Source organism: Pseudomonas sp. Tul2A7 (assembly GCF_054790505.1).
Genome location: NZ_CP186499.1, coordinates 1,836,531 through 1,892,656, shown reverse-complemented (window position 1 = coordinate 1,892,656; position 56,126 = coordinate 1,836,531). Strand labels below are relative to the sequence as shown.

Annotated in this window: 51 protein-coding genes and 1 tRNA gene (1 of these 52 only partly in view); 37 read left to right on the top strand and 15 right to left on the bottom strand. The window is 58.9% G+C overall.

All coding sequences use genetic code 11. From position 1 onward, the window contains the following. The first annotated feature begins 7 nt into the window (after positions 1–7). The 3 genes from ACOYXJ_RS08505 to ACOYXJ_RS08495 are packed head-to-tail and all read left to right on the top strand — an operon-like array spanning position 8 to position 1,469. Positions 8–589, top strand: a complete 582-nt coding sequence (locus ACOYXJ_RS08505; protein ID WP_460373108.1) for an RNA polymerase sigma factor — start codon at positions 8–10, stop codon at positions 587–589. Next, positions 586–1,182 carry a hypothetical protein gene (locus tag ACOYXJ_RS08500; protein ID WP_460368930.1) on the top strand — a complete coding sequence of 199 codons (597 nt, stop codon included), beginning with the start codon at positions 586–588 and terminating at the stop codon, positions 1,180–1,182. The genes ACOYXJ_RS08505 and ACOYXJ_RS08500 overlap by 4 nt, the downstream gene beginning before the upstream one ends. A 20-nt stretch (positions 1,183–1,202) precedes the next feature. After that, positions 1,203–1,469, top strand: a complete 267-nt coding sequence (locus ACOYXJ_RS08495; protein ID WP_460368928.1) for a hypothetical protein — start codon at positions 1,203–1,205, stop codon at positions 1,467–1,469. A 193-nt stretch (positions 1,470–1,662) separates the two neighbouring features. Here the strand turns inward: ACOYXJ_RS08495 and ACOYXJ_RS08490 are convergent, their stop codons facing one another. Beyond that, complete coding sequence (locus ACOYXJ_RS08490) at positions 1,663–2,241, bottom strand: hypothetical protein (RefSeq protein ID WP_460368926.1); 579 nt, start codon at positions 2,239–2,241, stop codon at positions 1,663–1,665. Positions 2,242–2,714: 473 nt separating this feature from the next. Between ACOYXJ_RS08490 and ACOYXJ_RS08485 the strand changes: the two genes are divergently transcribed. The 3 genes from ACOYXJ_RS08485 to ACOYXJ_RS08475 all read left to right on the top strand — a co-directional run bounded on the left by ACOYXJ_RS08485 (position 2,715) and on the right by ACOYXJ_RS08475 (position 6,790). After that, complete coding sequence (locus ACOYXJ_RS08485; protein WP_150795209.1) at positions 2,715–3,002, top strand: XRE family transcriptional regulator; 288 nt, start codon at positions 2,715–2,717, stop codon at positions 3,000–3,002. Positions 3,003–3,069: 67 nt separating this feature from the next. Beyond that, on the top strand, positions 3,070–6,165 hold the full coding sequence (locus tag ACOYXJ_RS08480; protein WP_150795208.1) for an N-6 DNA methylase: 3,096 nt from the start codon (positions 3,070–3,072) through the stop codon (positions 6,163–6,165). Beyond that, entirely contained in the window at positions 6,152–6,790 is a 639-nt protein-coding gene (locus ACOYXJ_RS08475) for a hypothetical protein (RefSeq protein WP_150795207.1), read from the top strand. The genes ACOYXJ_RS08480 and ACOYXJ_RS08475 overlap by 14 nt, the downstream gene beginning before the upstream one ends. 55 nt (positions 6,791–6,845) lie before the next feature. Here the strand turns inward: ACOYXJ_RS08475 and ACOYXJ_RS08470 are convergent. Beyond that, positions 6,846–6,922: transfer RNA gene (locus ACOYXJ_RS08470), tRNA-Arg, on the bottom strand. Between the two features lie 442 nt (positions 6,923–7,364). Here ACOYXJ_RS08470 and gabD point away from each other — a divergent pair. The 3 genes from gabD to ACOYXJ_RS08455 all read left to right on the top strand — a co-directional run bounded on the left by gabD (position 7,365) and on the right by ACOYXJ_RS08455 (position 11,619). Further along, positions 7,365–8,807, top strand: a complete 1,443-nt coding sequence (gene gabD / locus ACOYXJ_RS08465) for an NADP-dependent succinate-semialdehyde dehydrogenase (protein ID WP_122661186.1) — start codon at positions 7,365–7,367, stop codon at positions 8,805–8,807. A gap of 185 nt (positions 8,808–8,992) precedes the next feature. After that, positions 8,993–10,270: a 4-aminobutyrate--2-oxoglutarate transaminase gene (gene gabT, locus ACOYXJ_RS08460; protein ID WP_007917687.1), complete on the top strand. Its 1,278-nt coding sequence runs from the start codon at positions 8,993–8,995 to the stop codon at positions 10,268–10,270. 137 nt (positions 10,271–10,407) lie between these two features. Next, positions 10,408–11,619, top strand: a complete 1,212-nt coding sequence (locus ACOYXJ_RS08455) for an HDOD domain-containing protein (RefSeq protein ID WP_460368922.1) — start codon at positions 10,408–10,410, stop codon at positions 11,617–11,619. Between the two features lie 136 nt (positions 11,620–11,755). On the opposite strand, the gene ACOYXJ_RS08450 is transcribed toward ACOYXJ_RS08455, so the two are convergent. Next, entirely contained in the window at positions 11,756–12,745 is a 990-nt protein-coding gene (locus ACOYXJ_RS08450; RefSeq protein WP_460368920.1) for a GGDEF domain-containing protein, read from the bottom strand. Positions 12,746–12,888: 143 nt separating this feature from the next. Continuing rightward, positions 12,889–14,073 (bottom strand): delta-9 fatty acid desaturase DesA, encoded by a 1,185-nt coding sequence (gene desA, locus ACOYXJ_RS08445; protein ID WP_034151820.1) that lies wholly within the window; start codon positions 14,071–14,073, stop codon positions 12,889–12,891. Between the two features lie 146 nt (positions 14,074–14,219). On the opposite strand from desA, the gene dibA reads away from it, so the two are divergent. The 6 genes from dibA to ACOYXJ_RS08415 all read left to right on the top strand — a co-directional run bounded on the left by dibA (position 14,220) and on the right by ACOYXJ_RS08415 (position 20,579). Continuing rightward, positions 14,220–16,139 carry a phosphodiesterase DibA gene (gene dibA / locus ACOYXJ_RS08440; RefSeq protein WP_460368917.1) on the top strand — a complete coding sequence of 640 codons (1,920 nt, stop codon included), beginning with the start codon at positions 14,220–14,222 and terminating at the stop codon, positions 16,137–16,139. Positions 16,140–16,376: 237 nt separating this feature from the next. Then, positions 16,377–16,559: a sulfur starvation response protein OscA gene (gene oscA, locus ACOYXJ_RS08435; protein WP_034151822.1), complete on the top strand. Its 183-nt coding sequence runs from the start codon at positions 16,377–16,379 to the stop codon at positions 16,557–16,559. A 135-nt stretch (positions 16,560–16,694) separates the two neighbouring features. Continuing rightward, positions 16,695–17,708, top strand: coding sequence for a sulfate ABC transporter substrate-binding protein (locus ACOYXJ_RS08430; protein ID WP_460368915.1), 1,014 nt, complete (start codon positions 16,695–16,697; stop codon positions 17,706–17,708). Positions 17,709–17,881: 173 nt separating this feature from the next. After that, entirely contained in the window at positions 17,882–18,700 is an 819-nt protein-coding gene (gene cysT, locus ACOYXJ_RS08425) for a sulfate ABC transporter permease subunit CysT (protein ID WP_038367238.1), read from the top strand. Between the two features lie 13 nt (positions 18,701–18,713). Continuing rightward, positions 18,714–19,586, top strand: a complete 873-nt coding sequence (gene cysW, locus ACOYXJ_RS08420; RefSeq protein ID WP_108224225.1) for a sulfate ABC transporter permease subunit CysW — start codon at positions 18,714–18,716, stop codon at positions 19,584–19,586. Between the two features lie 3 nt (positions 19,587–19,589). Next, positions 19,590–20,579, top strand: coding sequence for a sulfate/molybdate ABC transporter ATP-binding protein (locus ACOYXJ_RS08415; protein ID WP_095113898.1), 990 nt, complete (start codon positions 19,590–19,592; stop codon positions 20,577–20,579). A gap of 117 nt (positions 20,580–20,696) precedes the next feature. Here ACOYXJ_RS08415 and ACOYXJ_RS08410 read toward each other — a convergent pair whose 3' ends face one another. After that, entirely contained in the window at positions 20,697–21,221 is a 525-nt protein-coding gene (locus tag ACOYXJ_RS08410; protein WP_122597713.1) for an Mpo1 family 2-hydroxy fatty acid dioxygenase, read from the bottom strand. Positions 21,222–21,305: 84 nt separating this feature from the next. Here ACOYXJ_RS08410 and ACOYXJ_RS08405 point away from each other — a divergent pair, with 84 nt between their 5' ends. Next, positions 21,306–21,983 carry a Crp/Fnr family transcriptional regulator gene (locus ACOYXJ_RS08405; protein WP_460368912.1) on the top strand — a complete coding sequence of 226 codons (678 nt, stop codon included), beginning with the start codon at positions 21,306–21,308 and terminating at the stop codon, positions 21,981–21,983. A 123-nt stretch (positions 21,984–22,106) separates the two neighbouring features. Here ACOYXJ_RS08405 and uraH read toward each other — a convergent pair whose 3' ends face one another. Beyond that, positions 22,107–22,517 carry a hydroxyisourate hydrolase gene (gene uraH / locus ACOYXJ_RS08400; RefSeq protein WP_122597715.1) on the bottom strand — a complete coding sequence of 137 codons (411 nt, stop codon included), beginning with the start codon at positions 22,515–22,517 and terminating at the stop codon, positions 22,107–22,109. A gap of 12 nt (positions 22,518–22,529) precedes the next feature. After that, positions 22,530–23,015, bottom strand: coding sequence for a GlcG/HbpS family heme-binding protein (locus ACOYXJ_RS08395; RefSeq protein ID WP_460368910.1), 486 nt, complete (start codon positions 23,013–23,015; stop codon positions 22,530–22,532). A gap of 136 nt (positions 23,016–23,151) precedes the next feature. On the opposite strand from ACOYXJ_RS08395, the gene ACOYXJ_RS08390 reads away from it, so the two are divergent. Both ACOYXJ_RS08390 and ACOYXJ_RS08385 read left to right on the top strand, forming a co-directional pair. Then, a complete protein-coding gene (locus ACOYXJ_RS08390; protein ID WP_038367211.1) occupies positions 23,152–23,832 on the top strand; it encodes a heavy metal response regulator transcription factor in 681 nt (226 codons plus the stop codon). Continuing rightward, complete coding sequence (locus ACOYXJ_RS08385) at positions 23,822–25,207, top strand: heavy metal sensor histidine kinase (protein WP_460368907.1); 1,386 nt, start codon at positions 23,822–23,824, stop codon at positions 25,205–25,207. Before ACOYXJ_RS08390 ends, ACOYXJ_RS08385 begins: the two co-directional genes overlap by 11 nt. Positions 25,208–25,315: 108 nt before the next feature. On the opposite strand, the gene ACOYXJ_RS08380 is transcribed toward ACOYXJ_RS08385, so the two are convergent. Further along, a complete protein-coding gene (locus tag ACOYXJ_RS08380; RefSeq protein WP_460368905.1) occupies positions 25,316–26,320 on the bottom strand; it encodes an AraC family transcriptional regulator in 1,005 nt (334 codons plus the stop codon). Between the two features lie 100 nt (positions 26,321–26,420). Between ACOYXJ_RS08380 and ACOYXJ_RS08375 the strand changes: the two genes are divergently transcribed. Continuing rightward, positions 26,421–27,491 (top strand): fatty acid desaturase, encoded by a 1,071-nt coding sequence (locus ACOYXJ_RS08375; protein ID WP_460368903.1) that lies wholly within the window; start codon positions 26,421–26,423, stop codon positions 27,489–27,491. Positions 27,492–27,692: 201 nt separating this feature from the next. On the opposite strand, the gene ACOYXJ_RS08370 is transcribed toward ACOYXJ_RS08375, so the two are convergent. Genes ACOYXJ_RS08370 through ACOYXJ_RS08360 form a run of 3 tightly spaced genes read right to left on the bottom strand, consistent with a single transcriptional unit; the run spans position 27,693 to position 31,728 of the window. Then, entirely contained in the window at positions 27,693–29,303 is a 1,611-nt protein-coding gene (locus tag ACOYXJ_RS08370; RefSeq protein ID WP_460368901.1) for an arylsulfatase, read from the bottom strand. 14 nt (positions 29,304–29,317) lie between these two features. Next, entirely contained in the window at positions 29,318–30,133 is an 816-nt protein-coding gene (locus ACOYXJ_RS08365; RefSeq protein WP_016985205.1) for an ABC transporter ATP-binding protein, read from the bottom strand. Next, on the bottom strand, positions 30,130–31,728 hold the full coding sequence (locus ACOYXJ_RS08360) for an ABC transporter permease (RefSeq protein WP_460368899.1): 1,599 nt from the start codon (positions 31,726–31,728) through the stop codon (positions 30,130–30,132). Before ACOYXJ_RS08360 ends, ACOYXJ_RS08365 begins: the two co-directional genes overlap by 4 nt. A 389-nt stretch (positions 31,729–32,117) precedes the next feature. On the opposite strand from ACOYXJ_RS08360, the gene ACOYXJ_RS08355 reads away from it, so the two are divergent. Beyond that, positions 32,118–33,131 (top strand): ABC transporter substrate-binding protein, encoded by a 1,014-nt coding sequence (locus tag ACOYXJ_RS08355; protein WP_460368897.1) that lies wholly within the window; start codon positions 32,118–32,120, stop codon positions 33,129–33,131. 117 nt (positions 33,132–33,248) lie between these two features. Here ACOYXJ_RS08355 and ACOYXJ_RS08350 read toward each other — a convergent pair whose 3' ends face one another. After that, positions 33,249–34,169, bottom strand: a complete 921-nt coding sequence (locus tag ACOYXJ_RS08350; RefSeq protein ID WP_007917649.1) for a LysR family transcriptional regulator — start codon at positions 34,167–34,169, stop codon at positions 33,249–33,251. Between the two features lie 181 nt (positions 34,170–34,350). On the opposite strand from ACOYXJ_RS08350, the gene ACOYXJ_RS08345 reads away from it, so the two are divergent. Further along, entirely contained in the window at positions 34,351–35,259 is a 909-nt protein-coding gene (locus tag ACOYXJ_RS08345) for a TauD/TfdA dioxygenase family protein (RefSeq protein WP_095113908.1), read from the top strand. 167 nt (positions 35,260–35,426) lie between these two features. Here ACOYXJ_RS08345 and ACOYXJ_RS08340 read toward each other — a convergent pair whose 3' ends face one another. Together ACOYXJ_RS08340 and ACOYXJ_RS08335 are read right to left on the bottom strand one after the other, a co-directional pair. Further along, on the bottom strand, positions 35,427–37,043 hold the full coding sequence (locus ACOYXJ_RS08340; protein WP_460368894.1) for an alkaline phosphatase family protein: 1,617 nt from the start codon (positions 37,041–37,043) through the stop codon (positions 35,427–35,429). Positions 37,044–37,258: 215 nt separating this feature from the next. Next, on the bottom strand, positions 37,259–38,203 hold the full coding sequence (locus ACOYXJ_RS08335; RefSeq protein WP_460368892.1) for a LysR family transcriptional regulator: 945 nt from the start codon (positions 38,201–38,203) through the stop codon (positions 37,259–37,261). 165 nt (positions 38,204–38,368) lie between these two features. On the opposite strand from ACOYXJ_RS08335, the gene ACOYXJ_RS08330 reads away from it, so the two are divergent. From ACOYXJ_RS08330 to ACOYXJ_RS08270, 13 genes are all read left to right on the top strand, one after another. After that, a complete protein-coding gene (locus ACOYXJ_RS08330; RefSeq protein ID WP_460368890.1) occupies positions 38,369–40,729 on the top strand; it encodes a TonB-dependent receptor in 2,361 nt (786 codons plus the stop codon). A gap of 23 nt (positions 40,730–40,752) precedes the next feature. Next, entirely contained in the window at positions 40,753–42,096 is a 1,344-nt protein-coding gene (locus tag ACOYXJ_RS08325; RefSeq protein WP_460368888.1) for an aryl-sulfate sulfotransferase, read from the top strand. A gap of 189 nt (positions 42,097–42,285) precedes the next feature. Next, positions 42,286–42,612, top strand: a complete 327-nt coding sequence (locus ACOYXJ_RS08320) for a hypothetical protein (RefSeq protein WP_034151843.1) — start codon at positions 42,286–42,288, stop codon at positions 42,610–42,612. 383 nt (positions 42,613–42,995) lie between these two features. Beyond that, positions 42,996–43,805 (top strand): energy transducer TonB, encoded by an 810-nt coding sequence (locus tag ACOYXJ_RS08315; protein WP_007919146.1) that lies wholly within the window; start codon positions 42,996–42,998, stop codon positions 43,803–43,805. 44 nt (positions 43,806–43,849) lie between these two features. Continuing rightward, positions 43,850–44,575: a MotA/TolQ/ExbB proton channel family protein gene (locus ACOYXJ_RS08310; protein ID WP_460368886.1), complete on the top strand. Its 726-nt coding sequence runs from the start codon at positions 43,850–43,852 to the stop codon at positions 44,573–44,575. A 1-nt stretch (position 44,576) separates the two neighbouring features. Then, positions 44,577–44,978: an ExbD/TolR family protein gene (locus ACOYXJ_RS08305; RefSeq protein ID WP_105708576.1), complete on the top strand. Its 402-nt coding sequence runs from the start codon at positions 44,577–44,579 to the stop codon at positions 44,976–44,978. A gap of 368 nt (positions 44,979–45,346) precedes the next feature. After that, positions 45,347–45,928 (top strand): alpha/beta hydrolase, encoded by a 582-nt coding sequence (locus tag ACOYXJ_RS08300; RefSeq protein WP_122597729.1) that lies wholly within the window; start codon positions 45,347–45,349, stop codon positions 45,926–45,928. 53 nt (positions 45,929–45,981) lie between these two features. Beyond that, positions 45,982–46,914: a sigma 54-interacting transcriptional regulator gene (locus tag ACOYXJ_RS08295; protein WP_460368883.1), complete on the top strand. Its 933-nt coding sequence runs from the start codon at positions 45,982–45,984 to the stop codon at positions 46,912–46,914. Between the two features lie 166 nt (positions 46,915–47,080). After that, positions 47,081–47,878: a MetQ/NlpA family ABC transporter substrate-binding protein gene (locus ACOYXJ_RS08290; RefSeq protein ID WP_007918708.1), complete on the top strand. Its 798-nt coding sequence runs from the start codon at positions 47,081–47,083 to the stop codon at positions 47,876–47,878. 569 nt (positions 47,879–48,447) lie between these two features. Then, positions 48,448–49,113, top strand: coding sequence for an amino acid ABC transporter permease (locus ACOYXJ_RS08285; protein WP_095113915.1), 666 nt, complete (start codon positions 48,448–48,450; stop codon positions 49,111–49,113). Beyond that, positions 49,094–49,753 (top strand): amino acid ABC transporter permease, encoded by a 660-nt coding sequence (locus ACOYXJ_RS08280; protein WP_460368880.1) that lies wholly within the window; start codon positions 49,094–49,096, stop codon positions 49,751–49,753. The genes ACOYXJ_RS08285 and ACOYXJ_RS08280 overlap by 20 nt, the downstream gene beginning before the upstream one ends. After that, positions 49,750–50,532 (top strand): amino acid ABC transporter ATP-binding protein, encoded by a 783-nt coding sequence (locus tag ACOYXJ_RS08275; protein WP_460368877.1) that lies wholly within the window; start codon positions 49,750–49,752, stop codon positions 50,530–50,532. The genes ACOYXJ_RS08280 and ACOYXJ_RS08275 overlap by 4 nt, the downstream gene beginning before the upstream one ends. Further along, a complete protein-coding gene (locus ACOYXJ_RS08270; protein ID WP_460368875.1) occupies positions 50,529–51,401 on the top strand; it encodes a transporter substrate-binding domain-containing protein in 873 nt (290 codons plus the stop codon). Before ACOYXJ_RS08275 ends, ACOYXJ_RS08270 begins: the two co-directional genes overlap by 4 nt. Before the next feature lie 322 nt (positions 51,402–51,723). Here ACOYXJ_RS08270 and ACOYXJ_RS08265 read toward each other — a convergent pair whose 3' ends face one another. Beyond that, positions 51,724–52,920, bottom strand: a complete 1,197-nt coding sequence (locus tag ACOYXJ_RS08265; protein ID WP_460368873.1) for an AAA family ATPase — start codon at positions 52,918–52,920, stop codon at positions 51,724–51,726. Between the two features lie 147 nt (positions 52,921–53,067). Here ACOYXJ_RS08265 and ACOYXJ_RS08260 point away from each other — a divergent pair, with 147 nt between their 5' ends. The 3 genes in view from ACOYXJ_RS08260 to ACOYXJ_RS08250 are tightly spaced (each overlapping or abutting the next) and all read left to right on the top strand, a layout consistent with a single transcriptional unit that may run on beyond the window. Beyond that, entirely contained in the window at positions 53,068–54,171 is a 1,104-nt protein-coding gene (locus ACOYXJ_RS08260) for an efflux RND transporter periplasmic adaptor subunit (protein ID WP_150795186.1), read from the top strand. After that, complete coding sequence (locus tag ACOYXJ_RS08255; protein ID WP_127925420.1) at positions 54,168–55,232, top strand: efflux RND transporter periplasmic adaptor subunit; 1,065 nt, start codon at positions 54,168–54,170, stop codon at positions 55,230–55,232. The genes ACOYXJ_RS08260 and ACOYXJ_RS08255 overlap by 4 nt, the downstream gene beginning before the upstream one ends. Beyond that, positions 55,229–56,126, top strand: the beginning of a protein-coding gene (locus ACOYXJ_RS08250) for an efflux RND transporter permease subunit (protein ID WP_460368870.1). It continues 2,168 nt past the right edge of the window; the window shows 898 of its 3,066 coding nt (coding positions 1–898); it begins with the start codon at positions 55,229–55,231; its stop codon lies off the right edge, out of view. The genes ACOYXJ_RS08255 and ACOYXJ_RS08250 overlap by 4 nt, the downstream gene beginning before the upstream one ends.

Below are 56,126 nucleotides of genomic sequence, written 5' to 3'. Positions count from 1 at the left end.
CAGTCAGCTGTTTGCCTCGGCAGACAGCTCAACCGCCAGCAGCGATGAATCGCTGCTGGCGCGTTATCGCGACGGCGACGGCGCCGCGTTCGAGATCTTGTACGCGCGCCATCGCCAAGGCTTGTACCGGTTTCTACTCGGATTGAGCGGCAAACCGGAACTGGCCGACGAAGTATTTCAGGAGACCTGGCTGAGCCTGATCCGCAGCAGAAGTCAGCCACAAGGCCAGGCGACATTTCGTACATGGCTATTCCAGATCGCCCGCAATCGCCTGATCGATCACTGGCGTAAACACGGCGCGCGACAACCGCTGCATGACAGCTACGACGAGCAACATCATGCGGTCGGCGATGAAACCAACGATCCCGAACAATTGCTCACTCTCAGCCGTGACAGCCAGCGCCTGGAAAATGCCTTGCAAACCCTGCCCGCCGACCAGCGTGAAGTGTTCCTGCTGCGCGCCCACGGCGACCTCGACCTGGCACAAATCGCCAGCCTCACCGAAACACCGCTGGAAACCGTCAAAAGCCGCTTGCGCTATGCCCAGCAAAAACTGCGTCGGCTGCTGGCCGAGGAGGTACTGACATGACTGACGTCCGCCAGACACCCGAAGATCCGCTGATCAAGCATGTGCGTGAACAGCACAATGCTGAACCGCCAGCGCACCTTGATGCGTTGATCCTCAACGCTGCGCAGCGTCAAACCCCGGCGCCGAAACCAAGCCTGTTGCAACGCTGGCTGGAGATCTGCCGCAAACCACGCTGGCAAGTCGCGTTTGCCAGCCTCGTCGGCGTGGCACTGATGTTGTCGCTGGTACAGCGCGCCCCTGAACCGCTGCGCCAGTACGACTACGCCCCAGCCCCCGAACTTGCCGTACCCATGACCGAAACGGACTCAGCGCAACTGCACCGATTGTCCGCCCCGGCCGGCGCCATGCCGGCACCTGTGCCGATGATGGAAATGGCCGCGCCGATGCAAGATCAAGCCATCAGCACCGATGAAACCAAACTCAGCAAACGCGCCACCGCCCCGGCCAATGGCCTCGACGCACAACTGCGCGAAGTCCTGCGCCTGCGCGAATCCGGCCAATCGCAAGCCGCCAACAGCCTGTTCAACAACCTGCACAAACGCTACCCGAACGCCGATCTCGACGCCCGACTTGAGCAGTTGCGGAAAAAATGACCACTTGATCCACCAGCCATTTGGCATTGCCCCGCAAAAACGCGCACTATCGGGACATTGCCAATGCGCTGGAGGACAACGTGGCAGCAAAAATTGACCGCATCGCCCAACTGCTCAACTGCCCGGAGAAGGGCGAAGAGATGCGGCGCGCGATTACTGAAGCACGTAAGGAATTTCTGCTGAATCAGCCGGAAGAGGATGTCGTTGATGAAGACGAGGTTTTCGAAGAGGAGGTTGAGGAGGAAGAAGACGATGATTACGACGAATTTGACTGGACGACGGAGTGACGTCGTTCGAGAACCATCGCATCGCCCACAAAAAAGCCCCGGACCATCACAGTCCGGGGCTTTCTTATTTGGATTATGGCGTTAGGTTTCGTTTGAACTGGAGCTAAGTTGCCGGTTTTACATGAGGGTCACCGATTCTGCTCTGGTTGGGCATACACATAGGCATACAAGCCATCTGGTGCTGCCCGCGAAATCAGGGATTTTCGATAGCCATAGCGTCCTGGAGTTTTCCGTTACGGATATCGCATTGGACTAGGACCGGAAAACCTGGCCCGTTATCAAATATCCCTCCCATGATCGGTACATCGTTGGTGTACCGGGGATCTTTAGGCCGCTGGTTCCAATAGCGCAAGGTTCCATAGGAAGTATTACCAGGTGGTGAGATCCTGTTTTGTATGTTGACTCGACATTGCTCGAGCAGGTCCAGACGACTCGCAGGTCTGAGAGCTGCACTCTGAGCAATGACACACTCCCTAAAGCTTTTGACTTCGCCAAGAATCGCCTTTGTGCTATCTGGCGACTTGTCCATCTGTTTCAACAGTGACGCCTCCTGGGTGTCAACGCTTTGGTTCATGCTTAGGCTGAAATCGGCAGACCCCTTTTTTTCTGCTACCTCAAATGCGGTTTTGAAGACATAGGCAGTTTGTGTGCTTAGTCCCATACCACATGATTTCAACGCGGAATTGACCGGATCGGTTTCAACCGGTGAATGGGAACACCCTTGAATCAGAGATATCGAGATCAAGCAGAGGATGGTCAACGTCCTAGTCATGGTTTTTCTCCGGGAAGGGAGACTTTTAGCGGCCGATCACCAAAATACTTAAGTTATATGGGCATCTGACGAGGAAATCTGCTGGGTACTGTGGTTTTTTTGTTGCACGCCGTTATTTGTTCGCGTGCATTGAGTGTTACAAACCAAATTGGTTTCACAGCGGCTTTTACGAAATTGGATCAACCGTCAGACCACAGTCGGCCATAAGCATCCAGTCAGTCATATTCCTCATTGCCCGCTTCAGGGCTGCAGGCCGAAATTTTACCCGCTTTCCGCGAACCCCCGCATTGAAAGCCGATACGTATCTCCTTCCTTTGACGTCCGCTGGAGGCAAAAGAAACCTCTCACCGGGGCTCTCATAACGATCAGCTCATATTCGTGGTCACGATCTGAGCGAGTCTAGTTGTCTTATTTTGATTGAGCCTCATGTTTCTATGTGTCAGAGTCTCATTAAATTATGATCAAACCACACTATGACTTACGAAATCTTTCTTGCTGAGCTGAACAGTGCGGGCCTCAGTGTAAAGCGCTTTGCTGACCTCGTAGGTATGCAGCCCAATTCGGTTTCCAACTATAAGAAGCGGGGTGAAGTTCCCGTACATCTTGCATTGATCGCCAGTCTTCTCGCTGAAATGTCCACACACCATATCGACTACGAGCCTGTCATAGCGCGAGTACAGCCCGTCAAGAAACGGCCGCGCGGCGCAGCAAACGGCCGGTTCGCAGGCGACAAGCAGACCTCGCTGGGACTCCACCAATGACTGAGCGTCAGGGCACTTTGGTATCGGTCGGCATCACGAGCCAGATGCAACTGTGGAGGCTCCTCTCATGAGCGCGGTTATCGATTCCCACTGGTCGAAGGCGCTGACGCTCGACCGGCGCCGGGCTCCCGAGTTCTATTCGGCCGGCAGCAAGGTCACCGCAGGCGCGCATGCCGAGGCGATCCGCTTTGTACTCGATGAATTGGGCCTATCGGCGGTTAGCTGTATCAACGGCGTACCCACAATCGCCTTTTTGAGCGATCCCCTCGTTTCCGTTGAGCGCATCGACGAGCTCCATCGGATTCTTTGGAACCAAGGTTTGATGAGCATGCTGCTCGTTATTCGTGGTGACGAGTTGACGGCGTACTCGCTGTTGCAGCGCCCGTTGCATAGCGAAGAGAACCGGGGCAAAGACCCGCGCTTAGTCAAGACGCTCTCCCTTCTCAGTGATGCCTTGGAACTGCGCGAATTGCTCGACGCTGCTGATTCGGGGCGGTTCTGGTACGAAAATGATGGCTATTTCAATCCGGACAACCGAGTCGACAGCGTTCTCCTGGCCAATCTGCTGATGGCGTTTCGTAGCCTCAAGGATGACCTGGGAACAGATGCCGCCCAGGCGCTGCTGATGCAGACCATGTTCGTAGCCTACTTAGAGGACCGCCAGATCATCGGCGAGGCTGTATTTCGTGCCGCGTCGCAGGATCGCTTTGCCAGTCTGTTGGAGTTGCTCGGATCCGGAGATCCTGAGCTTTTTGACGTGCTGTTCACATGGCTGCATGGTGCTTTCAACGGCAATCTTTTCAAAGCCCCTTGTGCATTCGAGACCGGAGGCGCCCCGCCACCCAAGCTCAAACTTGAGCACTTGGCCGTGCTAGCACGGTTCCGCCATGGTCACGAGAACATGGCCACCCACCAGCTTCGGTTCTGGGGCTACGACTTTCGGTACATGTCGATCGGACTCATCAGCGCGGTGTACGACCGATTCCTGAAGGAAGAGGCGGACAAAAAGAGTTCAGATGGGGCGTTCTACACCCCAATGTTCTTGGCCGATATCGTTGTCAACCAACTTTGGGATGAACTGACCGACGAACAGAAGACTTACGGCGTCTACTGCGATCCGGCCTGCGGATCTGGCATCTTCTTGGTGCGGTTGTTCCAGCGACTGGTCGCACACCATTGCAACGCCAAGAAGAAGCAGCATGCGACTTGGACCGACTTAAAGGCCATTGCGAATCGCCTCCGTGGGGGAGACATCAACTCTTCTGCAGTTCGAGTCGCGGCGTTTTCTCTGTACATCGCGCTCCTCGAACAATCCAGTCCTTCAGACTTGCCCAAACTCATCAAGGCCGGAAAGTTGTTGCCACCTCTGTATGGAAATACGCTGCTACCCGGGTCAGATTTCTTCAGCATCAAGGATGCCCGCCAATTTGATGTGATCATCGGCAATCCGCCTTGGAATGGCCGCACCGGACAGTTGACAACAGCGCAAGACTGGACCACTTCCAAGGGCTACCTCGCGCCCGCCAAAGACATTGCATGGGGGTTCGTGTGGAAGGCCCTGGAAGGGATAAAGCCAACTGGCTTGGTGGCGTTTCTGTTGCCTGCTATGGGGATTTTGCACAATACCGAGAGCCAAGCAGCGCGCCGTATGTTGCTGCAACGGTCAAGAGTCCGCCGAATTATCAACATGTCTGACCTGTGCTTTCAGCTTTTTGATGGAGCGCAGCGTCCAACAGCTTTCGTGCTATATGGGCCTCAGAAGCAAGATCAAGCCCCTTACCGCTTCGAGTATTGGGTCCCTAAGGCAGACCTTAATCTGCGACTCAAGCGTCTGGTGACGCTGTCGCGCGCTGATCGTTTGACGTTTCGCTCCGACTTGGTTGCGGAGGATCCTACAGTGTTCAAGCGTCGTTTGTGGACGCGGGCTCCTGAAGAGCGACTGCTGCAATATCTTCGTACGATCCCGCCTATGAGTTCGTTTGTGCTGGAATTCAAGGCTTTCAAGCGCTCCAAGGTTGAGTTCAGCCGAGACGAGCACTGGGTAATCGGGCAGGGCTTCAAGCCAGCAAAAGAGAGTCGGTTGGGCGATCCTGAATATCAGACAACCACTGCTGAGATAGTGACCCAGCTGCCTTATCTAGATGCCCGTCAGTTCCGGGCGGTCGCCCTTTCACATGTAGAGACCAGCCCCTTGCGCACGTCTGTCGTACATCGGGCAGGGTTTGACGCCGGATTCTTCGGGCCTCACATCTTGATTCCGCAAGGGGTGGAGCGGGCCGTTGGAAGGGTGCGCGCAGCATTCAGCAAACAGGATGTCGTGTTTCAGCATTCACTTCAGTCGATTACCGTACCTCCTAGTCAGGAACGTAAAGCCAAGGTGCTGACGGCCGTGCTGAACAGCAGTCTGGCAGCTTGGTTCTATTTCCACGACACGGCGAATCTGGGAGCTGATCGAGCCAAGGTCCATCAAGGTGAATTACTGAAGCTGCCGTTCGATGACCCTGAGAACATGCCGGATCCTGTGAAGGCGCTGAACGCGGAACAAGGGTTAGTGGCGCTGATCGACAGGGAGCTGGCGAACTCGAAGAAGTTGCTTTCTTCGCAAGACGATGTGCTAGGTGACATCGATCGTCTGGTGTTCGAGTATTACGGGCTCGACGACAGTGATGTAGCCATCGTCGAAGATACGGTTCAGCAAGTCATCCCGGCGATGCAGCCTAGACGTAACGCCGGCTTACAGTCCATTTGGACGCAGGCCAGTTCGAGTCAGCGGGCGGACTATTCTGCCATGCTGTGCAACGCACTTTCGCCGCACTTTCGCGTACCTGTCAAAGCTTCGTTGGCAGCACGCAACTCCGATGTGGCGGTGTTGAGGCTGACGATTGGCGATGAGGCTGCCCCGTACAATGAGCACTCATCTGGCGAGTTCAATGACTTCCTCGGGTCGATCGCCGCCAAACTTCCTATTGATTTGCCTGGCAATGTTCAATTGATCCCTGATTTACGTGTCGTCGTTGGACGCTACATGTATCTAGTGAAGCCCACGGCGCTGCGGCACTGGCTTCGATCCACAGCATTGGCCGACGCTGAGCAGATCGCCGCAGAGTTCATAGCGGCCGCGGCCCGCCATAGTCAAGAGGGGGTTGACCATGCTGGCGGGTAGTCCTGATGCTTGGCTTGCTCATTTCCGAGATCTTGGGGAGCAAATGTCCGAAGCGATCGAAGCTGCCTGGCCGATCTGCATCCGACCTTTACAGTCCAAGAAGGACGCTATGACGCACGAGGATCACATTACCGAGCATCTAGTTCAGGCTCTGAGGCGAACGAAGAAGGTGCCGGGTAGAATCACATACCAATATGTCCTACTGGTCGAGGACGCCAATGGAAACGTATCCCTGTCGAGCAGCATCGACTTCGTGTTGACAGTGGGTGACGATGAAGACGTCTACCTAGCCTATGAATGCAAGCGGCTAAACGTGTCCTATGCAGCCCGCGTACGCAACCTCTGTGTCCCATATGTAGAAGAGGGCCTGATGCGCTTTGTCAAAGGCCAGTATTCCAATGGCCTTCCGATGGCGATGATGATCGGTTACGTCATGAACGGGGATAACGGCAGGGCTCGTACAGGGCTGACCAGAGTCATGAAATCACGTGCGGCTATCCTTGGACTGACCACTGAACAGGACCGCCCATCGTTACCAGGAATGCCTACTCGCTTTAGTTCCACGCACACATGTGTGCCCGGCCACAGCATGAAGGTGGAGCACCATCTTTTACCTTGGCCATGACGCACACAAAAAAGCCCCGGACCATCACAGTCCGGGGCTTTCTCGTTTAAATCAGTGGTGCACCAGGCGGGATTCGAACCCACGACCCCTGCCTTCGGAGGGCAGTACTCTATCCAGCTGAGCTACTGGTGCAGCGGGCGACATCATACCTAGGTCGGCTCGGGGCGTCCATGCTGGGTTTCGGCGCGGATTGTCAGTATGCGTGTCGGCGCAAATCGCTGCATTCCATAAAGCGGTAACGTCCTGCAAAACCCTCGCTTGGCGCTTTCTCGGGACTGTTCTATGGTTTTGTTGCGGCTGAGGCTTTTGGCTCGTTGATCTGAAAAATTCCACAAACACGCCGTTTTTGTTCTTTTTTTCGAACGACCTATTGTCCTTTAACCCCTTTGATCCTACGATCCGTTTGAGATTTCAAACGCTCGTTGAGCGGATGTTGAAGCGCCAGTGGTTCGAATCGTCCACGGTTGATGCGCCACACCCGGTCACTGATTTCCCTGACGGCAGCCTTGCGAGGCGCCTTTCTACAATCATAATTTGCTCCGCGCAGGCCGCGGTGCTGTTAAGGAAAGCCGACATGCAGCTTAAAGACACCCTGTTGTTCCGCCAGCAAGCCTTCATTGATGGCGCTTGGGTCGATGCGGACAGCGGTCAGACGATCAAGGTCAACAACCCGGCCACCGGCGAAATCCTCGGTACCGTGCCGAAAATGGGCGCTGCCGAAACCCGCCGCGCCATCGAAGCCGCTGACAAAGCGCTGCCGGCCTGGCGTGCCCTGACCGCCAAAGAGCGCGCTGGCAAGCTGCGTCGCTGGTTCGAATTGATGATCGAGAACCAGGACGACCTCGCGCGCCTGATGACTCTCGAGCAGGGCAAGCCGCTGGCCGAAGCCAAGGGCGAAATCGTTTACGCCGCTTCGTTTATCGAGTGGTTCGCCGAAGAAGCCAAGCGCATCTACGGTGACGTGATTCCGGGCCATCAGCCAGACAAGCGCCTGATCGTGATCAAACAGCCAATCGGTGTGACCGCTGCGATCACCCCGTGGAATTTCCCGGCGGCGATGATCACCCGTAAAGCCGGCCCGGCGCTGGCTGCCGGTTGCACCATGGTGCTCAAGCCTGCTTCGCAAACTCCATTCTCCGCTTTTGCCCTGGCCGAACTGGCCCAGCGCGCGGGTATTCCTGCGGGCGTGTTCAGCGTAGTGTCCGGCAGCGCCGGCGACATCGGCAGCGAGCTGACCAGCAACCCGATCGTGCGCAAACTGTCCTTCACCGGTTCGACCGAAATCGGTCGTCAACTGATGTCGGAATGCGCCAAGGACATCAAGAAAGTCTCGCTGGAACTGGGCGGCAACGCGCCGTTTATCGTGTTCGACGACGCCGACCTGGATAAGGCCGTCGAAGGCGCGATCATTTCCAAATACCGCAACAACGGCCAGACCTGCGTCTGCGCCAACCGTCTGTACATTCAGGATTCGGTTTACGACGCTTTCGCCGAGAAGCTGAAAGTGGCTGTGGCCAAACTGAAGATCGGCAACGGTCTGGAAGACGGCACCACCACTGGCCCGCTGATCGACGAAAAAGCCGTGGCCAAGGTGCAAGAGCACATCGCTGACGCTGTAGCCAAAGGCGCAACCGTGCTGGCTGGCGGCAAGGCGATGGAAGGCAACTTCTTCGAGCCGACCATCCTCACCAACGTGCCGAAAAACGCCGCCGTGGCCAAGGAAGAAACCTTCGGCCCGCTGGCGCCGCTGTTCCGCTTCAAAGATGAAGCCGAAGTGATCGCAATGTCCAACGACACCGAGTTCGGTCTGGCTTCGTACTTCTACGCTCGTGACCTCGGTCGTGTGTTCCGAGTCGCGGAAGCGCTGGAATACGGCATGGTCGGCGTCAACACCGGGCTGATCTCCAACGAAGTCGCGCCGTTCGGCGGCATCAAGGCTTCGGGCCTGGGCCGTGAAGGCTCCAAGTACGGCATCGAAGATTACCTGGAAATCAAATACCTCTGCCTGGGCATCTAAGCCGGGAAAGGGATCGCTGCAAACGCAAAGGGCACGAGAGCGCTGTCCCTTTGCGTGGTTTCAAACCGGAATTTTCTCTGCGGCCAGGAACGCCGTGGCAGTCGATCATCGCATGCTGCCACCGTCGATTCCTCCCGCTTAATCCTTGAACCACGCCGCCCGATGAGCGGCGAATGAGGACTGTAATGAGCAAGACTAACGCTGAACTGATGGCCCGTCGTACCGCAGCTGTTCCACGTGGTGTTGGCCAGATTCACCCGATCTTCGCTGAATCGGCAAAGAACGCTACCGTGACTGACGTTGAAGGTCGTGAGTTCATCGACTTCGCTGGCGGCATCGCTGTACTGAACACCGGCCACGTGCACCCGAAAATCATCGCCGCCGTGACCGAACAGCTGAACAAGCTGACCCACACCTGCTTCCAGGTGCTGGCTTACGAGCCGTACGTTGAGCTGTGCGAAAAGATCAACGCCAAGGTTCCGGGTGATTTCGCCAAGAAAACCCTACTGGTCACCACCGGTTCCGAAGCCGTGGAAAACGCCGTGAAAATCGCCCGTGCCGCCACTGGCCGTGCCGGCGTGATCGCGTTCACCGGCGCTTACCACGGTCGCACCATGATGACCCTGGGCCTGACCGGTAAAGTCGTGCCGTACTCGGCCGGCATGGGCCTGATGCCAGGTGGCATTTTCCGCGCGCTGTACCCGAACGAACTGCACGGTGTGAGCATCGACGATTCGATCGCTTCCATCGAACGCATCTTCAAGAACGACGCCGAGCCGAAAGACATCGCCGCGATCATCATCGAGCCTGTTCAGGGTGAAGGTGGTTTCTACGTCGCTCCGAAGGAATTCATGAAGCGTCTGCGTGCCCTGTGCGACCAGCACGGCATTCTGCTGATCGCTGACGAAGTGCAGACCGGCGCTGGCCGTACCGGTACGTTCTTCGCCATGGAACAGATGGGCGTTGCTGCCGACCTGACCACCTTCGCCAAATCCATCGCTGGCGGCTTCCCGCTGGCCGGTGTGTGCGGCAAGGCCGAATACATGGACGCCATCGCCCCGGGTGGCCTGGGCGGCACCTACGCCGGTAGCCCGATTGCTTGCGCCGCTGCTCTGGCGGTGATGGAAGTATTCGAAGAAGAGCAACTGCTGGATCGCTGCAAAGCTGTCGGCGAGCGTCTGGTCACTGGCCTGAAAGCTATCCAGGCCAAGTACCCGGTCATCGGCGAAGTCCGTGCCCTGGGCGCGATGATCGCGGTCGAGTTGTTCGAAAACGGCGACAGCCACAAGCCGAACGCTGCTGCTGTAGCGTCGGTGGTGGCCAAGGCGCGCGACAAGGGTCTGATCCTGCTGTCCTGCGGCACCTACGGCAACGTTCTGCGCGTCCTCGTACCGCTGACTTCGCCGGACGAGCAACTGGACAAAGGTCTGGCGATCATCGAAGAGTGCTTCTCCGAGCTCTGATCTGCCCGTGTGACCTGATCGACAAAAAACCCGCTTCGGCGGGTTTTTTTATGCCCTTTGAAACACATCGGGCGCTTTACCGCTGTATCGAATGGCCAGCATTGGCTAAGGTTCAGGCATTGCAAGGGAGAGCGCGCATGACTGCCGTTGATTTACCCGCCGTACCACGAGTGTTGATTGCCGAAGCTGACCCGTGGTCGCGCGACCTGCTCAAACAAGTGTTGCTGAACGTGCGTTGTGATGCCCGGCTGGACCTGTGTGCCGATGGCCAGCAAGCCCTGTCGATGCTCAGCGAAATTCCTTATGACCTGGCCATCGTCGATTGGGAGCTACCCGGCGTCGATGGTTTGAACGTGCTGCGCAGTGTCCGTCAGCGTAAACGTAATCCACCGCTGCCGTTCATTCTGATGAGCAGCCGCAACGACAGCGCCAGTGTGCGTGAAGCGATTCCGTTGGCGCCGACGGCGTATCTGACCAAGCCGCTGAATATGGAAAATCTGACCGAGCGTTTGCAGGGTTTACTGCTCAATGCCGGTGAAGAGGTGTTCTGTGAGGTGCCGACGTTGGCGCCGGGCATGACCTTGTCAGTGTTTCTTGAGCGTCGACGTGAGCAGGCCGACGGCGCGCCGTTGATGACGGATGTGCAGGTGGCGGTGAAGCGCAGCCTCAATCCCAATGGCCTCGATCTGAAGCTGCTGGAAGATGAGATCAAAACCGATCCGCAGATCACGGCGGTGTTGATCGCTGCGGCCAACAGCGCGGCGCAGCACCACGGCGCGCCGGTGCAAACACTGGCTCAAGCGCTGCATCGTCTGGGCACCGGACAGAGCATGAACCTGATTCTGGGGCTGGCGCTCAAGCGCAGCGCCAGGCTCAGTGATCCGTGTCTGGCGGATTATGCCGAGCGTTATTGGGGACTGTCGCTGCACACTGCGGAATATGCGCGCACGTTGGCGCGGCTGCTCGATCTCGATCAGGAGCGCTGTTACTGCGCGGGCATGCTGCATCGGCTGGGTGATCTGGCGTTGCTGCGTTGTCTGCAGGAGTGGCAGCAGGCCGGTGGTGCGCTGGATGAGCTGGAGGAAGTTGGCGAGGCGTTGGCTGAGTTTGGCGCGGCGTATGGTTCGGCCCTGCGTACTCGCTGGCGATTGCCGCTGGAATTGCGTGAGCTGATTGCGTCGGTCTACCAGCTCGGTGGCGGCGTGTATTCCCGTGAGGCGCTGGTGATGAACATGGCTGCGCAGATGGCACGCTTGACCGAGCATGAGGGCGTGGAGGAGTTGGCGAAGAGCCGCACGGCGCGGTTGTTGAAGATCGGCTTGCCGGAATTGATGCGGATGCGCAAATAAACGACGTACACATTTCCAATGTAGGAGTGAGCCTGCTCGCGATAGCGGAGTGTCATACAACAATTGTTCGTTTGACACTCCGCTATCGCGAGCAGGCTCACTCCTACACTTGATCTCTGTGTGGTTGAAATAGGGCTCAGGCAGAAATGATGCGGTTCTTGCCTTGGCGCTTGGCCTCATACATCGCCGCATCCGCGCGGGCGAACAGGCTGTCGAGGTTTTCATCGCCATCGGTCAGATTGGTCAGACCCTGGCTGACGGTGATGCCAAACGTCTGCCCTTCATGGCTGAAACTCAACCGCTGAATCTCCTGCTGCAGTCGCTCGGCCACTTGCATGGCCATGTCAGGTGCGCACCCTGGAAACACCGCCGCAAACTCTTCCCCGCCAATCCGACCAAACAGATCGCCCCGGCGTAACGACCCGCGTCCGCACTCGGCAATCCGCTGCAGCACGTTATCGCCCTCCGGGTGGCCGTAGGTATCGTTGATCACTTTGAAGTCATCGATATCCAGCAGCAAAAACGCCAGTGGTGAACCTTGCTGCCGCGCCTCTTCGAACTCGCGGTTGGCGCATTCGAAGAAGTGGCGGCGATTGCTGCTTTGCGTCAGCACGTCGGTGGTCGCCAAGCGATGCAGCTCGGTTTCCATCTGCTTCTTGTCGGTGATGTCCTCGGCGATGCCGACGATGATCACCGGCTGACCGGGTTCGTCCTGACGGTTGATGAAACACTTGTCGCTGAGCCAGCGCACCTGACCGTCGGCGGCAATGATCCGGTATTCGCGATCTTCCACCGCTCCTTTGTGCAGGACTTCGGCAAGGCTGCGTTCGGCGTATTCCAGGTCGTCGGGGTAGATGCTGTCGCGCCATTGGTTGTAGTCGGCGAGCAGGAGGCCGGCGGAGCGGCCGAAAATCCGTTCGTAGGCGGGGCTGACGTACAGCACCTGACGGGTTTCCCAGTTGAAAGCCCAGAGCACGGCGTTGACGCTGACCAGCAATGAGCTGAACAGCTGCTCGCGTTCACTTAGCCGAGCGACCTCGCCTTGGGCGTGCATCAAGGCCATGAGGGTTTGCGCGGCCTCGGGCCACTGCGGGAAGGATGAGTCTTTTTGATTGTTGTTGACCATCGGCACAGATCTCAAAGGACGTGCCGCAATTCGACAACGGCCACAGTACAGCCCGCCGGGATGGCGAAGTGTCTTTGAGATAGGCGATTTTTAGCGAAGTTCCGAAGGGTGCACCCGGGAGCCGGGTGCACCGATCAACGGTCTCAGACCGCCGCAGGACGCAGCGAGTAGGTTTTCAACTGGTCAGCGAATTCACGCAGGGACTGGATGCCACTGGCTTCTGCCTCGTGAATCCACTCTTTGATGGCGGCGAGCATGTCGTGGCCATTTGCGCTGGTCTTGACCCAGATCTGCTGCAGGGCCAGGCGTTTTTCGTAGATTACCTTCAGCGCCTGGCTGTGCTCGAGCATGGTCTGGATGCGCAAGTGATGACGGTCTTCCAGCAGGCTGGTTTCCCGCGACAGCAGGCGTTTGGCGCGGTGGAATTGGTGGCGCACCGAATGATCGACCTTGGCCAGCTCTTGCTTGACCAGCGGGCCGATCACCAATTTGCGGTACTGGGCCATGATCTGAAAGCGGTTGTTGAGGATGGCCATAGCGGTGTCCATGTCCAGATTGCCCTTGCCTTCGACCCGGTGGGCGATCGGCGCGACACGCTGGACCTTGGCCAGACGCAGGAAGCAGAAGACTTTGATCCACGCCCAACCGAGGTCGAACTCCCACTTCTTCACCGACAGCTTGGCCGAGTTAGGGTAGGTGTGATGGTTGTTATGCAGTTCTTCGCCGCCGATCAGGATGCCCCACGGCACCAGATTGGTCGCCGCGTCGCGGCATTCGAAGTTGCGGTAACCGACGGCATGACCCAGACCGTTGATCACGCCAGCAGCCCAAACCGGGATCCACATCATCTGGATCGCCCAGATGGTGATGCCGATGGTGCCGAACAGCAGCAGGTCGATAACGCCCATGATCGCCACGCCCAGCAGCGGGTAGCGGCTGTAGACGTTGCGCTCGATCCAGTCTTCGGGGCAGTTCTTGCCGTAGATGCGCAGGGTTTCCGGGTTTTGCGCTTCGGCGCGGTACAGCTCGGCACCGGTGCGCAGCACAGTGGAAAGACCTTTGATGACCGGGCTGTGCGGGTCGTCTTCGGTTTCGCATTTGGCGTGGTGTTTACGGTGGATGGCAGTCCACTCGCGGGTGTTCTGCGCCGTGGTCAGCCACAGCCAGAAACGGAAAAAGTGCTTCAGGCCAGCATTCAGCTCCAGCGAGCGATGGGCCGAGTAGCGGTGCAGATAGACCGTGACGGCAACAATCGTCACGTGGGTCATCAGCAGGGTGACTGCGACCAGAGACCAGGCCGACAAGCCAAGAAAACCTTCGTACCACATAGGCTATAGGGCCCTCGATAAAGATAAAAACAGCCGTTGCATTATCACCAAGCACACAGATAAAACCAGTCGCCCTTTCAGATAAGAGTCGCTGAATGTTTCTTGACCTATAATTCCAACCTTTTTGTAGGGACATGGATAGCCGAATGCCTGCCACTTACCGCGATGCTTTGCGTGCAGCATTGCTCTATCTCGTGCTTGCTGCCGTCTGGCTGCAAGGTACTGATCATTTATTAAACAATTTCTTCGATAACTCCGTCGATCTTGCCCGGTGGCAACTGATCAACGGTTACGTCTTTGCGGCGCTCAGCGCCGGGCTGATTTTCCTGGCGCGGGCGCGATTGTGTGAGTTTCTCGGGATTGGCGCGCGTTTGCGCGAGCGCCACGCCGATCGAGAACGCTTGCGTCAGGCCGCGGCGGTATTCGATTGCACCCGCGAAGGCGTGTTGGTGACCAACCATCATGGGCTGATCGTGCACGTCAATCGCGCCTTCATGGAGATCACCGGTTATCAGCGTGAAGAAGTCATTGGGCAGCCGCCGAGCCTGTTCAAATCCGGCCACCATCCGCCAGGGTTCTATCAGGCAATGTTTGCCACGCTTGAGTCGCAAGGCGAATGGAGCGGTGAAATCTGGAACCGGCGAAAAAGCGGCGAGATTTATCCGCAGTGGCAGACCATCCGGGTCATTCACGATGATCAGGGCCGGCTCAGCCATTACGTCGCGGTGTTTTCCGACATCAGCGCGATCAAGGATTCCGAGCATGAACTCAAACACCTCGCGCACCACGACCCGCTGACTGATCTGCCCAATCGTCTGCTGTTCAGCGACCGCGCCGAACAGGCGCTGGCCTCGGCGCAAAACCATAAGCGCGGCTGTGCACTGCTGATGCTCGATCTCGATCATTTCAAAATGATCAACGACAGCCTCGGCCATAACATCGGCGATCGCTTGCTCAAGGCTGTGGCGGCGCGTTTGCAGGCGCTGTTCGGCCCCGGGATTACCCTGGCACGGCTCGGCGGCGATGAGTTCGCGGTGTTGTCAGAAAGTTGTCCACAGCCGGTGCAAGCGGCGGCGCTGGCGCAACGCATTCTCGATGCGCTGAAGGAGCCGTTATTTATTGATGGCCATGAACTGTTTATCAACGCCAGTATCGGTATCAGCCTGTTCCCCAGCGATGCATTGAGCGCCGAGCAACTGTTGCGCAATGCCGACGCGGCGTTGTTCAAGGCCAAAAGTAGCGGTCGCAACGGTTACGCCTTGTACACCGAAGAACTCACCGCGCACGCCCAGCAACGAGTCGAAATCGCTTTCGAACTGCGCCGGGCGCTGGAGCAACGGGAACTGCGGGTGTTCTACCAACCTGTACATGACTTGAAGACCAGTCGCTTGATCGGTGTTGAAGCCTTGGTGCGTTGGCAGCATCCACAGCGCGGTCTGGTGTCGCCGGCGGAGTTCATCCCGATTGCCGAGCGCACCGGGCTGATCGCCGAAATTGACGCGTGGGTTATGCAGCAGGCGTGTCGACAGATGTGCCAGTGGCAGCAGGCCGGGATCGTGCTGTCGTTTGTCGCGGTGAATGTTTCGTCACGATTGTTCGCCCGGCGCGAGTTGTACCAGCAGGTGGCGCAGGTGCTGCACGACACCGGACTGGATCCGGCATATCTGGAGCTGGAAGTCACTGAAAGCGCAGTGATGGATGATCCGGAAGTGGCGCTGGAGCAGATGCACCGTTTGCGCGAGTTGGGTATTCGCCTGGCCATTGATGATTTCGGCACGGGTTACTCGTCACTGCTGCGACTCAAGCGCTTGCCGGTGCAGAAGCTGAAGATCGATCAGGGATTCGTTGCCGGGTTGCCGTGGGATGAGGATGACGTGGCGATTGTCCGGGTGATCATCGCGCTGGCCCGAAGCATGGGCATGCAGGTGCATGCCGAGGGCATCGAGCAGGTTGAGCAGGCGGCGTTTCTGCTTGAGCAGGAGTGTGATCTGGGGCAGGGCTATTGGTTTGGGCGACCGGCTCCGGCGCACGAGATAGATTGGGTGAGAACTCCGGTGATTAGCTAAGACAGGGGCAAACTTGTTCCTGCGCTCAGCAAAGGGGCGCTCTGCGTCGGCCCAAAATCGCAGCGCAGAGCGCCGCCGGCTGCATTCCTTTGCTGCGCGTGGGAACGATCAGTTTTTCAGTTATATAAACATTCTTAAATAGTCTTTTTAAGAATATCCGCGCCTCTCTTATATTGCTCCCACGCCGAACGCAGTGCCGCCCACTGCCAGGCAAATCCCATTCAAAGGAGCAGCACCATGAGCGCATCCCTTCGCAGCGTTGACGGTCAGGACGAAACCACCATCTTGCGTGAAATCCAGAGCGCCCTGCGCGATCTGCGTTTCGGCGCGGTGGAGATCACTGTGCACAACGCCCAGGTTGTACAGATCGAACGCAAAGAGAAATTCCGTTTGCAGCAACCGGGCAAACAACCGGGCTAAAAGATCGCAGCCTGCGGCAGCTCCTACAGGGGGCTGTGCGTAGGAGCTGTCGAAGGCTGCGATCTTTGAACCGACAACACGATTCCCGAAATACATAAGAAAAAGCCACCACCCAGAATTCCAGGAGCTTTCACCATGTCGTCGATTCGCCGTTACGCTTTGGCCGCCCTGGCCAGTGCTGTGTTTGCCGGTTCCGCCGTTGCCAAGGATTACGAACTGCTCAACGTGTCGTATGACCCGACGCGCGAGCTGTATCAGGACTACAACGCTGAATTCATCAAGTTCTGGCAGAAAGATCACGCCGGCGACACTGTGAAAATCCAGCAATCCCATGGTGGTTCGGGCAAGCAGGGCCGTGCGGTGATCGACGGTCTGCGCGCTGACGTGGTGACCCTGGCCCTGGCCGGTGACATCGACGAAATCGCCAAACTCGGCAAGACCCTGCCTGCCGACTGGCAGAAGCGTCTGCCGGAAGCGAGCACGCCGTACACCTCGACCATCGTCTTCCTGGTGCGCAAGGGCAACCCGAAAGGCATCAAGGACTGGGGCGATCTGGTCAAGAACGACGTCTCGGTGATCACCCCGAACCCGAAAACCTCCGGCGGTGCGCGCTGGAACTTCCTCGCCGCGTGGGCCTATGGCCTGAAAGCCAACGGTGGTGACGAAGCCAAAGCCAAGGAATATGTGCAGACTCTGTTCAAGCACGTGCCCGTGCTGGACACCGGTGCGCGCGGCTCGACAATCACCTTCGTTAACAATGGTCAGGGCGACGTGTTGCTGGCCTGGGAAAACGAAGCGTTCCTGGCGCTGAAAGAAGACGGCGGCGCGGACAAGTTCGACATCGTCGTGCCTTCGCTGTCGATCCTCGCCGAACCACCGGTTGCCGTGGTCGACAAGAACGCCGCGAAGAAGGGTAACGAGCAGATTGCCGAGGCCTATCTGAAGCACCTGTACAGCCCGGCCGGTCAGGAAATCGCTGCGAAGAACTTCTACCGTCCGCGTGACAAGGACGTGGCCGCGAAGTACGCCCAGCAGTTCCCGAAACTGGACCTGGTGACCATCGACAAGGACTTCGGCGGCTGGAAAACCGCGCAACCGAAATTCTTCAACGACGGTGGTGTGTTCGACCAGATTTATCAGGCGCAGTAATCTGACTTCAGCCACACATCAAGCCTGAAGCCAGGCGCGAAAAATGTGGGAGCGAGCTTGCTCGCGAAAGCGCAGTGTCAGACGACGTAGAGTTGGCTGATACTCCCTCTTCGCGAGCAAGCTCGCTCCCACATTGGTGCGTTCAGCGGAATGCTTTTTAACCAGGGACTTTTATGTCGCGTCGTATCTCCCCCGTCATACCCGGCTTCGGGCTGACGCTGGGCTACACCTTGGTGTACCTCAGCCTGATTGTGCTTATCCCGCTGGCGGCGATGTTCGTCCACGCCGCCCAACTCACCTGGGATCAGTTCTGGACGATCATTTCCGCACCACGGGTGCTGGCCGCGTTGAAGCTGAGCTTCGGCACCGCGCTGTGTGCGGCGATCATCAACGGCATCATCGGCACGCTGCTGGCCTGGGTGCTGGTGCGCTACACCTTCCCGGGGCGCAAGGTGATCGACGCGATGATCGATCTGCCGTTCGCCCTGCCGACAGCGGTGGCCGGTATTGCGCTGACTGCGTTGTACGCGCCGGCTGGGCTGGTCGGCCAGTTCGCTGCCGATCTCGGTTTCAAGATCGCCTACACTCCGCTGGGTATCACCCTGGCGCTGACCTTCGTAACCCTGCCGTTCGTGGTGCGCACGGTGCAGCCGGTGCTGGCCGACATTCCCCGTGAAGTCGAAGAAGCTGCCGCGTGCCTCGGCGCGAAACCGTTGCAGGTGTTCCGCCACATCCTCGTCCCGGCGCTGTTGCCTGCCTGGCTCACTGGTTTTGCCTTGGCGTTCGCGCGAGGCGTTGGCGAGTACGGTTCGGTGATTTTCATCGCCGGCAACATGCCGATGAAAACCGAAATCCTGCCGCTGCTGATCATGGTCAAACTCGACCAATACGATTACACCGGCGCTACCGCCATCGGCGTGCTGATGCTGGTGGTTTCCTTCGTCCTGTTGCTGCTGATCAACTTGCTGCAGCGGCGCATCGAAACCCCATAAGGAGGCGCGAACCATGTCCCAATCGTCTATTGCGGCCGCCTCTTCGGCCAACGCTGCACGCCGTGGCAGCGCCACTTCGCGCAGAGTCCTGATCGGCCTTGGCTGGCTGGTCTTTTTCCTGTTTCTGCTGCTGCCGTTGTTCATCGTCGTATCGCAGGGTTTGAAAAATGGCCTCGGTGCGTTCTTCACCGCGATCTTTGAACCGGATGCACTGTCGGCTCTGAAACTCACCGTATTCGCCGTGTTGATTTCGGTACCGCTGAACCTGGTTTTCGGCGTCAGCGCCGCGTGGTGCGTGAGCAAATACTCGTTCCGTGGCAAGAGCATGCTGGTGACGCTGATTGACCTGCCGTTCTCGGTGTCGCCGGTAATCGCCGGTCTGGTCTACGTGCTGATGTTCGGCGCACAAGGCTTGTTCGGGCCGTGGCTGCAGGATCACGACATCCAGATCGTCTTCGCCCTGCCGGGCATCGTGCTGGCGACGATTTTCGTTACCGTGCCGTTTGTGGCCCGTGAGCTGATCCCGCTGATGCAGGAACAAGGCACGCAGGAAGAAGAAGCCGCGCGCTTGCTTGGCGCCAATGGCTGGCAGATGTTCTGGCACGTCACCGTCCCCAACATCAAATGGGGTCTGATCTATGGCGTGGTGCTGTGTACCGCGCGGGCCATGGGGGAATTCGGTGCGGTGTCGGTGGTCTCCGGGCACATTCGCGGGGTGACCAACACCTTGCCGCTGCACGTCGAGATCCTCTACAACGAATACAACCACGTGGCCGCGTTCGCCGTGGCGAGCCTGTTGCTGATCCTGGCGCTCTTCATCCTGCTGCTCAAGCAGTGGAGCGAAAACCGTATCAACCGCCTGCGCGCCAGCGCCGCGGAGGAATAATTCATGTCGATCGAAGTGCGTAACGTCAGCAAGAATTTCAATGCCTTCAAGGCGCTGGACAACATCAGCCTGGACATCCACAGCGGTGAGCTGGTCGCGCTGCTCGGTCCGTCGGGCTGCGGCAAGACCACGCTGTTACGGATTATCGCCGGCCTGGAAACCCCGGATAACGGCAACATCGTCTTCCATGGTGAAGACGTCTCCGGCCACGATGTGCGTGATCGCAACGTCGGTTTCGTGTTTCAGCACTACGCCTTGTTCCGCCACATGACCGTATTCGACAACGTCGCCTTCGGCCTGCGCATGAAACCGAAGAACCAGCGTCCGAGCGAAAGCCAGATCGCGACCAAGGTCCACGAACTGCTGAACATGGTGCAACTGGACTGGCTGTCGGATCGTTATCCGGAGCAGTTGTCCGGTGGTCAGCGTCAGCGTATCGCTTTGGCACGCGCCTTGGCGGTCGAGCCGAAAGTACTGCTGCTCGATGAGCCGTTCGGCGCGCTCGATGCCAAGGTGCGTAAGGAGCTGCGCCGCTGGCTGGCGCGGCTGCACGAAGATATCAACCTGACCTCGGTGTTCGTGACCCACGATCAGGAAGAAGCGATGGAAGTGGCCGACCGTATCGTGGTGATGAACAAAGGCGTGATCGAGCAGATCGGCTCACCGGGCGACGTCTACGAAAACCCGGCCAGCGATTTTGTTTATCACTTCCTTGGGGACTCGAACCGCTTGCTGTTGAGCGACGACAATCACGTGCTGTTCCGCCCGCACGAAGTGTCGTTGTCCAGGCATGAGCTGGAAGATCACCATGCGGCTGAGGTGCGTGATATTCGACCGTTGGGCGCGACTACGCGTGTGACGTTGAAGGTTGAGGGGCAGACTGATTTGATCGAAGCCGAAGTGGTGAAGGATCACGACAGCCTGATTGGCTTGGCCAAGGGTGAGACGTTGTTCTTCAAACCCAAGGTCTGGCAGAAAGTCGCCAGCCTTTAACTGATCGTTCCCACGCTCTGCGTGGGAATGCATCCCGTGACGCTCCGCGTCACAGTGGACGCGGAGCGTCCATGGCGGCGTTTCCACGCAGAGCGTGGGAACGAGCAGGGTTGAAGTCTAGACAGCCGCACGATTCGGATTGACCCGCACCACCCCCGCCCGCGCCTCGATCTGCTCTTTCAATTCATGCCGCATCCCGAGCATGAACGCCAACTCGGCCACGACAAACAACGGCCCGACAATCAGCCCGCTGACGTCATCGACAAACGCCGGTTTGCGCCCTTCATAGTGATGCCCGACAAACTGGATCACCCAGCCCACCACAAACATCGCCAGACCACTGCTTAGCCAGACCATAGTGCTCTGCTGCGCCAATACATGCCCGGCCCAGACCGACAGGCCCATCAGCACCGTCATCAACACCCCAAGCTTCACTTCCAGGCGCAGATAAAACCACGCCGAGGCCAGCGCCACGATAACGGCTGGAGATATCCACAAGCCGCCCAGCGACCATTCCGGACGCGACAACAACACCGCCACGGCCACCACAATCAGCGGAATGCCGATAAAGTGGCTGGCAATGTTGCGCGGGTCACGGTGGTAGGCGGCGTATTGACTGAGATGGTCGACGAGGCTTTTCATTGTTGTTCCTCCGGTAGGGTTGATCGCATCATCCCTCGGGATCAGGGTTCGCTCTGTCAGGCAGGCGACAATCCAGGAGTGTTTATGCAAATACGTTCACGGCTGATGAGCGGCCAGTGGTTCAGTCATCTGCCGGCATCCTTTCAGGATAGCCTGCTGGCGGCGGCCAGGGAGCGGCGGCTGACGGCAGGGCAGCGCTTGTTTCAGCGTGGTGATGCGCCGTGCGGCTTGTACGCGGTGCTCGATGGCGCCGTGCGCATCGGCGCGGTGAGCGAGCAGGGCAAGGAGGCGCTGTTGAGTCTGGTCGAGGCGCCGCACTGGTTCGGCGAAATCTGCCTGTTCGATGGCCAGCCGCGTACCCATGACGCCTACGCAGTCGGGCCGTGCACGTTGCTCAATATTCCGCAGGGGACGCTGCTGAAAATGCTCGATGAGCAGCCGGTGTATTGGCGACATCTGGCGCTGCTGATGAGCCACAAACTGCGCCTGGCCTTCATCAACCTCGAACAACTGAGCCTGCTGCCAGCGCCGGCGCGTCTGGCTCATCGCTTGCTGATGATTGCCGAAGGCTACGGCGAACTCGACGCGCCACGTCGCGTGCTGCAATTGCCTCAGGAGCAGTTGGCATCGATGCTGTCGCTGTCGCGGCAGACCACCAACCAGATCCTCAAGGATTTGCAGGGGCAGGGGATTATCGGGCTTGGCTATGGCGAGATCGAAATCCTTGATGCCGTGCGATTGCGCGCCCTGGCCACGATCTAGGATCTAACACCGAACCATTGTAGGAGTGAGCCTGCTCGCGATAGCGGTCTGTCAGTCACAGATTGATCAACTGACAGATTGCTATCGCGAGCAGGCTCACTCCTACAGGGGATCTGTGTTGATTTAGGAACCGCGATAGGTCGAGAAGCCGTACGGGCTGAGCAGCAGTGGGATGTGGTAGTGCTGATCGGTCTGTTTTACCTCGAAGATCACCGGAATCTCCGGGAAGAACGTGTCGTGCTTGATCTTCTTGAAGTACTCGCCGGTCTTGAACACCACGCGGTATTCGCCCGCCTCAAAAGGTTGCTTGGCCGGGAACAGCTCGGCGATGCGCCCTTGTTCATTGGTCGTGCCTTGAGCAAGAGGCTGCCAGTTCTCGCCGACGTGTTTTTCCAGGGTCACGTTAATGCCCGGCGACGGCAGGCCGTTTTCCAGGTTGAGCACGTGCACGCTCAACGGGTTGCCGGCGGCCAGGGCCAGGCTGGAAAAAGCGCTCAGGCCGAGCGCGGCGAAGGTCATGCGCAAAGTGCTCATGGATGCATCTCCTTATTGGGAACGGGTAGTGGCCAGACCGGTTTTTTCGGCAGCCTTGATCGCACAGTTTTCGTCTTGCTCGCCGCCGCCGGAACCGGCCACGCCCATCGCCCCCACCAGTTCAGTGCCGAGGAATAGCGGGATTCCGCCGCCAAGCAACAGCAACTCGTCGAGGGTGTTGAGGTTGGCGGTTTCCGGATTGCTGCGAGCGCGCTCGGCAAACAACCGGGTGGCGGTTTTGGTCGACAGCGCGGTATACGCCTTGCGTTGGCTGGCGGCGGTGTTGTGCGGACCGACACCGTCGCCGCGCAGGGTCACCAACAGATTGCCGCCACGGTCGAGCACCGACACCGTGCCGGTGCAGTTGGCCATTGCCGTGTCGGCGAGCAGCCGTGCAGTTTTCAGGTCGAGATCAGCGTGACGCGGCAGCTCAGGACTGGCGGCAGCGATGCCACCGAGGCCGATCATCAGGCTGGCTACAAGGTATTTGACGGTCATGGACAGGCTCCAAAAGCGAAGGTCGACACCTTAATCGCCGGTCTTCGTCAGAACCTCGTCAGTCTGATTACAAGTTTGTAATGGGCAACGCCGCCGAAGGCGCCTAGCCTGTGTGTCTGAATAATCGAGGTGTGCCATGCGTTTGCTGGTCGTAGAAGATGAAGCCAAAACCGCGAATTTCCTCGCCAAGGGCCTGGGCGAGTCGGGTTTTGCCGTGGACGTGGCGCTCAATGGCCTCGATGGGCGCTACTTTATCGAGCAACAGGAATATGACCTGATCATCCTCGACGTGATGCTCCCCGGCCTCAACGGCTGGCAATTGCTGCAACTGATCCGTCAGCGCGGCGCCACGCCGGTATTGTTCCTGACCGCCAAGGACGCCATCGAAGACCGCGTGCGCGGGCTCGAACTGGGCGCCGATGATTACCTGCTCAAACCCTTCGCCTTCGCCGAACTGCTCGCGCGGGTGCGCACGTTGTTGCGGCGCGGGCCGATGCGCGAAGCCGAGTCGTACACCATTGCCGATCTGGAAATCGATGTGCTGCGCCGCCGCGTCAGTCGCGGTGGCCAGCGCATTGCCCTGACCAACAAGGAGTTCGCCCTGCTGCAACTGCTCGCCAGTCGCCAGGGCGAAGTGCTCTCGCGCACGCTGATCGCCTCGCAGGTGTGGAACCTGAATTTCGACAGCGACACCAACATGGTCGAGGTTGCAGTGCGCCGTTTGCGCTCCAAGGTCGATGATCCCTACATGCCGAAACTGATCCACACCGTGCGCGGTGTCGGTTATCAACTGGAAGCGCCTGACGATGCGCTCTAGGTCGATCGCCTGGCGCCTGGCGCTGGCGTTCGCATTGGTTTGCGCCTTGGTGTTGAGTGCTATCGGCGTATTTCTCTACCGCTCGCTGGCCTCGGAAATCGCTTGGCGCGATGACCTCGCGTTGCTCGGTCGACTGGAACAGGTGCGCGCCTTGCTCGCCGACAGCGATAGCTTGGGCGCCTTGCAGGCACGGCCGCGGCTCTATCAGAACATGCTCGGCAATCTCGACAGCCTGCTACTGGTGCGCCGTGCCGATGGCTCCAGTGTGATCGCTATCAACCCGCGTCAGCGCGATCTGCCAACCCTCAACGCGATCCCCCGCGAGCAAACGCCGCAGCGCCGCGACGTGCTCACGTGGCAAGCGTCGGACGGTGCCGAGCTGGCGCTGTTGTCCGGTGAAGCGCAAGGTCCGAACGGTGAGCCGCTGACCGTCATCGCCGGCAAGGTACTGAGTGAACGCGAACAGATGCTCGCCAGTTACCGTTTGCGCCTTTATCTGGCCGTCGGCCTCGGCGCGTTGCTCGCCTTCGCTCTGGGCTTGCTGTTGCTGCGCCGGGGCCTGCAACCGTTACGGCAGTTGAGCGAAGCGGTGCGCGGCATCGATCTGCGCAGCCTCGACCAACGCTTGCCCGCCCATGGCACGCCCGCTGAACTGCTTGAACCGGTACAGGCGCTCAACGGCATGCTCGCGCGGCTGGACGACAGCGTGCAGCGTCTCTCGCAGTTTTCCGCCGACCTTGCCCATGAAATCCGCACGCCATTGCATACCTTGCTGGCGAGCAATGGGCAGGCGCTGAATCATCCGCGCAGCACCGAGGAGTATCAGGACGTGCTGGCGTCGAACATGGAAGAATTCGAGCGGCTCAAACGCATGGCGGAGAACTTGATGTTTCTTGCCCGCGCGGAGCAGGCCGAGAGGGCGCTTAATCTGCAAACGCTGGATTTACGCAGCATTGGCGGTGAACTGTGTGATTACTTTGAAGCCTTGGCCGATGACCGCGACGTGCGGCTGGACAATCAACTGCACGGCGAGTTGCTCGCCGATCAGCAGTTGCTGCAACGGGCGCTTGGCAATTTGCTGGCGAATGCCGTGCGTCATGCCGATCAAGGATCGGTGATCAGTCTGCGTCGCCGCGACGAGTCGGGTGAGTGCTGGTTGCAGGTGCACAACCAAGGCCCGGCCATTGCGCCGGAGCATCTAGGCAAACTGTTCGACCGTTTCTACCGTGTCGATCCTTCACGGGCGGAGCCGGGGGATTCGGGAGGACTGGGGTTGGCGATTGTGCAGTCGATCATGCTGTTGCATGGCGGGCGGGTGCGGGTGGACAGTGATGCTGACAGCACCGTTTTTGAGCTGGGTTTTGCGTTGAATTAAAGGGCCCCTTCGCGAGCAGGCTCGCTCCCACATTTGGAATGCGTTTCCCCTGTGGGAGCGAGCCTGCTCGCGAAGGCGCCGGATCTGACGACCCAGCGTTGGGATCAATCAGCGCAACCCATCACGAAACTGCCCCGGCGTCATCCCCGTCCAGCGCTTGAAGGCGCGGCTGAAGCTGCTGGTATCAGCGAACCCGAGCAGATAACTCACCTCACTCAACGAACACTGCGGATCGCGCAGATGCAGCAACGCCAGATTCTCGCGGCTCTCATTGAGCAACGTGTCGAAGCGACAACCCTCATCCGCCAGATGCCTTTGCAGGCTGCGCAAACTCAGGTGCAACGCCTGGGCAATCCGTTCGGCGCTTGGCTCACCTTCCGGCAGTTGTTCTTCAATGGCATCGCGCACCTTGCGCTCCCAGGTCAGCGGCTGGAGCTGAGCCATCGTGCGTTTGAGCACAGCCTCATTGTGTTCGGCGAGTTCCGGGTTGGCGTCGTCGAGGTGGCTGTCAAAGTCGGCGAGGGCAAACTCCAGACGATCCTCCGTACAACCAAAATGCACCGGTGCGCGGAAGACTTTGTGCCATTGGAGCGCATCGCTCGGCTCCGGGCGGCGCAGGTAAACCGCCAGCGGTGCGTAGTCGCGGCCAAGGCGATTGCGGCAGGTACGCACGTAGATCGCGGTGAAGGCATCAATGGCTTCGAAGGCTGGCGCCGGATTGCCTGACGGAATTTTCAGACGGAATTGGTAGCGGTCGTCGCCACGATTCAGCTCCAGTTCCAGCGCATCGCTGACCACCGGGTGATAGCGCACGATACGCTCGAACACCTCGCGCAAACTGCCACTGGCGACCAGCGCATAACCGAGGGCATGGAACGTGGTCGGGCTGACGAAGCGCGACACGCGCAGACCAATCGCCGGGTCGCCGCTGACTTGCACGGCAATTTCCCACAGGCGCGTGGTGCCGGACAGCGGATAGCGCGCGTTGGGGTCGTCCATCAAATTCGGGTCGAGCCCGGCCTGCTGGCACAGGGCAATGCTGTCCAGCCCCAGCGCATCGAGTTGTTTGCGCAAGGCACGGGTCCAGCTGGCGAGGGAGGTCGGTTCCTTCATGCTGATTGGCGCTTCCGGTCAACAGGTTGGCGTTCTCGGCTACCGCAATTGAAGCCTTGGCGAGGCACGATGCGAACATCATAAACCCGAGGATGGAAGCATGGACGGTACTTCTGCAAGTCCCCAGCGACACAATGCGGCCCAGCGATCAGCGCATATTCGCCAAGTGGTGCTGGCCAAAGGCATCAAACTGCGCGAGCGCTACCCGATTCTCAAGCATCAGGATGCGCTTGGGGCGGGGATTCTGGCCTTTGCCCTGATCGGGATGATCGGCTCGGCGGCGCTGTACATCAGCGGCCACATGGCGTGGTGGGTTTGTCTGTTGCTCAACGCGTTTTTTGCTTCGCTGACCCATGAGCTTGAGCACGACCTGATCCACAGCATGTATTTTCGCAAGCAGCGTGTGCCGCACAATTTGATGATGGCCCTGGTCTGGCTGGCGCGGCCGAGCACGATCAACCCGTGGATTCGTCGTCATCTGCACCTCAATCACCACAAGGTTTCCGGCACTGAAACCGACATGGAAGAGCGCGCGATCACCAACGGCGAGCCGTGGGGCTTTGCGCGGTTGTTGATGGTCGGCGACAACATGATGTCGGCCTTCATCCGCTTGCTGCGGGCGCCGACCTGGGCGCACAAGTGGAGCATTCTGAAACGGGTGTTCAAAGTCTATGCACCGCTGGCGCTGGTGCATTGGGGCGCGTGGTACGTGTTTCTCGGTTTTCACGCGGCCAATGGCATCGCATACCTGCTGGGCTCACCGATCGAGTGGTCAGCGACGACGTTGTCGGTGATGCAGGTGATCGATATCGCCGCGGTGGTGATCATCGGCCCGAACGTGTTGCGCACGTTTTGCCTGCACTTCATCAGTTCGAACATGCATTACTACGGGGATGTCGAACCGGGCAATGTGCTGCAGCAGTGTCAGGTGTTGAACCCTTGGTGGCTGTGGCCGTTGCAGGCGTTCTGCTTCAACTTTGGCAGCAGTCACGGGATTCATCATTTTGTCGTGAAGGAGCCGTTTTACATTCGCCAGATGACCGTGCCGGTGGCGCATAAGGTGATGCGTGAGATGGGGGTTAGGTTTAATGATTTTGGGACGTTTGGGCGGGCGAACCGGTTTGTTCGTCGGGATGAAGTTGCGGTGTCTGGGGAGGCGGTGGAGGTCTGACAGAAGGCGCCCTCACCCTAACCCTCTCCCAGAGGGAGAGGGGACTGATTGGGGGATATTGGGGAACTACGCCGACCTGAATGTTTTTCATCGAATCCATAATCGACCCAATTTTTCAGGTCGATGTATAGCGAAAGACACCTCGGTCAGTCCCCTCTCCCTCCGGGAGAGGGCTAGGGTGAGGGGCTTTTGACCTTCCCCTCAATCCGGCTGAAACGGCGATTCGCTGAGGATCACCCCGGTCTCCTCGACATACTGCTGCCAATGCCCAATCAACGCGCTGAGCTTCTCCGGCCGACTCACCGCCAGATCATGAATCTCCCCCGGATCACTGCTCAAATCGTACAGCTGCCAGGTCGCCGGCCCCACCGGCCCGGGAATCCACACCGCTTTCCACGACCCCTGTCGAATCGCCCGACGCCCGAACAATTCCCACCCCGTGACCGTGTGCTCGTCATGCACCTGCGCAGTCTCGCCGGACAAGAATCCCAACCACGATTTACCACGCAGCGGCGCCACCGGTTTGCCGTGCCAGAGCTTGCCTGGATGACGCACACCCGCCAGATCGAGAATCGTCGGTGTGATGTCCATCACCGTGCCGAAACCATGGCTGATCTGCCCTTTGATCGCCAATTGCGGATAGTGCAACAGCGCCGGCACGCGAATCCCGCCCTCGGTGGTGAACGCCTTGAACAGCCGCGACGGTGCGGTAGCCACCTGCGCCCAGTTCGGCCCGTACCAGACATAGGAGTTAGCCCGCCCAATGTTGTCGAGGCTGTTGTCGTAATGCTGGCTGAGATACGTCACCAGTTCCGGACCGAATTTGGGGAACGCTTCAAGCAGCGCGCCTTCGGCCCCGTTGTCGGACATGAACAGGATGAACGTATTGTCGAGCTGCCCCTGCTGGCGCAGATAATCGACAACCCGGCCAATGTTCCAGTCCATGCGCTCGACCATTGCCGCGTAGACCTCCATGGCCCGTGCGGAAATCTGTTTTTGCTCCTCGCTCAGCGCATCCCACTGCTGGGTCAACTGAATCAGCGGATGCGGTTCTACGTCCGGTTCAATCAGGCCGAGGGCTTTGAGTTTTTCCAGTCGCTCCAGGCGCAGTACTTCGGGGCCGGCGTCATAGCGGCCACGGTATTTCTCGACGATCTCGGCCGGCGCCTGCAACGGCCAGTGCGGCGCGGAGAACGGCAGGTAAGCGAAGAACGGCCGGGTTTGATCACGCTCCTTGAGGTATTGCAGCAACTTGTCGCCGAAGGCATCGGAGGAATAGAAATCCTTCGGCAATTCGTCGAGAAACTGGTCATCTTCGATGTACAGCGCCGGAGTGGATTTAAGCAGACCGGGCGTTTGCTCATCGTAGGTCGGCTCGAAACCGTAGTGGTTGGCCGCGCCCGGCAGCAGCGAAAACGAACGCTCGAAACCCCGCGCATGGGGCGCCAGTTCGGCCTTCAGACCGAGGTGCCATTTGCCGCTCATCAACGTTTGATAACCGGCCTCGCGCAGCAGCTCCGGCAGCGCCACCACGCGATCATTGAGGTAACCCTCATAACCCGGTTTGCCGATCAGTTCAGGCGTCAGTGTTTCGGCCATGGTGCCAATGCCGGCGATGTGATGGTCGGTGCCGGTGAGCAACATCGAGCGGGTCGGCGAACAGGTTGGTGCGGTATGAAAATCGGTGAGGCGCAGGCCATTGTTGGCCAGGGCATCGAGGTGCGGCGTGGCGATTTCGCCGCCGAACGCGCCGATGTCAGAGAAGCCTAGATCGTCGGCCAGAATCACCAGAAAATTGGGACGTTGCGGCATCGCAAAACTCCTGTTCAGCAGGCAATGAACGTCAGCGGCAGATCGCGGATCTGCACCGGTACGCTCGGTTGGTAATGGTCGTCACTGGTCAGCTCGTGCAGCAGCTCTTCACGCAACTGATGGAAGTCGAAACTGCTGCGCTGGCGCGGGTGCGGCAGGGCGATGTCGACCACTTGCTTGATCCGCCCCGGACGCGGCTCCATCACCACCACGCGGTCGGCGAGGAAGATCGCTTCTTCGACGTCATGGGTGACGAGGATCGTGGTGATTTTTGCGCGGTCGCGGATCGCCAACAGCTCGTCCTGCATCTGCTGGCGGGTCAGCGCATCGAGCGCGCCGAACGGTTCGTCGAGCAGCAGAATGCGCGGGCTGGCGACGAGGCCGCGAGCAATCGCCACACGCTGGGCCATGCCGCCGGAGAGCTGGTGCGGATAGGCGCGGGTGAAGTCGCGCAGGCCGACCAGCTCGATAAAGTCGTTGATCCGCTGTTGCTTCTGCGCCGCGCTCAGCGGCTCGTTGACCAGACCCAGGCCGATGTTGTCAGCGACGGTCAGCCACGGAAACAAGCGGTGCTCCTGAAAGACGATGCCGCGCTCGCCACCGATGCCGCTGACGGCTTTGCCGTCAACTGTGATCTGCCCGCGAAACTGCGTATCAAGACCCACCAGCAAACGCAGCAAGGTAGATTTGCCGCAACCGCTGGAGCCGACAATGGCGACGAACTCGCCCTCGGCGATGTCCAGGTTGAATTCGCGAATCGCCTCCAGTTCGAAACCGTCGACGTCAAAGGATTTGCCTACGTGGTTGAAGCTGACAATCGGTGCGTTCATGTGTGTCTCCAGCGGGTCGCGCGAATTTCCAGGCGTTGGCCAATGAGGTTGAGCAGGGCGCCAGTGAGGCCGACGAAAAGCATGCCGGCCATGATCAGGTCCATGCGCAGCAGTTGTTGTGCGCCGATCATCTGGCTGCCGATGCCGCCGTTGGACGGCATGAAGTATTCAGCGCCGATGGTGCCGAGCCAGGCGTAGATCAGGCTCAGTCTGAGGCCTGCAAAAATCCCCGGTGCGGCGCCCGGCAGTACCAGTCGACGCAGGCGTTGGCCGAGGCTCAGACGCAGCACTTGTGCAGCTTCATTGAGTTGTGGCGAGAGGTTGGCGACGCTGCGTTGCGTGGCGATGAACATCGGGAAGAACGCGGCAAGGGCGACGAACACCCACTTCGCCAATTCGCCGAGACCGAACCATGCGGTAAGCAGCGGCACCCAGGCGAAAATGGCGATCTGGCGGATAGCCGCGAGGGTCGGACCGAGCAGGCGTTCGCTGGTGCGCGACAAGCCCAGCAGCAAGCCGAGGGCGAAACCGAGTCCGCCGCCCAACAGCAAACCGCCGAGGGTGCGACCGAGGCTGAGCGCCATGCCGCTGATCAACGTGCCGTCCAGCAAACCGTCCCATGCCGTGTTCAAAACGGCCAACGGGCTGACCAGAATGTTGGCGTCGACCCACTGCAGTTCGTTCGCCAGTTGCCATAACGCCAGGAAGCCCAGCGACAGCAGCCACGGCTGCAGACGTTGCCAGCCTGCATAACGCGGGCCGCGGCGAATTTCAGCAGTGGCCGGGTGCGGCCAGTGCACCAGTTTCTTGTCCAGCAGGCCGATACCGCGATCCATCGCCACACCGATCAAACCGATCACCACGATGCAGACGAACACGATGTCGAGCATGAACAACTGCCGCGCCCAGACCATCAGGTAACCGATGCCTTCGCTGGAGGCCAGCAGTTCGACTGCCAGCAATGAGGTCCACCCTGCGGCCAGTGCCAGACGCACGCCAGCCATGAACGCGGGGAGGGCGGCGGGCAACACCAGGCGACGGATCAGCAGGGGTGGCGGCAAACGTAAAACAGCGGCGGCTTCGCGCAGTTTTGGTTGTGCATCTCTCACGCCGACCAGTGTGTGCAAGGTCACCGGCACCACGATCGCTTTGATCAGCACCACCAGTTTCAGCACTTCGCCGATGCCGAAAAACACCATGAACAGTGGAATCCACGCCAGCGTCGGTATCTGCGAAAGTCCGGCGAAGGTCGGGAAGATCAAACGTTCAAGACGACGACTGAATCCCAGCGCTGCACCGAGCACCGCCCCCGCCGAAATCCCGGCGAGCAAGCCCCAGAACAGTCGTTGCAGGCTTATCCACAAATGGCTCCATAACTCGCCTTGGGACAACTCGACAGCGCTGTTCCACACCAGCGACGGCGCAGGCAGGATCTGCTCACTCATCCACTCATTACGCGCGGCCAGCCACCACAGGGCGAACAGGCTGAGCGGCAGCAGCCACGGCAACAGGCGTTGGTTCACGCTTGGCCATGTACGGCGACTTTTCAGCGGCGGCGCGGGCAGGGGGAGACTGAGCAAGGATTGGCGGGCCATGGGTGACCTCCGTTGTCGGGTTGGCTCAAGATCAAAAGATCGCAGCCTTCGGCAGCTCCTACGGGGGAATGCGTCCTTGAATTGACCCCTGTAGGAGCTGCCGAAGGCTGCGATCTCTGCGGTATTAACTAAGAGCTAATGGTTATAAAAAATCTTTGATAAGTTGTTTTTAGAGATAAGCAGCGCCATTTAAGGCTTCCAGCCCACACGCATCCAATGCATTCGAAGAATATTTTCGATGCTGTTAATGCATACGCCGCTGCAAGCCGCGCCACTGCCCGCTTAGCGTTAAAAGATATAAAAATGTGCATTTATAGTATTTAAGTGCAGGTAGTCATTCGGCCTACTTTCGGCTCCTCAACGCCCGTCGTGATCAAGGAGCTGCACCCATGAACCTTCCCTTTAAACGTGTTTTCAGTCTGTTTGCCGTTCCTGCTCTGGCGGGCCTGTTGGCGTTCACCGCGCATGCCGACGAACTCAAGGAAATCAGAATCGCCGTGCCTGACCTGAGTGCCGGCACCCAACACAGCGGCGGTGGCGTGGTTGATGTGCTGCGCGATCAACAGATTTTTGAAAAGGCCTTCGCCGATCAGGGCATCAAGATTCAGTGGAGTTTCTTTAAAGGCGCGGGGCCGGTGATCAATGAGGCGTTTGCCAATGGTCAGGTTGATCTGGCGTATCTGGGCGATCTGGCGGCAATCATCGGCAAGTCCAATGGTCTGGATACGCGTTTGCTCAGCGCCAGTGCGCGTGGCGTGAAGCAGTATCTGGGGGTGGTGCCGGGTTCTGGGATCAAAACTTTGCAGGATCTCAAGGGCAAGCGCGTGGCGATCTTCCGTGGCACCGCCACGCAGTTGTCGTTTGATGCGGCGCTGGCCAGTCAGGGCTTGAGCGAGAAGGATCTGAAAGTCATCAATCTGGATTTCAACGCAGCGGTTGCAGCGCTGGCGGCGAAGCAGATCGATGCGTCATGGGGCAGCTCCGGGTTGACCGCATTGCAGGCCAAAGGTCTGGCCGAGCTACCGCTCAACACCAAGGATCTCGGCGGCGCAGGCAGCGTGCAGTCGGTATTGGTCGGCACGGGCAAGTTTGTCGACGCGCACCCGGAAGCGGTGGCGAAATTGCTCAAGGCACAGCAGCAGGCGGTTGAGTGGCTGACCGAGGACAGCAACAAGGCGGCTTACGTGCAACTGGTCTCGGGTTTGGCCAGTTATCCACCGCTGATCCTGACGCAGGATCTGCAGGATCAGAAATTGAGCGAAGTGTTCCCTTCGACGCTGGATCCGGTGTTCCTCGGCAGCTTGCAGGACAAGGTGGATCTGGCGGCGCAGCAGAAGCTGATTCGCAAGCCGTTCAAGGTCAACGACTGGGTGGCGCCTGAGCTGGCGGCGGCCAAACTCTAATGTACGCCGATCGTTCCCACGCTCTGCGTGGGAACGCATCAATGGACGCTCTGCGTCCGCTTTGGGACGCGGAGCGTCCCGGGCTGCATTCCCACGCAGAGCGTGGGAACGATCCCCTTAAACAGCGACGCTGACTTCCTGCCGATCCACCGCCACCAACGTCTCGATCATCGCCCGCGCCGCCGGCGACAAGCGAAACCCGGTACGACTGACAATCCCGCAGCGCGCATTCATGCTCTCCAGGTTCTGCGGCAGATTGCGCCAGTGCAGCAACACCAGCGAACCCTTGGCAATGTCCTCGACAAACGCCTCTTCCGTACCGACGCCAATCGCATTCGATTGCAGCACCACCTTCACCAGCGCCGGAAAATGCTCGGTCTCGATGGTCGGTGAAAAATCGATGCGCCCGCTGAGGTTGGCCAGCAGTTTACGAATGCCCGGCGGGATCAGCGTGGTCGCCAGCGGGTAGTCGAACATGTCGTTGGTCGACAGGCTTTCCTTGGCCAGCAACGGATGCCCCGGCCGGCAGAAAAATACCCCGCGCTTGGGTGTCAGCGCCTGGGTCTGGAAGTTCGGATCAGACTCGAAATGACGGATGTCGGCGATGAAGAATTCGATCTCTTCACGGCTCAACGCGCGGCTGAGTTTTTCCCAGTTATCCACCTGAAAACAGGTGCGCACTTTCGGGTGCGCGTTGATGAATTGCGCCACGGCGTCCGGTACCAGTTTCACCGCCGGTGCCGGGCCGCAACCGAAGTGCACTTCCCCGGCATCAAGCTTGGTCATCTGCGTCACCTCGGCACTGAGCAGCGCCGCGCCCTGCACCAGGCTCAGGGCGTGTTGCAGCACCACCTGGCCTTCGGGCGTGGGGCGCAGATCCTTGTTGCCGCGATCCACCAGCACGCAGCCGAACTCCTGCTCCAACCCCTGAATACTGCGACTGAACGCCGGTTGAGTGATGCCCATTGCGTCCGCCGCACGGACAAAACTGCGGTGTTCGTTGAGGGCGATGAAGTAACGCAACTGGCGAAGATCCATATGCTTTTCCGGCATCCTAAAAATAGCTCGAAGGCATTTGCGACGAGGGTTGCTAGAGGTTTTAAATGCAAGCTCTTATTCCGTCAACGAAGCATGTGAATATCTATTAGATGTAAATGGAATATAGATAGAGCGTTGTTTCGCTGCCGTCCAACCGTAAGCAGTCGATGAGGGCCTACCCATGAGCAATGCCGCACTCGCAGTAAAACCCGCTGTCCACGCGCTGGAAATTCATCCGGTGGCCGGTCGTATCGGCGCCGAGATTCGTGGCGTGCATTTGTCCGGTGAGCTGGACGCCGCCACCGTCGAAGCCATTCAGCAGGCGCTGGTTCAGTACAAAGTCGTGTTCTTCCGTGAACAGACCCAACTCGACGATCAGCGTCAGGAAGCTTTCGCTCATTTGCTCGGTGAGCCCGTAGCGCATCCGACCGTGCCGTCGCGTGAAGGCACGCGTTATCTGCTCGAACTGGACGGCGCTGAAGGCCAGCGCGCCAACTCCTGGCACACCGACGTGACCTTCGTCGACGCTTACCCGAAAGCCTCGATCCTGCGCTCCGTGGTGGCACCGGCATTCGGTGGCGACACGCTATGGGCCAACACCGCAACGGCGTACAACGGCTTGCCGACCGAGCTGCGTGAGCTGGCCGACAAACTGGTCGCCGTGCACAGCAACGAATACGACTACGCCAGCGCCAAGCCGGACGTCTCGGCAGAGAAGCTTGAACGCTATCGCAAGGTCTTCACCTCTACCGTTTACGAGACTGAGCACCCGGTGGTCCGCGTGCATCCGATCAGTGGCGAAAAGAGCTTGCTGCTGGGGCATTTCGTCAAACGCATCAAGGGTTATTCGCAGGCGGATTCGGCGCATCTGTTCGGGCTGTTGCAGAGCCATGTGATCCGCCAGGAAAACACCGTGCGCTGGCGCTGGAAGGCCGGTGATGTGGCGATCTGGGATAACCGTTCGACGCAGCATTATGCGATTGATGATTACGGGACTCAGGATCGGGTGGTGCGTCGGGTGACGCTCAAGGGTGAAGTGCCGGTGGGCGCGAATGGGCAGCGTAGTCAGACCATCAAGGGTCGTGACTGAAGATCAAGAGCCCTCACCCCAGCCCTCTCCCAGAGGGAGAGGGAGCCAATTGGGGGCTTTACGAGCCTGAGTTCAACCTTGATATTTCAGGTCGGCGTATAGCAAAAAAACAACTCGGTCAGTCCCCTCTCCCTCCGGGAGAGGGTTAGGGTGAGGGGCTCTTCCCGCTACCAAACACCAATCTGAACAACCTTCTCGGTCTCCGGCTCTCCATAACGAAACCGCTGCCCGCGCAAATCAATCTCCTGATGACTGATGGTCGTACGCCGCTTCAACCCGCGCACCCACTCAAACAAATACCCCGCATGTTCCTCGCGCACCGCCGCATACGCCGGGTCATCCCCCAGGTCGCGCAACTCCTGCGGATCATTGAGCAGATCAAACAACTGCGGTCGAAAGCCGTCGTACGCCAGGTATTTCCAGTGCTCGCTGCGCACCATGGTCATCCGGCAACGATCAATCGGCTGACCCAGACGCTCACGCGCCGGCGCCTGGAAGGCGTAGTCGTATTCGCTGATTGCATAGCGGCGCCAGTCCGGATGTTCACCGTGTAGAAGCGGGATCAACGAACGCCCTTCAAGCCGATGCTCTGCTCCCGGCAATCCCAATGCCTGAAGAAACGTCGGCAACGCATCGATGGTTTCTGTCAGTCGATCATCCACCGTTCCGCGCGTGACATCTGCCGCCACCCGAGGGTCGCGCACGATCAACGGCACACCTACCGCCTGCTCCAGCAAAAACTCCTTCTCGCCGAGCCAGTGATCACCGAGAAAGTCGCCGTGATCGCTGGTGAACACGATCAACGTGTCATCCCAGCGACCGTTGCTCTGCAGAAAATCGAACAGCCGTCCGAGTTGATCATCCACCTGCTTGATCAGGCCCATATACGTAGGGATTACAGTCAATCGTACTGAATCGCGGGAAAAGTTGAGGCTTTCCTCATGCTGGCGAAACGCAGTGTATACGGGGTGTTTGCTGGCTTCGGAGGGCGTCGCGCGGACCGCTTCGAGAATCGATTTCGTACTGTACAAGGCGTGGTACGGTGCCGGTACGATGTAGGGCCAGTGCGGTTTGATATAGGAAAGGTGTAAACACCACGATTTCTCGCCTTGCTCGGTGATGAAGTCGATGGCTCGATTTGTAGTGTAGACAGTCTCTGAGTGTTGCTCGGGAATTCGTGCTGGCAAATTCGCATGACGCATTTTCCAGCCGCTGAGGATTTCGCCGTTTTCGCCTTCGGCGGCATTGGCCCAGTCGTGCCAGGGGTTTTTGCCGTCGAAGCCGTGTTCACGCAGGTAATGGGTGTAGGGCGCGGATTCGCGTTTGTCGTCGAACAGCGGGTCGTCGGGGTAGATGCCGTCGTGGCGCATGTAGGGTTCGAAACCGACTTCGTTGAGGATTTCGGCTTGCTCGCTTTCGGGATTGATCGCCAGGCGTTGCAAGGCATCGACATTCGCCGTGGCGTGGGTCTTGCCGACCAGTGCGGTACGAATGCCGTGGGGGCGCAGGTAATCGCCGATGGTCAGTTCTTCCAGCGGCAGCGGCACGGCGTTCCACGCCACTTGATGGCTGCTGACATAACGTCCGGTGTAGGCCGACATCCGCGACGGTCCGCAGATCGTGCCTTGGGTGTAGGCGCGGCTGAAACGTACGCCGGCAGCGGCGAGGCGATCGATGTTTGGCGTGTACAGATGCGGATGGCCGTAGCAGGACAGGTAATCGCGGCGCAGTTGATCGCACATGATGTACAGCACATTGCGTACGGGGTTTGGCGGGGTGTGCATGGGGTTCACCGGTCAATGGGACAGGCGAGGTATTTCGCTAGGCGTGAGGGTGTTCGGCAAGTGCATTTGGGGAATGGGTTTTATGCAGGAAATGCATCGTTGCCTGTGCTGGCCTCTTCGCGAGCAGGCTCGCTCCCACAATGGATTGTGGTGAATGCAGCATGTGTGATCGCCACTAACCCTGTGGGAGCGAGCCTGCTCGCGAAAGCGTCCTGTCAGACAGCAAAATTCTCCAGTGAACAGACTTCCTCATCCACCGCATCAATCGCCTTGATCTGCTCAATCATCGCCTCGGCCAACGGCGACAATCGATACCCCGCACGACTGACAATCCCATAGCGGGTGTACAGCTCCTCAAGATCATCGGCCAACCCTTCAATGCGCAAACACACCAGCTCACCCTTGGCCTGATGCAGCGCATCGGAATACGCCCCGATAATCCCGATCGCATCCGAGCGCAGCACCACACTGAGCAGACTCGAGCTGTTTTCACATTCCACATTCGGGGTGAAGTCCGGCCGACCACTGAGGTCAACGATGACCTTGCGCAAGTTTGGCGGCCGAATACTCACCGCCAGCGGATAGCTCATCAACTGCTCGGCGCTGACCTTGTCGAAAGCCGCCAGCGGATGCCCTGCGCGGCAACAGAAATGCCACTTACGCGGCCGCAACCGATGCGTCAGATAATCCGGATCCGCCTCGAAGTAACGTGTATCCGCGACGAAGAACTCGAACTCCTCGCTCATCAGTCGCTTGCTCAGGCTCTGCCAGTCATCGACCTGAAACTGCACCCGCGCTTTCGGGTAGCGCCCGATGAAGCTGCCAATCGCCCGAGGGATCAAACCCGCCGCCGGTGCCGGCCCACAACCGAAGCGCAATTCCCCAGCCTCCAGGCCATTGAACTGGCTGATCTCGTTGGCCATCTGCTGCGCGCCACTGACCAGTCGCCGCGCGTGCTCAAGCAGGACCTGGCCCTGTTTGGTCGGCGGTAATTCCTTGCGCCCGCGATCGACCAACTGGCAGCCGACGCTGTGTTCCAGCGCCTGAATGCTGCGGCTGAACGCCGACTGCGACAGGTTCACCGCCTGCGCGCCGGCGACGAAGCTGCGTTGTTCAGCCAAGGCGATGAAGTGACGAAGTTGGCGCAAGTCGATATGCATTTTTCACATAAAAAATATCCGGGAAATGCATTGGATATGCATTAGGTCGACTCCTTATAAAGGCAATCTCTTATGCAGTAAATATTTGTAAATCCATAAATAAATAACTTAAAAGAATATGCAGCGCTGAAGATGTCTGTGTGTTTTTTGACCAGGAGCCGCGCCATGAGTCCGTTGAACCTTGCGTCACCCTTAACGCCACGACGGCTCAAACGCCTGCCTCTGGCCCTGTTGCTGGCAGGGAGCGCGAGCTGGACTCACGGCTACGCCGCCGATGCTGAAACCCCGGCGCCAGTGCCGGCCGGCAAGCCTGCCGCCAACAGTTCGCAACTGGAAACCGTGACCGTCACCACCCGCCGTCGCGAGGAAAGTTCGCAGGACGTACCGACGCCAATGAGCGTGGTCAGCGGGCAGAATCTGGAGACGCAGCGGGTTTACCGGATTCAGGATTTGCAGCAATTGGTGCCCAGCGTCAACGTCGCCTACATGCACGCACGCCAGTCCAGCGTTTCGATCCGCGGTCTGGGTAATAACCCGGCCAGCGATGGCCTGGAAGGCAGCGTCGGCTTGTACATCGATAACGTCTATCTGGGCCGCCCGGGGATGGCGGTGTTTGACTTGATGGACATCGAACAGCTCGAAGTCTTGCGGGGGCCGCAGGGCACGCTGTTCGGCAAAAACACCACCGCCGGAGTGATCAACATCAGCACCCGCGCGCCAACCTTCACGCCTGAGCGCAGCATCGAAACCTCGGTCGGCGAGGACGGTTATTTCCAGACCAAGGGCACGATTTCCGGGCCGCTCAACGATCAACTGGCCGGGCGCTTTTCGGCCTACCGCACGCGCAGTGACGGCGACATCAAAAACGAATACGACGGCCATGATTTGAATGGCGGCTCGCGCGAGGGCTTCCGCGCGCAACTGCTGTTCAAGCCCAATGAAGATTTCAACCTGCGCTGGATCGGCGATTACAACGAAGAGGATTCCAGCGCCGGCACCCGCGTGTTGTACAACACCGGGCCGACCATCAACGGCGTCAACCTGTACCAATCGCGGGCCAACGCAGCCGGCGCAACACTGGTCAACGGCTCGCACCGCAAGGTCAATCTGGACAACGACCAGCATGTCACCGTGCATCAGGGCGGCACGTCGGTGGAGGCCAACTGGACGCTGCCGAGCGACTTCACACTGACCTCGATCAGCTCCTATCGCTTCTGGAATTTCACCCCGCGCAACGACGACGGTCTCAACGTGCCAGCGAGTTATAACGCCGGGGTGTCGGTGGAAGAGAAACAGTACTCGCAGGAATTTCGCTTGGCCTCGCCCAAGGGTGAGTTCTTCGATTACGTCGTCGGCGCCTACTACTTCGGTTCGGATCTGGACAATAAATCCTTCGCCTATTACGGCCCGCAAGCCGATATCTGGAATGGCACCCCAGCGGGCGCGCTGGCTAATGTCACCAGCGTCGGCAACGGCCATATCAAGACCGACAGTTTTGCGCTGTTCGCCCAAGGCACCTGGCACCTCACCGAGCGACTGGACTTCACCGCCGGGGTGCGTGGCACGTATGAAGAAAAATCCGCTTGGGTCACGCGCAATGCCCCGGTCGGCGGTGCGGCGGTCACGGGGGCGGCGGCCACCGCGCGACGCGGTCGTGCCGGCGCTTACGATTCCGGCGACTTGAATCAGTACAGCTCCAGTCCGTCCGGGCTGCTCAACCTCAGCTACCGGATCACCGACGATGTGCTCGGCTACGCCACGTTATCCCACGGCGAGAAATCCGGCGGGGTCAACCTCGCCGTCGGTTCCGCTCCGGTGGCCGGCGCCGATTCGCTGCTGATCGGCACCGAACGTGCGAACAACGCCGAACTCGGCTTCAAGAGCACGCTGTGGGACCACCGTCTGCAGCTCAACGCCAACGTCTTCTGGACCCAGGTCAACGCTTACCAGACCAATGCCTACGACGCGGAAAATCGCGTGCAGTACCTGACCAACGCCGGCTCCGTGCGTTCGCGCGGGGTCGAGTTCGAAAGCACGGTGATCCCGCTGCGCGGCCTGACCCTGAACATCAACGGCTCCTACAACGACGTCAGCTACCTCTCGTACAAAGATGCCCCGTGCCCGCCGGAAGTCAGCCAGGCGCCGGGCGCTCCAGCCTCCTGCGATCTCAGCGGGCATCAAGTGGTCGGCGCCTCGAAATGGATCGGTAACGCCAACGGCGAATACAAATGGAATCTGGATAACGGCTTTGAACCTTACGTCACCGCGAGCTATGCATTCCGTTCGAAAGCCGTCGGTACGGTCGAGGATTCCGACTACGGCCAGATCCCGAGTTACGCCGTGGTCAACTTTTCCACCGGCCTGCGCGGCGACTTCAACCAAGGTCAGTGGGACGTGTCGCTGTGGTTGAAAAACGCCTTCGACAAAACCTATTACACGACCCTGTGGACGGGCGGCAACGGCGGCTATGAAGGCCTGCTCGGCACACCGCGCACCCTCGGTGTCACCGGTCGCTACGACTTCTGATTCGTCACTCAAGGAGCTGCATCATGTTGCGTATCAAAACCGCTTTGCCGGTGTTGCTGTCCGGCGCAGTGCTCAGTGCCGGTGCCTTCGCTGCGCCGAGTGTTTACCCGACGGGTGTTACTCGTTACGACCCGACCAAGGCGTTCAACCAGTACGTTATTTTCAGCGGTGCGGACAAACAGACGCACCTGATCGACATGAACGGCAACGAGGTGAAAACCTGGCCACAGGCAGGTTTCCCGTCAGCGATCATCGATCCAAAACTGGTCGGCGGCGAGCGCGGCCATGTGCTGCTGCAATTGAGTGAAAAGGATCCCGGCAAACTCGGTTCGGCCGGCAATGGTCTGGGCAATCAGAGCATCGGTGAGCTGGACTGGAGCGGCAAAGTCGTCTGGCAGTGGGGCGACAAGGCGCCCGGTGCCGCGGCACAACAGCACCATGATCAGCGCCGTTTGAGCAACGGCAACACCGTGGTGCTGGCGAACAAGGTGCACAAGGTCAAAGGCTTCAAAGTGCCCGAGGTGATCGACGATGCGATCTATGAAGTCAGCCCCGAAGGCGCGGTGAAATGGCAGTGGCTGGCCTCGGAACATCTCAATGAATTTGGCTTCACCACCGAACAATTGAAACTGGTACGCGCCACTGAAAATCCGGATTACCTGCACATCAACAACCTCACCCTGGTCGGGCCGAACAAGTGGTTTGATGCCGGTGACAAGCGCTTCAATCCGGACAACCTGTTGATCGATTCACGCAACGCCAACTTCATCGCGATCATCGATAAAAACAGCGGCAAAGTGGTCTGGCGTCTTGGCCCGAATTTGCCGCTGATCAACCCGAAAACCGCGCAGAAATTGCCGCGTCCGGTGGATCAGTTTGTCGGTCAGCATGATGCGCACATCATTCCGGCAGGATTGCCAGGAGCCGGTAACTTGCTGGTGTTCGATAACCAGGGATCGGCGGGTTATCCGAACGTCACCCTCGGGCTGATTTCCGGCTCGCGGGTATTGGAAATCGACCCGGTGAAAAGCGAGATCGTCTGGCAGTACAGCGCAGCCAATTCGAAGCAACCGGGGTGGGCGTTCTACAGCTCGTTTATCAGCAGTGCGCGACGCTTGCCCAATGGCAACACGTTGATCGACGAAGGCATGAATGGACGGTTTTTCCAAGTGACAGCCAGCGGTGAAAACGTCTGGGAATACGTCAGCCCCTATCTCGGCAAGGCGCCGGGCAGCGACGCGATCAGCAACTGGGTGTATCGGGCACTGCCTGTGAGTTATGACTGGGTGCCAACGGGTACGCCACGCTCCGAGACAGCGGTTAATGCACCGGTTGTCGGTGTGCAGCAAACCAATGCCAGTCGTTAGTTGAATTGGTATTAATGTTCAAATAAACGGCGATAAGTTATGCGCGAGTTGAATGGTGCTTATTGCAATTTCGTTAGTCAGTGGCGTGGACAATAGTTGAATGTCCAACCATCCTGACTGTCGTGAGTTTCCAGGAGGAAACTTGCTCTCATCGGAAGACACTTATCCAACGATAAAGGAAATCTCGTTATGTCGAGCATTAATGGCAATTATGTAAACGCTAACGCTGGCGCCAAACTGACGATTACCGATGGCAACGATTCCAACGGCACCTTCAGCGGTAAATTCAGCCAGAACGGCGTGAATTATGACATTGCTTACGGCCACTACCATTTCCAGAACAGCACCGGGCAGCCTACGATCATCACGTTCACGGCTCTGAATGATGGCACTGGCTATCAGTCCTGGACACTGTTCTCGCCAGATCACAATTACTCGAAAGTTCGTGCGGTTGGCTCGCGCACCAACTTCGATGGGGATGTTGTTGGCGTGGCAGGAGAGTTCGTCAAACAATAAAAGCTGATTAAACAAAAAGGCCGGCACACGACAGTGTGCCGGCCTTTTTGTTTGTTTTTTTGGAAAGATAATAATCAACTATCTAGTTGGTATTAGTTGTCCAGCAAAACCGGGTCAGCCAAATTCGATGCGTTGAATGAATACTTTCAATGCCTGAAAAGCATGCGCTATTTCACGCATCGCTGCAGCCCGCGTGGCGCGTGGCTTTGGCAGAATTGATCAATTTATATATTCCATAAAGACCTATGCATAACGTTAAAGATTACTTTCGGAGATAAGCGTCAAGCCCAATGATTCACCCATCGATACGCCGTGGGGGATTCAACAAACGGTCGATCGGCAGTTTTTGTAGAGAACGCAAAAAGACCGCAGGGAGTGAATCAATGGGCAATGTCCAGACCGCCGCCAGCGCAGAGGAATTGCTGTGGCGTCAGACGCCGGGTGGCGAATTGGTCGATCTCGGCCGGCCGCATCGTGTGCCGCTGGGGCAGTTGCGGTTGCAGCGTGCACCCAAGGGCATTCTGAGTCGGCGCGAAACTATTCTGCTCGGCGTGCTTGCGCTGGTGGTGCATGGCGCGGTGATCTATTGGATCAGCCAGAAGCCGACGCCGGTGCTGCCGATCGTGCCGCCGGAAATTCCGCCGATGACCATCGAGTTCTCGCGCCCGGCACCGCCAGCGCCACCGGTTGTCGAGCCACCGCCGCCCGCGCCTGTGGTTGAGCCGCCACCACCCGTGGAAGACGAGCTGGCGGTAAAACCGCCGCCGCCCAAACCGGTTCCGAAACCCAAACCGGTGGTTAAACAGGCGCCCAAACCAGCGCCGAAAGCGGTCGAGCAACCACCGGCGCCGCCACAACCGGCCGCTCCGGTTGCAGCGCCAGCGCCACCTGCTCCCCCCGCGCCGGCACCGGTAACCCCGGCATCAGCGAATGCTGCGTACCTGAAAAACCCGGCACCGGAATATCCGTCGCTGGCTCAGCGTCGCGGTTGGGAAGGCACGGTGTTGCTGCGCGTGCATGTGTTGGCCAGCGGCAAACCGGGTGAGATCCAGATAGCTAAAAGCAGCGGCCGGCAACAGCTCGACGACGCGGCGCTGAATGCCGTGAAGCGTTGGAGTTTCGTGCCGGCCAAGCAGGGTGATGTCGCCCAGGACGGCTGGGTCAGCGTGCCCATCGATTTCAAGATTCATTAAACCGAAACCAAATTCGCGCGAAACGTTTACACGAGGAATACATCATGACGTTACTGGCATCTCCACTGGAATCCATCGAAAGCGCGGTGATCTGGCTGCTGGTGGTTTTTTCCGTCGCCACCTGGGGCCTGGCATTGCTCAAGGCTGTGCAGTTCGGGCGTCTGAAGGCGCAGGATCGGCGTTTTCATAAACGTTTCTGGGCGGCGTCGAGTCTCGACTCCGCTGCTGAATTGAGCGAAACCCAACCCGGCGCCGCCGCACGAGTAGCGCAGGCCGGTTACGCAGCGATTCAAGTGGGTGAGGCGCCACAGGCCAATGATTTGAGCCAGGCGATCAACCATCAGGATCGACTGGAGCGCGCCTTGCGTCAGCAAATTGTCCGCGAACGCCGTTCGCTGGAAACAGGCCTGGCAGTGGTCGCCAGTATTGGCAGTACGTCGCCGTTCATTGGTTTGTTCGGCACGGTGTGGGGAATCATGGAAGCGTTGAAAGGCATCAGCGCGGCCGGTTCGGCGAGCCTGGAAACGGTGGCCGGGCCGATCGGTGCGGCACTGGTCGCCACGGGTGTGGGGATCGCCGTCGCGGTGCCGGCCGTGCTGGTTTACAACTACTTTTTGCGTCGGTTGAAACTGACGGCGGCGGATCTCGATGATTTCGCCCACGACTTCTACAGCCTGGCGCAGAAGAGTGCGTTCCGCGTGTTGATCCACCCGACCGCGCACAAGATCGCCGCGCCGGGCAACGCAGCAAAAGTGAAGGAGGCGTCCTGATATGGCCTTCTCCACGCAAGACAGTGATGAGGTACTCAGCGAGATCAACGTGACGCCGCTGGTGGACGTGATGCTGGTGCTGCTGGTGGTGTTTATCGTCACCGCGCCGCTGCTGACCAATGCGATCCCGATCAACCTGCCGAAGACCGAAGCGGTGGCGCCGGTCGAGCAGAAGGACCCGCTGGTGGTGAGCATCGATGGCGCGGGCAAACTGTTTATCAACAAGGATGAGATTCAAGCGGACTTGCTGGAATTCAACCTCAAGTCGGCCAAGGCCAAGGACCCGGAAGTGCGCGTGCAGTTGCAGGCCGATGACGGGGTGAACTACGGCGAAGTGGCGCGGGCGATGGCTTCGATTGAACGAGCGGGGATTACCAAGTTGTCGGTGATTACTGCGCGGTAACAGATTCAACGTTTTTCCGGGGCCGTCTCCTTGGCAGGGTGCGGCCCTTTTTTTATTTCTGGCATTAGAAGCAAAGCCCCTCACCCTAGCCCTCTTCCAGAGGGAGAGGGGACTGATCGCGTTGTTCTTACGAGTTACGCCGACCTGAAATATCCAGTCGAACTCCAAATCTGAAAACCGCATAGATCGGCTCCCTTTCCCCCTCGCCCCCTTGGGGGAGAGGGCTGGGGTGAGGGGGAAAAGATTTCAAGCCATGCACAAATCTCATATTCATTTCAGATCTTAATAAATAGCTTCTTATTCCTTAACGAATATAAATCCCCTCCCTATACTCGTTCAGGAACAGACACGACGCAGGAGAGCTCCCCATGCGCAACGAATCAATCCGCTACCTGATTGTGCCGGGCTGGCAAGGATCGCCAGAAGATCATTGGCAAAGCCACTGGCAGAACAGCCTGCCAAACAGTGCGCGGGTCGAGCAGGCCGATTGGCTGACGCCGCGTCGTGAAGACTGGGTGGCGGCATTGGCCGAGGCGATCACCGCCGACAGCACGCCAGTGATCCTTATCGCCCATAGCCTCGGCTGCATCACCGTTGCCCACTGGGCGGCCACGGCGCCGTTGCAATACCTGCGTCAAGTACGCGGCGCCTTGCTGGTCGCGCCAGCCGATGTCGAGCGCCCGGCCTGCGCGCCGGCGCTGCGTAACTTCGCACCGATTCCGACTGATCTGCTGCCGTTCCCAAGCCAGGTGGTCAGCTCCGACAACGACGCCGCCGTCAGTGCGCCGCGCGCGCTGGAGTTGGCGCGCAACTGGGGCGCCGAGGCGGGGATTCTCGCCGGTGCCGGACACATCAACGTCAAGTCCGGGCATCAGCGTTGGGAGCAGGGTTTTGCTTATCTCTATCGCCTGCAAAACCGTATGGAACACCACGCCCGCCGCCGCGCCTGATTTTTTATCTTTCAACGCCCCCGTCTGCCGGCGGTTTTGGGCGGGAGTCTGCCATGAGTTTCGAAACCTTCGGTCAGCCGTTGCTGACCTTTCCTGACGCGGAAAAAAGCCCCCTGAGCATTCGCGCCAAGGCATTGGTGTTTGTCGATCCGCGCTCGCGTCAACTGCGTGAAGAGCTGGAGCAATTGGCGCCGCGCTCGACCTCGGTATTGATCCGTGGCGAGACCGGTACGGGTAAAGAATTGCTCGCTCGGCATATCCATCGCGCCAGTGATCGCAGCGGTCTGTTCGTTTCGGTCAATTGCGGGGCGATCAGCCCGACCTACGCCGATGCCGAACTGTTCGGTTACGCCGCCGGCAGTTACAGCGGCTCGGCCAGCAGCCGTGCCGGATGGTTCGGTTCGGCCAATGGCGGCACCTTGTATCTGGATGAAATCGGCGACTTGCCGCTGCCGATCCAGATCAAACTGCTCGCCGCGCTGGAGAACCACGAAGTCACCCGGGTCGGTGCGCATCAGCCAAGCCCGGTGGATGTACGTCTGGTGGCCGCGACCAGCATCGATCTGGCGCAAGCAGTGGACGCCGGGAAATTCCACGAGCGGCTTTATCACTACCTCAGCGAAGGTCATCTCGAGTTGCCGGCGTTGCGCGCGCGTATCGGCGATATCCTCTCGTTGGCCGAGTATTTCCTTGGCATCTATAGCCAGCGCCTCGACCTGCCTGTGCCGCTGATCAGTGAAGCAGCGCAACACGTGCTCGAACAACACAGTTGGCCGGGCAACACCCGCGAGCTGGAAAACGTCATTCACTTTGCCTTGCTGGTGAGTACCGGCGACGAGATTCTGCCGGAGCACCTGAATCTCCCCGAGGTGTCTGTGCCGCAGCTTCAGATCGAACGGCTGGTTGCACAAATCAACATCGGCGGCAGCGTCGATGAGCGTAAGGCATTGAAAGATTTGCTGATTCGTTTGGGGGAGGCGTTGTAACCGTTTCGTTCAACATGAACAAAATGGAATATGAAGCTGAATAAACGTTATTGTCCGGGAATAAAAAATCCCGGTATTGTCCGACCCACGCCAGCGATATCACTTCACTGGCACACGTATTAATGCCGTCGTCGATGACGACCGTGATTTTCGATAAGGACACTGCATGAAAAAGGTTCTGTTGTTTACCGCATTGGCGGCTGCTCTGACTGCTTCCCTGGCCAATGCCGGCGAGAAACTGGTGGTTGCTGCGACCCCGGTGCCGCACGCTGAAATCCTTGAGCTGATCAAACCGACCCTGGCTAAAGAAGGCGTGGATCTGGAAATCAAAGTTTTCACCGATTACGTTCAGCCGAACGTACAGGTTGGCGAGAAGCGTCTGGACGCCAACTACTTCCAGACCCTGCCGTACCTGAACAGCTTCAACCAGGGCAAATACAAGGACGACAAGTCCAAGTACCTGGTGACCGTGCAGGGCGTGCACGTTGAACCGTTCGGTGGCTACTCGAGCAAGTACAAAACCCTGGCTGAACTGCCGGACGGCGCGACCATCGCCATCCCGAACGAAGGCAGCAACAGCGGCCGTGCCCTGATCCTGCTGCAGAAGGCTGGCCTGATCGAGCTGAAAGACCCGAAAAACGCTCTGGCAACGCCAAAAGACATCGCCAAGAACCCGCACAACTTCAAGTTCAAGGAATTGGAATCGGCCCTGCTGCCACGCGTTCTGAAGGAAGTTGATCTGGACATGATCAACACCAACTACGCTTTGGAAGCCAAGTTGAACCCGCAGAAAGATGCGCTGGTGATTGAAGGCGCTGACTCGCCGTACGTGAACTTCCTGGTGGCCCGTGAGGACAACAAGAACAGCGACGCGATCCAGAAGCTGGCCAAAGCCCTGACCAGCCCGGAAGTCAAAGCGTTCATCGAGAAGAAGTACAACGGCGCGGTACTGCCGGCGTTCTGATCTGACGCTGGAACCACCCCCTTCAAGGTGTGAAAACGCCGATGGCCAGCGATGGTCATCGGCGTTTTTGTATGTACGCAATTTTTCGGCCGGTGATTTTGATCGTTCCCACGCTCTGCGTGGGAATGCCTCAATGGACGCTCCGCGTCCGCTTTTGGCAGGGACGCGGAGCGTGGGAACGATCGGTACAGGCTTCAGGCAACCTGAGCCTTCAACGCCCGCCTCAACGCCACCAACAATTTCAAAATTTCCTGCGGATCCAGTCGCTGAGGCACTTTTACGTCCATGTTCTCTTCCTTGTTATGTAATTGGCCGGGGGAGTCTGGCCAAAAGCTGTTCATCCTTGGAGGGCTTTCGTGAAAAAAAGATCCTTCCTACAGCGCAAAGGAAAATAGCCTTCTTATTCCTTCCCGGCAAACCCACAGGATAGTTTTTTGGGTGATATCAATATGCTTTAACGGTATTTAAATTCTTGTTTTTATACCTATAAAGTCGGTGCTTGCCGGACAGCCATCCGCTGTCCATGGACTGCACCACCGTCGCTTACCGAGCGATGTCCAGGACGCGTCATGACCTTCGATTACGCTTTTATCCTCAGCACCCTGCCGGCATTTCTCAAAGCCGTGGGCGTGACGCTGCAGGTCGGATTCATCGCCATCGGCACCTCGCTGTTGGTGGCGTTGCTCAACGCGACGATTCTGGTGTTCCGCACGCCGTACCTGCAAAAACTCGTCGGCCTCTACGTGGAATTGGCGCGCAACACGCCGCTGCTGATCCAGTTGTTTTTCGTCTACTTCGCCTTGCCGGCAGTGGGGGTCCAGGTTTCCGGTTTCACCGCCGCGATTATCACCATGACCTTTCTCGGTGGCGCTTACCTCACCGAAGTGCTGCGTGCCGGCGTCGATGCGGTGCCGCAGGCGCAACTGGAATCGGGGCGTTCCATCGGCCTGTCCCACGGCCAATTGCTGCGCTACGTGATCCTGCCGCAAGCGGGGATTCTCAGTCTGCCGTCGCTGTTCGCCAATTTCATTTTCCTGCTCAAGGAAACCACCGTGGTCTCGGCGGTGGCGGTGCCGGAAATTCTCTACACCACCAAGAGCTACATCGCGCTCTATTACAAAACCTACGAAATGCTCGCCGTGCTGACGCTGATCTGCGTGCTGCTGTTCTTGCCGCTGTCGCTATTGCTCAGCCGTCTGGAAAGGAGGCTCCAGCATGGCCAGTTCGGGTCTTGAGTTGCTCTGGGTGTCGTTGCCGCAATTGGCCAAGGGCGCCGGACAAACGTTGTCGATCTCGTTTCTGAGCATCGCCATCAGCACTGTCGGCGGCGTGCTTTACGGCGTGTTGCGCACGCTCAACGTGACATGGCTGAATGCGATTTTGCGGGTCTATCTGGAGCTGTTCCGGGCAATTCCGGTGCTGGTCTGGTTGTATCTGTTGTTCTTCGGTCTGCCGATTTTCTTCGGCCTGAGCCTGCCGAGTTTCTGGTGCGCGGTGCTGGTGCTGTCGCTGTGGGGCGCCAGCGAGGTGGGCGAAGTGGCGCGTGGTGCTTTGCATTCGTTGCCGCGCGGACAGCGTGAAGCGGGGCTGTCGATCGGTCTGAACGCCGCGCAACTCTACGGCTACGTGCTGCTGCCACAAGCGCTGAAGCGCATGACGCCACCGACCATCAACGTCTACACGCGGATCATCAAGACCAGTTCGCTGGCGGTGCTGATCGGTGTGGTCGACGTGATCAAGGTCGGCCAGCAGATCATCGAGCGCACTTACGAATCGGTGCTGATCTACGGCGTGCTGTTCCTGTTTTTCTTTTTCATCTGCTACCCGCTGTCGGCCGCCTCGCGCGTGCTGGAGCGGCGCTGGACGCAAGCATGAGCGCATTGATCGAGTTTCACGGTTTCAACAAATTCTATGGTGATCAGCAGGTGCTTAACGGCATCAATCTGCAGGTGCAGAGCGGCGAAGTGATCGTCATCCTCGGCCCCAGCGGGTGCGGCAAAAGCACCTTGTTGCGTTGCCTCAACGGCCTGGAAGAAGCCCACAGCGGCAGCCTGAAATTTCTCGGCCGTGAGCTGCTGGACAGGGCCACCGACTGGCGCGAGATCCGTCAGCAGATCGGTATGGTCTTCCAGAGTTATCACCTGTTTCCGCACATGAGCGTGCTCGACAACCTGCTGCTCGGCCCGCTCAAAGTGCAGAAGCGCCAGCGTCGCGAAGCTCAGCAACAAGCTGAGGCGCTGCTCGAACGCGTTGGCTTGGCCGACAAGCGCGACGCCTTCCCGCGTCAGCTCTCCGGCGGTCAGCAGCAACGCATCGCCATCGTCCGTTCGCTGTGCATGAACCCACGGGTCATGCTCTTCGACGAAGTCACCGCCGCCCTCGACCCGGAAATGGTCAAGGAAGTGCTGCAGGTCATTCAGGGCCTGGCCCGCGAAGGCATGACCCTGCTGATCGTCACCCATGAAATGGCCTTCGCCCGCGCGGTGGCCGACCGCATCGTGTTCATGGATGCCGGGCGCATCCTTGAGCAGAACCCGCCCGAGATTTTCTTTACGAACCCGCAAACCGCACGCGCGCAGCAGTTTCTGGAGAAGTTCTCCTTCGTTGCAACACTGCCAAAAACGAATCCGACAAAGGAACTGGAACTGTTATGAAAACTGCCGCTTTTTTACTGCCCCTGCTCAGCCTCGCCTTGCTCGCCGGTTGCAGCAAAACCGAAGAACCGCCAAAGCCGAAAGTCGCCAGCGAAAGCGCTGCGCCGGCTGGTTACCTGGACAAGATCAAGGCTCGCGACAAGTTGATCGTCGGCGTATTTACCGATAAACCGCCGTTCGGTTTTGTCGATGAGGCCGGGCGTTACGTAGGTTTCGACACTGATATTGGCCGGCGCTTTGCCAAGGATCTGCTCGGCGACGAAAACAAGGTCGAGTTCGTCGCGGTGGAGCCGGCAAGCCGCATTCCGTTCCTGCAAAGTGACAAGGTCGACCTGATCCTCGCCAACATGACCGTCACCCCGGAGCGCAAGGAGGCGGTGGAATTCACCAATCCGAACCTCAAGGTTGCGGTGCAGGCGCTGGTGCCGCAAAGCAGCTCAGTGAAAAACCTTGATGATCTGGCGACCCGCACCACTATCGTCACCACCGGTACCACTGCGGATATCTGGCTGACCAAGAATCATCCGGACTGGAAACTGCTCAAGTTCGAGAAAAACTCCGAATCGCTGCAAGCCTTGGCCAATGGCCGTGGCGACGCCTATGCGCAGGACAACCTGGTGCTGTTCAGCTGGGCCAAGCAGAACCCGGGCTATCGCGTGCTGGATGAAAAGCTCGGTGCCGAAGCGCCGATTGCGCCGGCGGTGAAGAAGGGCAATATCGAGCTGCGTGACTGGGTGAATACCGAGCTGAGCAAGTTGGGTGAGGAGAAGTATTTGCTCAAGCTGTATGACCAATATGTGCGTAAAGAGCTGAGCGATGACACCAAGCCTGAGAGCGTGATTGTCGAGGGTGGCAAGTGGCAGGGGTGATTGTCTGTTGAATCGGTGGTGAGGCCTGCCCCTCACCCCAGCCCTCTCCCGAAGGAGAGGGAGCCGACCGAGGTGTCCTGCGTCATACATCGACCTGAAAAACCGAGTCGATTATGGATTCACAAAGCATTTTCAGGTCGGCGTAATTCCCGAACATCTGCGGTCAGGCCCCTCTCCCCGTAGAGAGGGAGCCGATCTCTGGGCTTTTCAAAACCTGAGTTCAACTCGAGACTTTCATGTCGGCGTAACTCGAAAGAACAACTCGGTCAGTCCCCTCTCCCCCTGGGAGAGGGCTAGGGTGAGGGGCTTTTGCCTGAATCACTCAATCCGGCCAATGCCACGCCGGCTCATCCAGCATCCGCTGCCCGACAATCCCGGTCTGCCCCAGTGTCTTCTCCAGAACAATGCAATTGCATTCCGGGTCTTCCTGCAACGCCGAAATCAACCGCCGCGCATGCGACACCACCCACACCTGACACTGCTCCGAAGCACGGATAATCAACCGCGCCAACGCTGGCAACAGATCCGGGTGCAAACTGGTTTCCGGTTCGTTCAGTACCATCAATGACGGTGGCCGTGGCGTCAGTAATGCCGCGACGAGCAGCAGATAGCGCAACGTCCCGTCCGACAACTCCGCCGCCGACAATGGCCGCAACAAACCTTCCTGATAAAACTCGACTGCAAACCGTCCGCCGGCCTGCGCTTCGATATGCACCCGCGCGCCAGGAAACGCATCGGTAATCGCTGCGCGCATCGCATCCCCATCACCAATTTCGATGATGGTCTGCAACGCCGCCGCCAGATCACGCCCATCGTGATGCAGCACTGGCGTGCGCGTGCCCAATTGCGGTTGGCGCACCGGTGCATCGGCATCGCTGCGAAAGTGATCGTAAAAGCGCCAGCGGCGAATGAACTCGCGCATCTGGAACACTTCCGGTGAGTTGCGCAGGCTGCCGACCTGATCGAACAGGCTGTCAAAGTTCGGCGTGTGCTGCGCCAGCACATCCCATTGGCGCTCGTTGCGTGCGCGGATCATTGGGCCGTCACGATCCACCAGCAGGCTGGCGGGACGATAAAGCGCGCCGGCCCAGATGCATTCGCGCTTGATCTGCGGGTCGAGGCTGAAGCGCGAGGGGATCGGCCGTGAATGTTCGGGCAGCATGAAGTGCCCGTTGGAATCGGGCAGCCCGAGGCTGATCGAATAACTGAAATCTTCCCCGGCGAACCCCAGGCGCAGTCGCTTCACAGCCTGACGCACCGTCGACTGAATGGGCACTTCGCCGTTGCGCATACGCCGGCTGATGGTTTCCGGCCCGGCCCAGAAGGTCGACTCCAGCCCACCCTCACGGGCCAGCGCATTGACCACGCCACCCTGAGCGGTTTCCGCCAACAGGCGCAAGGCTCGGTAGAGATTGGACTTGCCGCTGCCGTTGGGGCCGGTGATCAGGTTCAGCCGGCCGAGCGGGATCACCAGTTTGTTGATCGAACGGTAATTGGCCACCGCGAGAGTATTGAGCATGGAATTCCTTCTCTTCAGGCGCCCATTGTAGGAGCTGCCGAAGGCTCCTACAGGGAAATGTTGTGATCGTGCAGGCGAAGGCGGAACCCTGTTCTAAGCTCACAGTCGTATCGTCACTTGCACGTTCGTACACAGGAAGGAGTCTGCATGGCGAGTCCCGGTTTGAAAACAGCGGTCGTGCTGAGTCTGCTCACCTTGGTGACCGCTTGCGGCGAGAAAAAAGCCCCTGAGGAATACCTGCCACGGGTTTTTGTACAAGAGGTCAAACCCACGGATTACGCGGCTTCGGTGACATTGACCGGTGACGTGCAGGCGCGCGTGCAGACCGAACTGTCGTTCCGCGTCGGCGGCAAGATCATCCAGCGCATGGTCGACGTCGGCGATCGCGTCACCGCCAAACAGGTGTTGGCCAAACTCGACCCCAAGGATTTGCAGACCAGCGTCGATTCGGCTCAAGCCCAAGTCATTGCTGAACAAGCCCGGGTGAAACAGAGTGCCGCGGCGTTCGTGCGCCAGCAAAAACTCCTGCCCAAGGGCTACACCAGCCAGAGCGAATACGATTCCGCCCAAGCCGCGTTGCGCAGCAGCCAGAGCGCCTTGAGCGCGGCGCAGGCGCAATTGGCCAACGCCAAGGACCAGCTCAGCTATACCGCGCTGATCGCCGATGCCCCGGGGGTGATTACCGAGCGTCAGGCCGAAGTCGGCCAGGTCGTGCAGGCCACGGCGCCGATTTTTTCGTTGGCCCGTGACGGCGACCGCGACGCGGTGTTCAACGTCTACGAATCGCTGCTGGCCGAGCGTCCTGCGGATCCCTCGATCGTCGTCAGCCTGCTCGATAACCCTGCCATCAAAACCACCGGAACGGTGCGTGAAATCACCCCGGCGGTGTCAGCGCAGTCCGGCACGGTGCAAGTCAAAGTCAGTCTCGACAGCCTGCCACAAGGGATGCAGCTGGGCTCGGTGGTCAGCGCCACCGCCAAGGGCAGCGGCAAGTCGGCAGTCGAGTTGCCGTGGTCGGCGCTGACGAAAAACATCAGTGATCCGGCGGTGTGGATGGTCGACGATAAGGGGGAGGCGCAGTTGCACAACGTGACCGTCGGCCGCTACCTGATCGGCAAGGTCATCATCAGCGAAGGCCTCAAGGGTGGGGAGAAAGTCATTGTCGCCGGTGGGCAGTTGTTGCATCCCGGCATGAAAGTCGAAATCGCTGAAAACACCTACAAGGATCTGCAACCGGGAGCACAGCCATGAAGCGTCTGGGGCTGTTATCCGTGGGGGTGTTGCTGGCGGCCTGCTCGAAAAGCGAGCCACCTCCGGAGCCGGTACGTCCGGTGTTATCGGTCAAGGTTCAAGCGTTGAGCGAGGAAAGCCTCGGGCGTTTCGCCGGCAGCATCCAGGCGCGTTATGAAAGCAACACCGGTTTCCGCGTCGGTGGCCGCATCGCCAGCCGCAACGTCGATGTCGGAACCGAAGTGCAGAAGGGCACGCTGCTCGCCACCCTCGATCCGTCTGATCAGCAGAACCAATTGCGTTCGGCCCAGGGCGACCTGGCCAAGGTTCAGGCGCAACTGATCAATGCCCAGGCCAATGCCCGCCGTCAGCAGGCGCTGTTTGATCGTGGCGTAGGAGCGCAGGCACAACTGGACATCGCCACCACGGACTTGAAAACCACCCAGGCCTCGCTGGACCAGGCACGGGCGGCGGTCAATCAAAGCAAGGACCAGCTCGGCTACACCGAACTGCGTTCCGACCATAAAGCCGTGGTCACCGCGTGGAACGCCGAAGCCGGGCAAGTGGTGACGGCGGGCCAGCAGGTCGTGACCCTGGCGCAACCGGACATCAAGGAAGCGGTGATCGATCTGCCGGACACCCTGGTCGATCAGATTCCCTCCGACGTGGTGTTTCTGGTGGCCGGGCAACTCGACCCGAGCATCAACACCACGGCAACCCTTCGCGAGATCGAACCGCAGGCGCAAAGCGCCACACGTACTCGTCGCGCACGCCTGACGCTGGCCGAGACACCGGACGGTTTCCGCCTCGGCACGGCGATCAGCGTGACCCTCAGTTCCGCGATCAAACCGCGCATCGAATTGCCGGCTACCGCTGTGCAGGAGGTCGACGGCAAACCACGGATCTGGGTCATCGACACCCAGAGCAAAACCGTCAGCCCCCGCGACGTCAGCGTGATCAGCCGCACCGACAGCAGTGTGGTGCTCGCGGGCGGTGTGAAGAATGGCGAGCGCGTGGTCAGCGCCGGCGTCAACAGCCTCAAACCCGGACAATCGGTAAAACTTGACGAGGACAGTCAATGAAAGGCTCTTTCAACCTCTCCGAATGGGCCCTCAAGCATCAGTCATTCGTCTGGTACCTGATGTTCGTCGCGTTGCTGATGGGCGTGTTCTCGTACTTCAATCTGGGCCGCGAAGAAGACCCGTCGTTCACCATCAAAACCATGGTGATCCAGACCAAATGGCCGGGCGCGACCCAGGAAGAAACCCTCGCGCAGGTCACCGACCGCATCGAGAAAAAACTCGAAGAACTCGACTCTCTCGACTACGTGAAAAGCTACACGCGCCCCGGCGAATCGACGGTGTACGTGTACCTGCGCGACACCACCAGCGCCAAGGACATCCCGGAAATCTGGTACCAGGTGCGCAAGAAGATCGACGACATTCGCGGGCAGTTCCCCCAAGGTATTCAAGGGCCCGGGTTCAATGACGAGTTCGGTGATGTGTTCGGCTCGGTCTACGCCTTCACCGCCGACGGCCTGACCATGCGCCAGTTGCGCGATTACGTAGAACAGGCGCGGGCCGAGATCCGCAATGTACCGGGGCTGGGCAAGATCGAAATGATCGGCCAGCAGGACGAAGTGATTTATCTGAACTTCTCTACCCGCAAACTGGCGGCGTTGGGTATCGATCAGCGTCAGGTTGTGCAGAGCCTGCAATCGCAGAACGCCGTAACCCCGGCCGGTGTGATCGAGGCCGGCCCCGAGCGGATTTCCGTGCGCACTTCCGGGCAGTTCGCCTCGGAAAAAGATCTCGCCGAGGTCAATCTCAAGCTCAACGACCGTTTCTATCGTTTGGCTGACATCGCCGACATCACTCGCGGTTACACCGATCCGGCTACCCCGGAATTCCGCTTCGACGGCAAACCGGCCATCGGTCTGGCGATTGCCATGCAGAAGGGCGGCAACGTTCAGGAGT

What these genes read in the sequence shown, in the direction of transcription:
- ACOYXJ_RS08500 (WP_460368930.1), top strand. Translation starts at nt 586, where the DNA reads ATGACTGACGTCCGCCAGACACCCGAAGATCCGCTGATCAAGCATGTG.
- ACOYXJ_RS08490 (WP_460368926.1), bottom strand. Translation starts at nt 2,241, where the DNA reads ATGACTAGGACGTTGACCATCCTCTGCTTGATCTCGATATCTCTGATT.
- ACOYXJ_RS08485 (WP_150795209.1), top strand. Translation starts at nt 2,715, where the DNA reads ATGACTTACGAAATCTTTCTTGCTGAGCTGAACAGTGCGGGCCTCAGT.
- ACOYXJ_RS08480 (WP_150795208.1), top strand. Translation starts at nt 3,070, where the DNA reads ATGAGCGCGGTTATCGATTCCCACTGGTCGAAGGCGCTGACGCTCGAC.
- ACOYXJ_RS08475 (WP_150795207.1), top strand. Translation starts at nt 6,152, where the DNA reads ATGCTGGCGGGTAGTCCTGATGCTTGGCTTGCTCATTTCCGAGATCTT.
- gabD (WP_122661186.1), top strand. Translation starts at nt 7,365, where the DNA reads ATGCAGCTTAAAGACACCCTGTTGTTCCGCCAGCAAGCCTTCATTGAT.
- gabT (WP_007917687.1), top strand. Translation starts at nt 8,993, where the DNA reads ATGAGCAAGACTAACGCTGAACTGATGGCCCGTCGTACCGCAGCTGTT.
- ACOYXJ_RS08455 (WP_460368922.1), top strand. Translation starts at nt 10,408, where the DNA reads ATGACTGCCGTTGATTTACCCGCCGTACCACGAGTGTTGATTGCCGAA.
- ACOYXJ_RS08450 (WP_460368920.1), bottom strand. Translation starts at nt 12,745, where the DNA reads ATGGTCAACAACAATCAAAAAGACTCATCCTTCCCGCAGTGGCCCGAG.
- desA (WP_034151820.1), bottom strand. Translation starts at nt 14,073, where the DNA reads ATGTGGTACGAAGGTTTTCTTGGCTTGTCGGCCTGGTCTCTGGTCGCA.
- dibA (WP_460368917.1), top strand. Translation starts at nt 14,220, where the DNA reads ATGCCTGCCACTTACCGCGATGCTTTGCGTGCAGCATTGCTCTATCTC.
- oscA (WP_034151822.1), top strand. Translation starts at nt 16,377, where the DNA reads ATGAGCGCATCCCTTCGCAGCGTTGACGGTCAGGACGAAACCACCATC.
- ACOYXJ_RS08430 (WP_460368915.1), top strand. Translation starts at nt 16,695, where the DNA reads ATGTCGTCGATTCGCCGTTACGCTTTGGCCGCCCTGGCCAGTGCTGTG.
- cysT (WP_038367238.1), top strand. Translation starts at nt 17,882, where the DNA reads ATGTCGCGTCGTATCTCCCCCGTCATACCCGGCTTCGGGCTGACGCTG.
- cysW (WP_108224225.1), top strand. Translation starts at nt 18,714, where the DNA reads ATGTCCCAATCGTCTATTGCGGCCGCCTCTTCGGCCAACGCTGCACGC.
- ACOYXJ_RS08415 (WP_095113898.1), top strand. Translation starts at nt 19,590, where the DNA reads ATGTCGATCGAAGTGCGTAACGTCAGCAAGAATTTCAATGCCTTCAAG.
- ACOYXJ_RS08410 (WP_122597713.1), bottom strand. Translation starts at nt 21,221, where the DNA reads ATGAAAAGCCTCGTCGACCATCTCAGTCAATACGCCGCCTACCACCGT.
- ACOYXJ_RS08405 (WP_460368912.1), top strand. Translation starts at nt 21,306, where the DNA reads ATGCAAATACGTTCACGGCTGATGAGCGGCCAGTGGTTCAGTCATCTG.
- uraH (WP_122597715.1), bottom strand. Translation starts at nt 22,517, where the DNA reads ATGAGCACTTTGCGCATGACCTTCGCCGCGCTCGGCCTGAGCGCTTTT.
- ACOYXJ_RS08395 (WP_460368910.1), bottom strand. Translation starts at nt 23,015, where the DNA reads ATGACCGTCAAATACCTTGTAGCCAGCCTGATGATCGGCCTCGGTGGC.
- ACOYXJ_RS08390 (WP_038367211.1), top strand. Translation starts at nt 23,152, where the DNA reads ATGCGTTTGCTGGTCGTAGAAGATGAAGCCAAAACCGCGAATTTCCTC.
- ACOYXJ_RS08385 (WP_460368907.1), top strand. Translation starts at nt 23,822, where the DNA reads ATGCGCTCTAGGTCGATCGCCTGGCGCCTGGCGCTGGCGTTCGCATTG.
- ACOYXJ_RS08380 (WP_460368905.1), bottom strand. Translation starts at nt 26,320, where the DNA reads ATGAAGGAACCGACCTCCCTCGCCAGCTGGACCCGTGCCTTGCGCAAA.
- ACOYXJ_RS08375 (WP_460368903.1), top strand. Translation starts at nt 26,421, where the DNA reads ATGGACGGTACTTCTGCAAGTCCCCAGCGACACAATGCGGCCCAGCGA.
- ACOYXJ_RS08370 (WP_460368901.1), bottom strand. Translation starts at nt 29,303, where the DNA reads ATGCCGCAACGTCCCAATTTTCTGGTGATTCTGGCCGACGATCTAGGC.
- ACOYXJ_RS08365 (WP_016985205.1), bottom strand. Translation starts at nt 30,133, where the DNA reads ATGAACGCACCGATTGTCAGCTTCAACCACGTAGGCAAATCCTTTGAC.
- ACOYXJ_RS08360 (WP_460368899.1), bottom strand. Translation starts at nt 31,728, where the DNA reads ATGGCCCGCCAATCCTTGCTCAGTCTCCCCCTGCCCGCGCCGCCGCTG.
- ACOYXJ_RS08355 (WP_460368897.1), top strand. Translation starts at nt 32,118, where the DNA reads ATGAACCTTCCCTTTAAACGTGTTTTCAGTCTGTTTGCCGTTCCTGCT.
- ACOYXJ_RS08350 (WP_007917649.1), bottom strand. Translation starts at nt 34,169, where the DNA reads ATGGATCTTCGCCAGTTGCGTTACTTCATCGCCCTCAACGAACACCGC.
- ACOYXJ_RS08345 (WP_095113908.1), top strand. Translation starts at nt 34,351, where the DNA reads ATGAGCAATGCCGCACTCGCAGTAAAACCCGCTGTCCACGCGCTGGAA.
- ACOYXJ_RS08340 (WP_460368894.1), bottom strand. Translation starts at nt 37,043, where the DNA reads ATGCACACCCCGCCAAACCCCGTACGCAATGTGCTGTACATCATGTGC.
- ACOYXJ_RS08335 (WP_460368892.1), bottom strand. Translation starts at nt 38,203, where the DNA reads ATGCATATCGACTTGCGCCAACTTCGTCACTTCATCGCCTTGGCTGAA.
- ACOYXJ_RS08330 (WP_460368890.1), top strand. Translation starts at nt 38,369, where the DNA reads ATGAGTCCGTTGAACCTTGCGTCACCCTTAACGCCACGACGGCTCAAA.
- ACOYXJ_RS08325 (WP_460368888.1), top strand. Translation starts at nt 40,753, where the DNA reads ATGTTGCGTATCAAAACCGCTTTGCCGGTGTTGCTGTCCGGCGCAGTG.
- ACOYXJ_RS08320 (WP_034151843.1), top strand. Translation starts at nt 42,286, where the DNA reads ATGTCGAGCATTAATGGCAATTATGTAAACGCTAACGCTGGCGCCAAA.
- ACOYXJ_RS08315 (WP_007919146.1), top strand. Translation starts at nt 42,996, where the DNA reads ATGGGCAATGTCCAGACCGCCGCCAGCGCAGAGGAATTGCTGTGGCGT.
- ACOYXJ_RS08310 (WP_460368886.1), top strand. Translation starts at nt 43,850, where the DNA reads ATGACGTTACTGGCATCTCCACTGGAATCCATCGAAAGCGCGGTGATC.
- ACOYXJ_RS08305 (WP_105708576.1), top strand. Translation starts at nt 44,577, where the DNA reads ATGGCCTTCTCCACGCAAGACAGTGATGAGGTACTCAGCGAGATCAAC.
- ACOYXJ_RS08300 (WP_122597729.1), top strand. Translation starts at nt 45,347, where the DNA reads ATGCGCAACGAATCAATCCGCTACCTGATTGTGCCGGGCTGGCAAGGA.
- ACOYXJ_RS08295 (WP_460368883.1), top strand. Translation starts at nt 45,982, where the DNA reads ATGAGTTTCGAAACCTTCGGTCAGCCGTTGCTGACCTTTCCTGACGCG.
- ACOYXJ_RS08290 (WP_007918708.1), top strand. Translation starts at nt 47,081, where the DNA reads ATGAAAAAGGTTCTGTTGTTTACCGCATTGGCGGCTGCTCTGACTGCT.
- ACOYXJ_RS08285 (WP_095113915.1), top strand. Translation starts at nt 48,448, where the DNA reads ATGACCTTCGATTACGCTTTTATCCTCAGCACCCTGCCGGCATTTCTC.
- ACOYXJ_RS08280 (WP_460368880.1), top strand. Translation starts at nt 49,094, where the DNA reads ATGGCCAGTTCGGGTCTTGAGTTGCTCTGGGTGTCGTTGCCGCAATTG.
- ACOYXJ_RS08275 (WP_460368877.1), top strand. Translation starts at nt 49,750, where the DNA reads ATGAGCGCATTGATCGAGTTTCACGGTTTCAACAAATTCTATGGTGAT.
- ACOYXJ_RS08270 (WP_460368875.1), top strand. Translation starts at nt 50,529, where the DNA reads ATGAAAACTGCCGCTTTTTTACTGCCCCTGCTCAGCCTCGCCTTGCTC.
- ACOYXJ_RS08265 (WP_460368873.1), bottom strand. Translation starts at nt 52,920, where the DNA reads ATGCTCAATACTCTCGCGGTGGCCAATTACCGTTCGATCAACAAACTG.
- ACOYXJ_RS08260 (WP_150795186.1), top strand. Translation starts at nt 53,068, where the DNA reads ATGGCGAGTCCCGGTTTGAAAACAGCGGTCGTGCTGAGTCTGCTCACC.
- ACOYXJ_RS08255 (WP_127925420.1), top strand. Translation starts at nt 54,168, where the DNA reads ATGAAGCGTCTGGGGCTGTTATCCGTGGGGGTGTTGCTGGCGGCCTGC.